At 40.0% G+C, this 49,564-nt stretch carries 41 protein-coding genes and 1 tRNA gene; 30 read left to right on the top strand and 12 right to left on the bottom strand.

From position 1 onward, the window contains the following. The 4 genes from FFM62_RS07790 to FFM62_RS07775 form a co-directional block, all read right to left on the bottom strand. Window positions 1-222, bottom strand: a 222-nt coding sequence (locus FFM62_RS07790; RefSeq protein WP_137604529.1) for a helix-turn-helix domain-containing protein, incomplete at its 3' end; no start/stop codon positions are given. Window positions 223-342: 120 nt separating this feature from the next. Continuing rightward, window positions 343-1,410, bottom strand: a complete 1,068-nt coding sequence (locus tag FFM62_RS07785; RefSeq protein WP_115471416.1) for a UbiA prenyltransferase family protein — start codon at window positions 1,408-1,410, stop codon at window positions 343-345. Between the two features lie 184 nt (window positions 1,411-1,594). Further along, window positions 1,595-2,476 carry a class II fructose-bisphosphate aldolase gene (locus FFM62_RS07780; protein WP_115471417.1) on the bottom strand — a complete coding sequence of 294 codons (882 nt, stop codon included), beginning with the start codon at window positions 2,474-2,476 and terminating at the stop codon, window positions 1,595-1,597. 3 nt (window positions 2,477-2,479) lie between these two features. Next, window positions 2,480-3,046, bottom strand: coding sequence for a 5' nucleotidase, NT5C type (locus tag FFM62_RS07775; protein WP_115471418.1), 567 nt, complete (start codon window positions 3,044-3,046; stop codon window positions 2,480-2,482). Window positions 3,047-3,494: 448 nt separating this feature from the next. On the opposite strand from FFM62_RS07775, the gene FFM62_RS07770 reads away from it, so the two are divergent. From FFM62_RS07770 to rlmD, 8 genes are all read left to right on the top strand, one after another. Beyond that, window positions 3,495-4,622, top strand: coding sequence for a DUF4767 domain-containing protein (locus FFM62_RS07770; protein WP_115471419.1), 1,128 nt, complete (start codon window positions 3,495-3,497; stop codon window positions 4,620-4,622). A gap of 139 nt (window positions 4,623-4,761) precedes the next feature. Next, the gene (locus tag FFM62_RS07765) at window positions 4,762-5,595 is read left to right on the top strand and encodes a VOC family protein (RefSeq protein WP_115471420.1); all 834 of its coding nucleotides are present in this window, start codon (window positions 4,762-4,764) and stop codon (window positions 5,593-5,595) included. A 177-nt stretch (window positions 5,596-5,772) separates the two neighbouring features. Further along, window positions 5,773-6,249, top strand: a complete 477-nt coding sequence (locus tag FFM62_RS07760; protein WP_115471421.1) for a glutathione peroxidase — start codon at window positions 5,773-5,775, stop codon at window positions 6,247-6,249. Between the two features lie 270 nt (window positions 6,250-6,519). After that, window positions 6,520-7,572 carry a 2,3-butanediol dehydrogenase gene (locus FFM62_RS07755; protein WP_115471422.1) on the top strand — a complete coding sequence of 351 codons (1,053 nt, stop codon included), beginning with the start codon at window positions 6,520-6,522 and terminating at the stop codon, window positions 7,570-7,572. 152 nt (window positions 7,573-7,724) lie between these two features. After that, the gene (locus FFM62_RS07750; protein WP_115471423.1) at window positions 7,725-8,264 is read left to right on the top strand and encodes an NADPH-dependent FMN reductase; all 540 of its coding nucleotides are present in this window, start codon (window positions 7,725-7,727) and stop codon (window positions 8,262-8,264) included. A 169-nt stretch (window positions 8,265-8,433) separates the two neighbouring features. Beyond that, on the top strand, window positions 8,434-9,585 hold the full coding sequence (locus FFM62_RS07745; RefSeq protein ID WP_115471424.1) for an MFS transporter: 1,152 nt from the start codon (window positions 8,434-8,436) through the stop codon (window positions 9,583-9,585). Between the two features lie 123 nt (window positions 9,586-9,708). After that, window positions 9,709-10,113, top strand: a complete 405-nt coding sequence (locus tag FFM62_RS07740) for a coiled-coil domain-containing protein (protein WP_115471425.1) — start codon at window positions 9,709-9,711, stop codon at window positions 10,111-10,113. Between the two features lie 64 nt (window positions 10,114-10,177). After that, window positions 10,178-11,554 carry a 23S rRNA (uracil(1939)-C(5))-methyltransferase RlmD gene (gene rlmD, locus FFM62_RS07735; protein WP_115471426.1) on the top strand — a complete coding sequence of 459 codons (1,377 nt, stop codon included), beginning with the start codon at window positions 10,178-10,180 and terminating at the stop codon, window positions 11,552-11,554. Between the two features lie 72 nt (window positions 11,555-11,626). Here rlmD and FFM62_RS07730 read toward each other — a convergent pair whose 3' ends face one another. After that, complete coding sequence (locus FFM62_RS07730) at window positions 11,627-12,139, bottom strand: rRNA methyltransferase (protein WP_115471427.1); 513 nt, start codon at window positions 12,137-12,139, stop codon at window positions 11,627-11,629. Beyond that, window positions 12,102-12,794, bottom strand: coding sequence for a phosphatase PAP2 family protein (locus FFM62_RS07725; protein ID WP_115471428.1), 693 nt, complete (start codon window positions 12,792-12,794; stop codon window positions 12,102-12,104). The genes FFM62_RS07730 and FFM62_RS07725 overlap by 38 nt, the downstream gene beginning before the upstream one ends. Window positions 12,795-12,949: 155 nt before the next feature. Here FFM62_RS07725 and leuS point away from each other — a divergent pair, with 155 nt between their 5' ends. The 4 genes from leuS to FFM62_RS07705 all read left to right on the top strand — a co-directional run bounded on the left by leuS (window position 12,950) and on the right by FFM62_RS07705 (window position 19,392). Further along, window positions 12,950-15,364, top strand: a complete 2,415-nt coding sequence (gene leuS / locus FFM62_RS07720) for a leucine--tRNA ligase (RefSeq protein ID WP_115471429.1) — start codon at window positions 12,950-12,952, stop codon at window positions 15,362-15,364. Between the two features lie 316 nt (window positions 15,365-15,680). Further along, a tRNA-Arg gene (locus FFM62_RS07715) sits at window positions 15,681-15,753 on the top strand. Between the two features lie 26 nt (window positions 15,754-15,779). Beyond that, window positions 15,780-17,789 (top strand): putative polysaccharide biosynthesis protein, encoded by a 2,010-nt coding sequence (locus tag FFM62_RS07710; protein ID WP_115471430.1) that lies wholly within the window; start codon window positions 15,780-15,782, stop codon window positions 17,787-17,789. 337 nt (window positions 17,790-18,126) lie between these two features. Next, the gene (locus tag FFM62_RS07705) at window positions 18,127-19,392 is read left to right on the top strand and encodes an aminoacyltransferase (RefSeq protein ID WP_115471431.1); all 1,266 of its coding nucleotides are present in this window, start codon (window positions 18,127-18,129) and stop codon (window positions 19,390-19,392) included. A gap of 149 nt (window positions 19,393-19,541) precedes the next feature. On the opposite strand, the gene FFM62_RS07700 is transcribed toward FFM62_RS07705, so the two are convergent. From FFM62_RS07700 to thrC, 3 genes are read right to left on the bottom strand one after another with little or no spacing between them, the layout of a single operon-like run. Further along, window positions 19,542-19,976 carry an ACT domain-containing protein gene (locus FFM62_RS07700; protein ID WP_115471432.1) on the bottom strand — a complete coding sequence of 145 codons (435 nt, stop codon included), beginning with the start codon at window positions 19,974-19,976 and terminating at the stop codon, window positions 19,542-19,544. Next, window positions 19,954-20,859: a homoserine kinase gene (gene thrB, locus FFM62_RS07695; protein ID WP_115471433.1), complete on the bottom strand. Its 906-nt coding sequence runs from the start codon at window positions 20,857-20,859 to the stop codon at window positions 19,954-19,956. The genes FFM62_RS07700 and thrB overlap by 23 nt, the downstream gene beginning before the upstream one ends. Continuing rightward, entirely contained in the window at window positions 20,831-22,339 is a 1,509-nt protein-coding gene (gene thrC, locus FFM62_RS07690; protein WP_115471434.1) for a threonine synthase, read from the bottom strand. Before thrC ends, thrB begins: the two co-directional genes overlap by 29 nt. Before the next feature lie 102 nt (window positions 22,340-22,441). Here thrC and FFM62_RS07685 point away from each other — a divergent pair, with 102 nt between their 5' ends. After that, window positions 22,442-23,641, top strand: coding sequence for a homoserine dehydrogenase (locus FFM62_RS07685; RefSeq protein WP_115471435.1), 1,200 nt, complete (start codon window positions 22,442-22,444; stop codon window positions 23,639-23,641). A 256-nt stretch (window positions 23,642-23,897) separates the two neighbouring features. Here the strand turns inward: FFM62_RS07685 and FFM62_RS07680 are convergent, their stop codons facing one another. Both FFM62_RS07680 and FFM62_RS07675 read right to left on the bottom strand, forming a co-directional pair. After that, window positions 23,898-24,806, bottom strand: coding sequence for a magnesium transporter CorA family protein (locus FFM62_RS07680; RefSeq protein ID WP_115471436.1), 909 nt, complete (start codon window positions 24,804-24,806; stop codon window positions 23,898-23,900). A gap of 172 nt (window positions 24,807-24,978) precedes the next feature. After that, complete coding sequence (locus FFM62_RS07675; protein WP_115471437.1) at window positions 24,979-25,374, bottom strand: pyridoxamine 5'-phosphate oxidase family protein; 396 nt, start codon at window positions 25,372-25,374, stop codon at window positions 24,979-24,981. A 165-nt stretch (window positions 25,375-25,539) separates the two neighbouring features. On the opposite strand from FFM62_RS07675, the gene FFM62_RS10140 reads away from it, so the two are divergent. From FFM62_RS10140 to addA, 7 genes are all read left to right on the top strand, one after another. Beyond that, complete coding sequence (locus FFM62_RS10140; RefSeq protein WP_165845925.1) at window positions 25,540-25,677, top strand: hypothetical protein; 138 nt, start codon at window positions 25,540-25,542, stop codon at window positions 25,675-25,677. 120 nt (window positions 25,678-25,797) lie between these two features. Next, window positions 25,798-26,112 (top strand): DUF7671 family protein, encoded by a 315-nt coding sequence (locus tag FFM62_RS07670; protein ID WP_115471438.1) that lies wholly within the window; start codon window positions 25,798-25,800, stop codon window positions 26,110-26,112. Between the two features lie 99 nt (window positions 26,113-26,211). Then, complete coding sequence (gene gnd, locus FFM62_RS07665; RefSeq protein ID WP_115471439.1) at window positions 26,212-27,639, top strand: NADP-dependent phosphogluconate dehydrogenase; 1,428 nt, start codon at window positions 26,212-26,214, stop codon at window positions 27,637-27,639. Window positions 27,640-27,906: 267 nt separating this feature from the next. Next, window positions 27,907-29,241, top strand: a complete 1,335-nt coding sequence (locus tag FFM62_RS07660) for an APC family permease (RefSeq protein WP_115471440.1) — start codon at window positions 27,907-27,909, stop codon at window positions 29,239-29,241. A 73-nt stretch (window positions 29,242-29,314) separates the two neighbouring features. Beyond that, on the top strand, window positions 29,315-30,718 hold the full coding sequence (gene pepV / locus FFM62_RS07655) for a dipeptidase PepV (protein WP_115471441.1): 1,404 nt from the start codon (window positions 29,315-29,317) through the stop codon (window positions 30,716-30,718). Window positions 30,719-30,890: 172 nt separating this feature from the next. Further along, window positions 30,891-34,457 carry a PD-(D/E)XK nuclease family protein gene (locus FFM62_RS07650; RefSeq protein WP_115471442.1) on the top strand — a complete coding sequence of 1,189 codons (3,567 nt, stop codon included), beginning with the start codon at window positions 30,891-30,893 and terminating at the stop codon, window positions 34,455-34,457. Next, entirely contained in the window at window positions 34,457-38,257 is a 3,801-nt protein-coding gene (gene addA / locus FFM62_RS07645; protein ID WP_115471443.1) for a helicase-exonuclease AddAB subunit AddA, read from the top strand. Before FFM62_RS07650 ends, addA begins: the two co-directional genes overlap by 1 nt. 230 nt (window positions 38,258-38,487) lie before the next feature. On the opposite strand, the gene FFM62_RS07640 is transcribed toward addA, so the two are convergent. Then, window positions 38,488-39,687, bottom strand: a complete 1,200-nt coding sequence (locus FFM62_RS07640) for an MDR family MFS transporter (RefSeq protein WP_165845926.1) — start codon at window positions 39,685-39,687, stop codon at window positions 38,488-38,490. A 205-nt stretch (window positions 39,688-39,892) separates the two neighbouring features. Here FFM62_RS07640 and glpK point away from each other — a divergent pair, with 205 nt between their 5' ends. From glpK to rpsR, 10 genes are all read left to right on the top strand, one after another. Continuing rightward, window positions 39,893-41,404, top strand: coding sequence for a glycerol kinase GlpK (gene glpK / locus FFM62_RS07635; RefSeq protein ID WP_115471445.1), 1,512 nt, complete (start codon window positions 39,893-39,895; stop codon window positions 41,402-41,404). 123 nt (window positions 41,405-41,527) lie between these two features. Beyond that, window positions 41,528-42,994, top strand: coding sequence for a glucose-6-phosphate dehydrogenase (gene zwf, locus FFM62_RS07630; protein WP_115471446.1), 1,467 nt, complete (start codon window positions 41,528-41,530; stop codon window positions 42,992-42,994). Between the two features lie 101 nt (window positions 42,995-43,095). Next, window positions 43,096-43,566, top strand: coding sequence for an 8-oxo-dGTP diphosphatase (locus FFM62_RS07625; protein WP_075268976.1), 471 nt, complete (start codon window positions 43,096-43,098; stop codon window positions 43,564-43,566). Between the two features lie 155 nt (window positions 43,567-43,721). After that, window positions 43,722-44,570, top strand: a complete 849-nt coding sequence (purR, locus tag FFM62_RS07620) for a pur operon repressor (protein ID WP_115471447.1) — start codon at window positions 43,722-43,724, stop codon at window positions 44,568-44,570. Window positions 44,571-44,591: 21 nt separating this feature from the next. Next, window positions 44,592-45,974 carry a bifunctional UDP-N-acetylglucosamine diphosphorylase/glucosamine-1-phosphate N-acetyltransferase GlmU gene (gene glmU, locus FFM62_RS07615; protein ID WP_075268978.1) on the top strand — a complete coding sequence of 461 codons (1,383 nt, stop codon included), beginning with the start codon at window positions 44,592-44,594 and terminating at the stop codon, window positions 45,972-45,974. 124 nt (window positions 45,975-46,098) lie between these two features. Then, window positions 46,099-47,085, top strand: coding sequence for a ribose-phosphate diphosphokinase (locus tag FFM62_RS07610; protein WP_115471448.1), 987 nt, complete (start codon window positions 46,099-46,101; stop codon window positions 47,083-47,085). Between the two features lie 66 nt (window positions 47,086-47,151). Beyond that, window positions 47,152-48,096 (top strand): nucleoside hydrolase, encoded by a 945-nt coding sequence (locus tag FFM62_RS07605; RefSeq protein WP_115471449.1) that lies wholly within the window; start codon window positions 47,152-47,154, stop codon window positions 48,094-48,096. A 127-nt stretch (window positions 48,097-48,223) separates the two neighbouring features. Next, entirely contained in the window at window positions 48,224-48,523 is a 300-nt protein-coding gene (gene rpsF, locus FFM62_RS07600; protein ID WP_115471450.1) for a 30S ribosomal protein S6, read from the top strand. A 71-nt stretch (window positions 48,524-48,594) separates the two neighbouring features. Continuing rightward, window positions 48,595-49,146: a single-stranded DNA-binding protein gene (gene ssb, locus FFM62_RS07595; RefSeq protein WP_075268982.1), complete on the top strand. Its 552-nt coding sequence runs from the start codon at window positions 48,595-48,597 to the stop codon at window positions 49,144-49,146. A gap of 54 nt (window positions 49,147-49,200) precedes the next feature. Next, window positions 49,201-49,443, top strand: a complete 243-nt coding sequence (gene rpsR, locus FFM62_RS07590) for a 30S ribosomal protein S18 (RefSeq protein ID WP_115471451.1) — start codon at window positions 49,201-49,203, stop codon at window positions 49,441-49,443. Window positions 49,444-49,564 lie beyond the last annotated feature (121 nt).

The raw sequence follows: 49,564 nt of genomic DNA, 5'->3' as shown, positions 1-49,564 counted from the left end.
CTCAAGTCGCCATTGAATTACCTTGATTTTAAAGGAATATTGATAATTTGTCTTACTTTGACTAGCGTTGTTTAATCCATAGACACCAAGTTCCTTGATATTAGTAACCCAGTTACGAATGGTGTCTGTTCCTTTAATACCAAACTTTTTCCGTATTTTATAAGGCGGAATACCTTGTAGGTACATCGTGACTGCTTCAATTTGTACTTCTTTTGAAAACATAGTAAAACCCCGTAAGTTTTGGAAATTACTCCAACTTACGGGGTTCAGTTCAGATGGTGCTTTTTTGTTGCAATAAAAAAGTGATTGGGACGTTTGCTCTGTCCAACCACTTTGAGAATATTAAAATTTAATTTCCGAAACATACGTTAGTTTTCTACGATAATCCAGTTCGATAAAATCAGTTGGTTGCACATGACCAGGTTCTTTATCGAAATAGGTGACATCAGCAATTTGAAGCATGGTATAAACAAACTGTGAACAAAACATGATGTTACGACGCGTGGAGTGCTTTGTTACTAATCCTAGGATGTTATAAGCGCTACCTGTTTGATTGATTTGTTTAATTGTATCTAAGACTTTTTGCTTCTGAGCAACTGAGACGGGTAGTCGATAAATTAACACTGATGCGTCTGCCTTTTTATGAAAGGCTTGAATCATTTCGGGGTTAAGACCGGGTGGATAAACTCGCTCACCACCATTATAGCTGATGATAGTTGTTAAATCAGCGTCAAAGCTAAGTGAGGCGTGATTAAATTGCTTTTGGGTAAATAGTCCGATTAGTTCACTAGCGGCGCTACCAGTATTGGAAATGACGATATAGAGCGCTGGATCCACTAATGATTGTTCTGCCTTTTCGAAATAGTTAGCGTCCAAAGAACCATTATTAATATAACGGATTGTACTGTGTCGGTTTAAATCACTAAAAATTTCCTGGATGTTTTGAATCGATAGAGTATGTCGAAATTTACCAAAAGTATCGGTCGCTTGATGAAGGCGTTGTTGGTTGCGCTTCATCTGTGTGAAGGTGATTGTGCTAACTTCTTCAACTGACGGTAGATAAAAAGAGGTGCTTTTTGCATGAACAACGACACCTTCTAATAAAAAGGGTAAGGGTAACAACATGGCGGCAATAAAGGATAGCAAGAATTGGCTCGTGCCCTGATTTGAAAAAACAATCGTTGCGTAAAAAGTAAGTTGCAGAATCATAGTAAGTGCGTAACCGAATAATAGCGTCAATTTTAGGCCAAAGGAATATTGCACCATTGTGAATAGTTTAATAGTTAAAAATACGAAAATGAAGATTGCGGTCAGAGCAAATAAAGGTAGTGTGCCGAATAGTGCGATAACCAACAATAGTAAAGAAGCGATTACCCAAATAAAACGTTGGTAATTAAGGATGTTATTCATATAAAAATTTGCCCCTGTTTGATATTAGCCCATAAATAGAATAAAGAGATGTTTTAAATATACTACCGTATCTAGTATTAAAATAGTAGATTTAATTATGTTTACGCACAAAAAAACAAGCCATACTTGTTAGAAAATTATCGGCAATTATGGCTTGTCTAAATAATATGATAATTTTTATTGCTTAAGCTTTGTTGGCATTACCAAAGACATCGATACGATCAACTAAGGAACTCTCAATTGCTTTAACACCAGTTGCTAATAACTTGCGTGGGTCGTAATTCTTGCCTTCTAGGTCATGATCAGCAAGAATGAAGTCACGCAATGCTTGATGGAAGGCTAACTGGGCTTCAGTGTTAACATTGACCTTTGATACACCCATTGAAATGGCTGTACGGATTTGGTCGTCAGGGACACCTGAACCACCATGTAATACAACTGGTACTTTATGGCCAGCAGTTTCGTTGATAGCAGTGGTGATTTTTTGGAGATGATCAAGTTGGAGTCCTTTCCAGTTATCTGGGTAAGGACCGTGGATGTTACCGATACCAGCGGCTAAGAAATCGATGCCAGTTTCTACCATTGAAATAGTTTCCTCGACAGGTGCAATTTCACCATTACCAATGACACCATCCTCTTCACCGCCAATTGTACCAACTTCAGCTTCCACAGAGACACCCTTAGCATGGGCCAATGAAACGATTTCACGAGTCTTAGCCAAGTTTTCTTCTAGTGGGAGGTGAGAGCCGTCGAACATGACTGAAGTAAAGCCAGCAGCAATTGCAGACTTTGCTGCTTCGTAGTTACCATGGTCAAGGTGAATGGCGATTGGAACGGTGATATTAAGCTCATGGTCAAGATTACGAATTAAATCAGCGACAGTTTTAAAGCCACCCATGTACTTAATAGCTCCCATTGAGGCAGCAACGATGGTTGGTGCTTGTTGAGCTTGTGCAACGCGCAAAATTGCTTCTGTCCATTCAAGGTTGTTGGTGTTAAAAGCCCCAACCGCATAACCAGATAAACGAGCCTTTGAAACGATAGCTTCTCCTGAAACAATAGTCATTTTTTATTCCCAACTTTCTTTTTTAAATTCTGTTGTGGCGTGACGAAGTTGATATTGATTAGTTTTATTTGCCAGTGCAATATCCTCACGCAAAGTACCCTCATTAGCGTTAGCAATACTAATTAAAAAAGGTACTAGTTTTTCTGTCCACACTAATTGATCGTCATAGCCATATTGTAGCCAAAAACTGTCGATCTTAGCATCATCCCAATCGCTGGCGCCGTGATAAGGGCGGTCATCTAATAGCAAACTATTAGGCATTTTTACCAAGTTTTTTTTGTGGGTCATAACGACCTTCTTGTAGAATGGGCTGTTGATATCGTTACCGAAGTAATCGGTCAACCATTCAATTTTATCTTGCCAAGAACTAGGGTTTTCCCAAGGCGCAGTAGAAAGAATATATAAATCAAAGTGTTTTGCTAACTCTTTGACACCATCAATTGCACCGGGTAAAGGCTTTAGGTGGCGGAAAATACCAGGGATTTGGTCTGGTTTCTTTACATTATATTTTTGGACATTTTGACTTTCGGCATTTAATACTGGCAAAGTATCAACTAGCGTATTGTCCATGTCAATAAATAGTTTTTTAATAACATTCCCTCTTTTCTGCGTATATGTACTAACGTGACACAAAATGAGTATACAGCCAAAATATTTGGAACACAAGACAGTTTTTCGTAATGGTATACGTTCACAAAATGAATGAAAATTATTTTCATTTGTGAATTTTTGACCTTTTCACCCCATAACAATAAGGTTAAAGATTTATAATCGCATGATAACAATCTTTTAAACGTTTGTGCATTTTTTGAGTACAAGTCTCTTTGTTAGTGGTTAGTATGTGAATGTGTATATTGGTATATAGTAATTTTTGAGTGGTTGTAAAAAATAAAAATTATTTTCATTATTTATAGATGGAAATTTTTGATCATAATAAAGAAAATTTACATGAGTTCCTTATTATATGGGATAATGGTAGGAGCAATAAACGTCATTAGGTTATTGGAGGATTTAAACGATGACCGATAAAGAAAGATTACGCCAGTACCAAGATTTATTGGAAGCTGGTGCTATTACCGAAGAAGAATATAATGATATGACTAAACATCTACGAGAAAGAATTCAAGCAGATGAACAGTCAACGGATGAGCCTAAAGAAGCGCCTAAGTTTGATGATACGGACTCGGTTAGTGAAGATACGGCCGATTCAGTGGATGATGAGACATATGCTACTGACGAAGATGTGGCTGAAAATCTATCAGCAAAGACGGGCGAGTTCGATGAGACAGTGTCTGATGAGGAAGAATCAGCAACTAACATGTCAGATGAAGAACCTACAGATCAGGTCGTTCCAGAAGTCCTTCGTCCAAATGATGATCAAGAAATGCAGCCAGTAACTAGTCAGCGACCAAAGCGTAATTACGATATGATTATCGCAGTCGTTGTTGTGTTGGTTGTATTGATAGGTGGTGGGGTTGTCGTGGTTAAACATAATCAGCAAAATGCCCAGATTGGTACTGAAACGACCAAAAGGGATACGAGCAAGTCTGATGATACGGCTGCAAAGTCGTCAAAGAAACCCGCTACTAAAAAGGACGATAGTGAAAAGGAAAAGGCAAGCAGCAAGCAGAAAAAAGACTCAGAAAAAGTGGCTGCGCAATGGTCAGAGGATCAAACAAAGAAATTGGCTGATTATATGGGCGTCTGGCAGAACGCAGTTGGTCAAACGTTTGTGGGAACCTATAATGGTGATACACCAAAACATTTGACATACAAGTTCCCTGAAGCATTAAAAGAAGGCAAGCTTGATGGGCATACAAAACTTGATAATGAGGATGTAAAATTTACTTGGTCAGCTAAGGCTGATAAAAAAGCGGATTATCAAGTTGTGGCGGTTGCCACTGGCTCTCGACAGGGTTCAGATAAACCAACGTCATACTTTTTTGTGATACATGATGGGCAAGGGGTTGTCTATGCAACTGAGACAGCAGATGGTGACAATCTAGAATTAACGAAAACACAGAACGCTGATTTGCAGAATAACTTCGCTAGTATTGTGAGTGAAAAAGCGGATGATTCATCAGCAACATCAGAATCGCAAGCAAACATTACTTTTGATGACGATGTAACAGTATCTGAATCTTAATAAATGTATTTTAAACGGAAGCTGGGACACGAAAATGTCCTGGCTTTTTTGTTGCGTTTGGATAAACATAACAACCAGTTGAATATTTGCGATACACTTACTTTTAGTAAATGAAAAACAAAGAAAGAGATATGAAAAAATGGAAACAACAAGATATGATATTCAACATTTAACGATGCGTGTTGTGGATGAGGAAAGGACACGTGTTTTCTATGAAAAAGTTTTAGGATTGGTAGATGTTTCATCAGATGATGAACATATCGATTATGCGTTTCGAAAGGGCGAAGCACCATTTCTAACGATGTTATTAAAAGGTAAAGCACAAAGTGTTGCTCAAACAGGGCTATACCACGTTGCCCTATTGTTTCCTAATGCAGCAGAATTAGCATCACTATTACATCGCTTACTAACATTGCAGATTCCGGTTGGTGCCGGTGATCATACAGTTAGTGAGGCATTATATATTAATGATTTTGAAGGTAATGGTATTGAGCTCTATCATGATCGAGATCCAAAAGGGTGGCAGTGGACAGATGGTCAGGTGACGATGGGCACTAGCGAAGTGGATGCAGATGCATTGCTGAGCAAGAAAGAGCACGACTGGACAGGGTTTCCGATAGGCATGAAAATTGGCCATCTTCATTTTATGGGCAATGACTTAGACGTAGCTGATCATTTCTTTTTAGACTTTCTACAAATGTATTTAGTTACTGATATGCGACCTGGTGCTAGTTTTTATTCAAATAATCATTACCACCACCATCATGCCGTTAACTTATGGCAAAGTCAGCATAGCAAGCTGCGTCACCTTGACGAAGCCGGTATTGTCAGCTGGCAGGTTATTGTTGACGAAAAGTATTTTTCACTACTAGTAACACGCGCTAAAGACATGCCTGGGTTAAGGGGAAATACTAATGACCAAATTGATATTATTGATCCAATGGGTTCGCTATTAACGATTATTCATGATTGATTTACATGGTTTTGTATTTCTTAATGCTTACTTTTAGTCAATATTAACCTTCTAGGTTTATAATAAAGTATGTAACAGAGTTTTGTTATAAAAAATTACTTAAATAGTAAATGAACCTGCAAATGGTATTGTGTAAGCTATATCTTTAATGCTTTTATTTTTAGAAAGAAGGGTACGATGACATCAATTTATGATTTTGCGGAAACGGAAATGAGTGGTAAAGAAATTAACTTAAAAGATTACACTGGTAAAGTTGTGATCATTGTTAATACAGCTAGCAAATGTGGATTAGCTCCACAACTTGAAGGGTTAGAATCTCTCTATCAAAAATATCAGGATGATGGCTTGGTCGTATTAGGCTTACCATCAAATCAATTTAAACAAGAATTAGATACGGATGAAGAAACTAGTGATTATTGCCAAGTGCATTATGGCGTAACTTTCCCTATGACCAAGCGTGTGCTGGTTAACGGTGACGGTGAAGATGGATTGTTTACGTATTTAAAAGATATGTCAGGAAATGGTCCGATAAAGTGGAACTACACTAAGTTTTTGGTTGGTCGCGATGGGCAACTCATTCATCGCTATGCACCAATTACTAAACCTGAAAAGATGGAAAAAGAGATTGTCACGGCATTAAAAGTCAAGGCATAATGTCTTTATTGTGATTTTACAAACAATAATAAATACTTGCAAAAATCATATTTTTATGATGTAAGGGTTTTCATGTTATAAAATTCACTATCTTTGTTGCTGCATCAACGTTTCCTAAAAAAAGGACTTTAATTGTCCCATTTTTGGAAACTGACACTATTGCACCATTTGAAATTAGAGAATAAAATGTAGTTGTTCATGAGATGTGGATTTCATGAAATGATGATTTTAGTATTTATTTTTATAATTTATGTTTTTGGGGGTATTAACATGAAGGCAGCAGTATGGCATGGCGTAAAGGATATTCGTGTTGAAGATGTAGACTTGAAGCCAGCAAAAGACGATGAAGTCGTTATTCGTGTGGCATATGCAGGAATCTGTGGTAGTGACTTGCATGAATACTTAGAGGGTCCTGTGTTTATTCCGGTTGATAAGGTTGATGAATTAACTGGTGGTGAAGCACCAATTACTATGGGACATGAATTCTCAGGTGTCATTGAGTCAGTTGGTAAGGATGTTAAAAACTATAAAGTCGGTGATCATGTATCCGTTAATCCAACGGTTACACATGGGGAATCACCAGATGACGTTGATGTTTATGATGGCTATAGCTTTATTGGTTTGAGCTGTAATGGTGGTTTCGCTGCGCATGTTAATGTGCCAGAGGGAAACTTATATTCATTACCAGAAGAGTTCCCATTAAAGTTGGCTGCTACCATTGAACCAACTGCCGTTGCTGTACAAGCTGTTAAAGAGGGTGGCTTGAAGTTTGGTGAGAAGGTTGCCATCTTTGGTGCTGGACCAATTGGTGTGTTAGTTGCTGCTGCTGCCAAGGCTGCTGGTGCAACTAAGATTGTTGCGGTTGATCTATCAGCTGTTCGTTTGGAAAAGGCATTGGCAATGGGAGCAACTGATGTTGTAAACCCTAGTGAAGTTGATGACGCAGTGGCAACTGTCCGTGAAATTTTGGGCGGTGGCGCAGATGTATCATTCGAAGTTGCTGGTGTACAACCTACTTTTGAACAAGCGATTGATGTAACAAAGGCTCGTGGAACAGCAGTGATTGTTTCAATCTTTGCCCACCCAATCTCATTTGACCCAATGCAATTAATGAATGCTGGTGTTAAGTTAACATCAACTATTGCATACTCACGTGAGACTTTCCAACAAACAGTTGACCTAGTTAGTTCAGGTCAGATTAATGTTGAGCCAGTTATTACAGATATCATTGGTTTGGATGACGTTGTTGAAAAAGGATTTGATCGCTTATCAACAGATAAGTCACAAGCTAAGATTTTGATTGACTTAACTAAAGAAAATTAATTTTTAAACAGGAAGCTGGAACAGATAAAATGTTCTGGCTTTTTATATTACTTATAAAAAATAAGTATTTACAACTTCTAAAAAGTAAGTTAAGATAGTGGTAACGAGTTATAAGTTGTACATAATGAATAAATTTAAGGAGTGTTAATAATATGACAAAATATGGTGTAATTGTTGGATCAATTCGTAAGAACTCATACTCATTGGGTGTTGCCGAAGCATTGGTTGCCGGCTTGCCTGAAGATGCTGAAGTGACATACTTGGACATTGCAAAGTTGCCTTTGTATAACCAAGATTACGATGAAGCTTCTCCTGCTGAGTATACTGAATTCCGTGAAGCCGTAAAGGCACAAGATGCATTTATTATGGTAACGCCAGAACACAACCGTAGTATTCCAGCTGCTTTGAAGAATGCATTGGATGTTGCTTCTCGTCCATGGGGACAAAGCGTTTGGGCAGGTAAGCCAGTATTGCCAGCTTCACAATCAATTTCTGGTATTGCCGGTGTTGCTGCACACCACGTATTGCGTAACTCATTGGACTTCTTGGATATGAAGATCATGCACCAACCTGAATTGTACATTGGTAACACAATGTCTCTTGCTAATGAAGATGGTAAGATTACTAACGAAGATACAAAGGGATTCTTGGCTGGCGTTGGTGCACAATTTGCTGAATTTGCAACAAAGTAAGCAACTGTTTCCAAATATAAATAATTAAGTCAGTTAGGATAACTGTCGAAGGGGTGGACAAAACAATTGTCTGCCCCTTTTTATTTTTTTCAATTTGTTATAAGGTTGTGAGTGGAATTTATTTGAAGGAGAATGAGATGAGAAAAAGTGGGTATTTACACTGAGTATTGTGTTATTAGGTGTTGTGATGCGTGCGACATTTACAACAATACCAGTCGTAATTGATAATGTTGCGCACTCATTTGGTCTGCCAGTCAGTCAACTGGGTATCCTAACAACTTTACCTTTATTAACGTTTGCAATTTTTTCGCCAACCACGAGTTATGTGACGCGGCGCTTTGGTATGGAAAAGACCTTGTTAGGGGCATTACTATTGGTACTTTTGGGTTCACTTTTACGTGTTGCCAGCGCCTCAATGCTATTTGTCGGTACGATTTTGGTGGGAATTGGTATTGCTTTTATTAATGTTTTGCTACCGGCAACATTAGTTAAATTTACGCCTAACAAAATTGGCACTTATACATCGTTGTATAGTACAACCATGACCTTGATGACGGCGATTTTTCAAATAATTGCGGTACCAATTACCAAAACATTTAGTTGGCAAATGCTAGTCGTATTCCTTTCGGTAATTGTTTTGTTGGTTGTTGTCACGTGGATATTGCATATGTATGTGAATGTTGATTTATCTGCTAATAAGCGTGTGCAGCAAACTGATAATAAAACAGATCAGGTCCATCCATGGCGTAATAAATATGCATGGGCAATGCTAGTCATGGCTGGTATTCAATCGGCAGTTTTCTATACAAGTATTGCTTGGGTACCAACAGTTGCTCAGCGTACCGGATTGTCGGCCACACAAGCTGGTTGGGTAATCGGGGTGATGTCTTTGATTGGTATTCCAGCGTCAATGTGGGTGCCTAGCTTTTTAGAGCGAGCTAACTACAAGCAACGTGTTCACTTTATGACTGGGGCAACTGGTTTATGGTTGATTGCTATCATCATGATGTATAATACGCAAGCTGGTTTGATTTGGTGGTTGATCGTGACGAGTTTTATTGGCCTTGGCGGAACCGCTGTGTTTGTTTATATGGTAACTTCATATGCTATTAGAACACGTAATCCGTTGGAAAGTTCAGCACTATCTGGTATGGCGCAAACGGGTGGCTATTTAATTGCTGCTGGAGCACCTTGGGCTTATGGTGTGTTGTTCGCCCAGTTAGATAGCTGGTTTTTGCAAACGACAGTTATGGCTGTTGCTATTGTCATCTTTATCTGCTTAATGTGGTTTGTTGAGCGTGATGAAACCATTTTTGAATAATTAATTACTTGTTGCGTAGGTCTTTTGACTAACGCAACTTTTTTTCTACGTATAAAAGTACGTCTATGGATTTGAAAATATTTTGGTACAATAATTTTACTAGTCACGAAACGAGGGAAAAACATGGCTGCAGCGGATTTAGAAGTCCATAATTTAATGACCGTAGATGATTTTATGTCGTTCAAAGATGATGATTTTAAACATTTACAACAAGACGTGGCATCTTTAAAGCATGACAGTGTCCATTACAATCATGAAATTTCTGATTTAAAAAGTGATGTCCAGATTTTAAAGGTTAGTGTGACAGAGTTACAGGTGGATGTGCGTTATCTAAAGCGTGATGTTAGTGACTTGAAACAAGATGTCCAAGAATTAAAATTGGATATGGCTGAAGTTAAGGTAGGTCTGAAAACAATCGTGGCAGATATGCGTTTTTTTAAATGGTTAATTGGTGTGAGTGTGGCATTGCCGAGTATGATTTGGATGGTACAGCAACTTTGTCGTCTGATTGGTTGTCCAATTGATTAATTGCCTACAATCAATAAACTAGTATAATAGGAAAAAGAATGCTAAAGATAATGAGAGAAATAAAATGAGCCATATAATCATGCCTGTACGTTTGGGACAAAAACTGACGGGGCAGGTGATCGATGTTCGCTACAATGGGTTTGGCGTTGTGATGTTGGATGATTATCCTATTCACATGGCCAATGCATTTCTTGATGAAACGGTCACTTTCGAAATTACACAAGTTAACCGAAAGTTTGCCCGCGCTGAAGTGATTTCGGTCGTAGAGCCATCACCAGATCGTGTGGAGACTGGCAAGGATTACCTACTAGATGTTGGGATTGCGCCCTATATTAATTTGCGCTACGAGGCACAATTAAAGTTAAAGCAGTTTCAGGTAGAAAAGTTCTATCGAGCAGCAGGTATTGAGGCGACTATTGCGCCAACGATTGGCATGGAAAACCCAACCCACTATCGTAATAAAACAGTAGTACCTATTAAACGTAATGGGGATAAACTAGTCACTGGCTTCATTAAACGACGGACGCCTGGAGAAATTTTACCTTTGAGTGACTACTATGTGAACGACCCGGTGATTGACCAAACAATTGGGACTGTTCGTGATATTTTAAACGCACACCATGTATCTGTCTTTAGTGATGAGACACAACAAGGTGAGATGCGGTATATTATGGTTCGTCGCGGTTATTATAGTCATGAATTAATGGTTGTTTTGGTTTCGCAAACAGCAACCATTAAGGATGAAGCTGCAATCGCAAATGAAATTGCGGCTGTTGTGCCAGGTATTCGTAGCGTTGTTTTGAATCACAATCCCAGAGCGTTACATTTGTTAATGTCGGGTGATAATCGGACGCTATGGGGGGCAGATGCCATTCACGATACATTGCTTGGCATTGAATTTGAAATTGGACCAAATTCGTTTTATCAAGTAAATCCACAAACAACAGAAGTATTATACGCTTTGGCTGCTAAAAAGGCCGAGTTAAAGCCAACTGATACGGTTATTGATGCCTATTCTGGTATCGGAACGATCGGGTTAACAGTTGCTAGCCAGGTAAAGCAAGTGCTTGGTGTTGAAGTTATTGAACGGGCAGTTATCGATGCACAAAAGAACGTGGCAAATAATCAGGTGAAGAACGCCACCTTTATTACGGCAGACGCGCCTGAACAAATGCATCGGTGGCAACAAGAAGGTCTGCATGCTAATGTTATTTTTGTTGATCCGCCTCGCCGTGGTTTGACCGACGAATTGCTTGATGCAGTAACTGAAATGCGTCCTGACCGTTTTGTTTATGTATCGTGCAATCCAGCTACAATGGCTCGAGATGCTAGGTACTTGATTGACCAAGGATTCCACATAAAAGGGGATGTTCAACCACTGGATCAATTCCCACAAACGGCCCATGTTGAAGTGGTCACAGTTTTTGAACCAAATAATTAAAAAAAGCGGTTGGAACATCAAAAAATGTTCCGACCGCTTTTCTGGTTGATTTTGCCTTGCTCTCTCCAATAATTAATGGCGTTGTACGACTAAGGCGCTACTTTGCGTTAAGACGTCTTGATAATAAGAAACGCTATATGAAGTGTCAGGTAATTTTTCTAAGTAACTTTTAATAGCTAGTAGTGAATCGCTATCTTCACTAAGTAGGCATAATAAGCCATCTGTTTTTAAGACCATCAACAATGACTTAATAGTCGTTTGAACATCAGACACGCTACTTTGCTCATCTAATTGAAAAATGGCTGCGCCAATGGGTTCAGTTGGATCCAAGTAAGCGGGGATATTAGTAAATCCTTTGCTAATTAGGTCGACACGTTCATTTAAACCACTTAAAAATAGGGAAGCTGCGACATCATCGATTTCAGACTTTGAGTCTGAAAAAGCTAGCACCTTGCCGGTATCGCCAACTCGACTAGCTAAGAAGCGGGTGATATCACCATGACGAATGGTTGCATCAATTGCGACGTCGCCAGGGGCTAGATATTCGTTAAGTGATATTTGTACTAGATTTTGAATTGAGCGCATTTTCGAAAACCTCTCGTGTGCGATATTTAAAAATTATTTCTTTAGACATGATTAATAAGAAAGTTCCTAAGCCAAAACCGGCCAGAACATCTGAGAAATAGTGTACACCCAAATAAACACGGCTAACAGGAATAGCAATAACTAATCCTGCAAATAAGGTCATAAAGGCGTAACGGATATTATCTTCAGATTTTAGGTAATAGTGTACCAAAACAATCAATGAACCATATAACAAGATAGCATTCAACGCATGTCCTGATGGGAATGAGTAACCTGATTGTTCGATAACGTGGTAAATCGCTGGTCGTGGTCGGTGAAATAGATGCTTAGATAGTGACATGACTCCTAAACCAAAGACACCAACATTGACAATCATAAATATAGCCACGTCTAATTTACGAATCAATAAGGCAATAATTGCAGTGACAACCATGACGAGTGCTGTCCATTTGGTATTTCCGGCACGTGTAATATTGCGAAAAAACCAAGACCTTTCTGGAGTCAGTGGTTCACGAAGGTAGCGGAACCCAAATTGATCTAGCCAGTCAATATAGCCAAGGTGATATACATAGCCAACCGCCATGACGATAAAAATGATTAATCCAATGCAAGCGGAAGCTATTTGTAGATAATCGAATTTTCTTAGACGCCTCATTTGAATCCCTCCTTCTCAATCATTTCTCATTTAATTAGTTTAGCACAAAATGTTCCGAAAATATGAATAATAATTGATTGGTTTAATCCTTGATGAATATTGAAAGCTCGGTCTTTTTTTGATAAAGTAAGATTATTAAAGTGAGGTTATCAATCATGGCATATCAACACAAATTAGTAGAGAAAAAATGGCAACATTTTTGGGATGAACATCAGACATTTAAAACATCAAATGTTTCTGATAAGGAAAAGTATTTTGCAATGGACATGTTTCCATTTCCTTCTGGCCAAGGGTTACACGTTGGTCACCCAGAAGGTTATACTGCAACAGACATTGTGTCACGTATGAAGCGTATGCAAGGCTATAATGTCTTACATCCGATGGGATTTGATGCTTTTGGTTTGCCAACTGAGGAGTACGCCATTAAAACTGGTGAAGATCCAAGGACAGTGACAGCTAAGAATGTTAAGACATTCCGTCACCAAATGAAATCGCTTGGCTTGTCATATGATTGGTCACGTGAAGTGAACACGACCGATCCAAAATATTATAAGTGGACGCAATGGATTTTTGAGAAATTATACAAAAAAGGTCTTGCTTACGAAGATGAAATCATGGTCAACTGGGCACCAGATTATAATGGTGGAACGGTTGTTTCAAATGAGGAAATCATTGATGGTAAGACTGAACGTGGTGGATATCCAGTTTATCGTGTGCCAATGCGTCAATGGGCACTAAAGATTACTGCATATGCAGATCGTTTGCTTGATGATTTAGACGATGTAGATTGGCCAGATGCAATTAAAGAACAACAACGTCACTGGATTGGACGTTCTGTTGGGGCGTCAGTTACATTTAAGGTGCAAGACTTTGATGACGAGATCGAAGTCTTTACGACACGTGCCGACACTTTGTTTGGTGCAACGTATCTTGTATTGGCACCTGAGCACAAATTGGTTGATTCAATTGTTAGTGCAGGTCAGCAGGCTGCTGTTGACGCCTTTAAGGAAGAAATTGCTTCTAAGTCAGATTTGGAACGTACAGATTTGAACAAAGATAAAGCTGGTGTCTTCACTGGTGCGTATGCCATTAACCCGGTTAATGGTGAAGCATTGCCTATCTGGATTGGTGATTATGTCTTAGCTTCATATGGAACTGGTGCAATTATGGCAGTTGCTGCTCATGATGCACGTGATTATGATTTTGCTAAGAAATATGATTTGCCTATTCGTCCAGTTATTGAAGGTGGCGATGTTACCAAAGAAGCTTACACAGGCGATGGTAAGCACATTAATTCAGGTTTCCTAGATGACTTGGGTAAGGAAGAAGCAATCACAAAGATGATTGATTGGCTGGAAGAGCATGATGCTGGTCAAAAGAAGATCAATTATCGTCTACGTGACTGGATTTTTTCTCGTCAACGTTACTGGGGTGAGCCAATTCCAGTTATTCATTGGGAAGATGGTGAGCAAACACTAGTTCCTGAATCAGAGCTACCATTGCTTTTGCCGGATGTCGATAATATTATGCCTTCTGGTACTGGTGAATCACCATTGGTTAACGTAGAAGACTGGGTCAATGTTGTTGATGAAAATGGTCGTAAGGGTAAACGTGAAACAAACACGATGCCACAATGGGCTGGTTCATCATGGTATTACCTACGTTACATGGATCCACACAATGAAAAGCAAATCGTTTCACCAGAAGCAGAAGCATACTGGCAGAACGTCGACTTGTATATTGGTGGTGCCGAACACGCTGTGCTACATTTGTTGTATGCACGTTTCTGGCATAAGGTATTGTACGATCTAGGCGTTGTGCATACCAAGGAGCCTTTCCAAAAGTTGGCTAACCAAGGTATGATTCTTGGTGAGAACCATGAGAAGATGTCAAAGTCAAAGGGTAATGTTGTTAATCCTGATGATGTGGTTGCAGAATATGGTGCCGATACGTTACGTTTGTACGAAATGTTCATGGGACCTTTGGATCAATCAATTGCTTGGTCTGAAGACGGTCTAGCTGGATCACGTCGTTGGCTCGATCGTGTATGGCGTTTGTTCATTGATGATAATGATAAATTACGTGATCACATTACAACAATCAACGAGCATAAGTTAGATAAAGTTTATAATGAGACTGTTAAGAAGGTCACTGAAGATTATGAGAGCTTGCACTTTAACACAGCAGTCTCTCAAATGATGATCTTTGTTAATGAAGCATATAAGCAAGATAGTTTGCCAGTGGCTTACGTTGAAGGTTTTATCAAGTTGCTTAACCCAATTGCACCTCATATGACTGAAGAGTTGTGGAGCTATTTGCATGCGGATGAATCAATTGCATACGCAGAATGGCCAACTTATGATGAATCAGCATTAGTTGCTGATGAAGTTGAATTGATTCTTCAAGTCAATGGTAAGCTACGTGGTCATGTTACCGTTGCTGCGGATGCTGATCGTGATGCCATCACTGCTGCTGCAAAGCAAAATGAAAATGTCCAAAAGCAACTAGATGGTGCAGAGCCTAAGAAGGTAATCGTTGTGCCCGGTAAGTTGATTAACTTTGTGATATAACAGCAGTGAAGTGTACGAATTAATACAATTAAAATAAGTAATGCTTAGATGCTTTTTATTCTGAGTATACGGAGGCTGGAACATTTTTGTTTCAGCCTCTACTTTTTATAACACTTTTGTAGAGTCGCCCGTTTAGTGTCCTGAACTGCCTAAAGCGTTAGCAAAAAGTCGTTAGAGTGGGTGGAAAACTTTGCGACGGTGCCGTTGTTTAAAACAATGCTCAACACGAATTGATTAATCATTAACCCATTATTTGTAGAAAAACATCTACAAACAATGGGTTTTCTTGTGTATAATAGGTTACTAGGTTGTCATTGGCGCTATAGTTCAACAGGATAGAACAAGGACCTCCTAAGTCTTAGATCACAGTTCGAGTCTGTGTAGCGTCATCGAAATATTAGGAAGGGGAAGTGACATGGCTGACGATAAATCACCCCAATCAAAAAAAGGTTCGTCAACGTCGCCGTTTCGGCGTGACATTAGTTTTGATGAATTAAATCAATTACTTAACGGTAAGAAAATTGATGAAATCTTTGAAGAGCGCGAAGACGAGACATCTGCTGAAAATACAGTAGCAGAAGATGACATTGTTTCTGATCAGCAAGTGACAGAAGTCAAAGTACGGCCGAATGGTGTGTCAACGTTTAAGGTGCATGAAGTGCCAGATACGGTTGCTCCAAAAACGAATACGCCAACACCAACGAGTGATCATGCCACGGATGTCGAAAAAAGGCCGTTTGTTGACCCTAACCCTAAGCAAGAAGTAACAACGAGTGAAGCGGATACGTCAGATAGTCAACCTGAAGAAACAGAGACGGCCGCTAAGTCGCGTATGTTACGTGGCTCAGCTTGGATGACTATTGGTAATCTGACATCTAGATTATTAGGGGCCTTATATATTATTCCGTGGATTGCGATGATTGGGAATGTTTATTATAATCTTGCCAATTCATTGTTCTCACAAGGTTACCAAATATATAGTGTTGCCTTATTAATATCGACAGCTGGATTACCGAATGTGTTAGCCCGGTTAGTCGCAGAGTACAGTGCCTCCAAACAGTTTGATGCTGTTCGGCATGTCTTTCGGCAGGCTATCAATTTAGGAGCGATTCTAGGAATTGTTGTTGGGGCTGTTCTATACTTGTCGGCCGGATTACTATCTCAAGGTGATCCAAACGTCGTACGAGTCATTCACGCTTTGTCAGCTGCGGTAGTTATTATCCCGATCCTGTCGATGTTACGAGGATACGTACAGGGATTCGAATTTATGGGGCTGTCAGCGTGGTCGCAATTTGTTGAACAATTAGTGCGTGTTATCTATATGCTAGCCCTGACCTATTGGATTATGGTTGGGCATCATGGTGATTGGGTCGATGCAACGGTTCAGTCAACATTTGCTGCCTTCTGGGGAGCTTTGGCTGGTATTCTGGTATTGTTACTAGGTATCGTGATGCGCCGTCGGTTCTTTGCAGAACAACGTCGCCATTCTGTTAAAACGCAAAACTTTGATGCTCGTGCTGTCTTGATAAAAATGGCTCGGCAATCGGTACCTGTTATTTTTGCCGGTTCAGCGATTTCACTAGTTCAAGTGTTTGATCAATATACGTTCTTTAGAATTATCCGGGCATTTACGAATATTTCGAATGATGCAATGCAAGCAATGTATGCCCAATTTGCCTTTAATTCTAATAAGTTAGTCATGTTGGTTGTGTCGCTAGCCGTTGGGATGGCAGAAACTGCCTTACCAATGTTAGCACGCGCAAGAGAGCTTGGTAACTTAGAAAATATTGGTCGTCAAATCCAATTTGCTTTAAAGTTACTAGCGTTTGTTATGGTACCAGCAGTTTTGGGGATGGTTGCAATTGCGCGTCCACTTTATATCTTGTTCTACCGGACGTCTGATTTGACGAATGGTACCTTGATTTTGCAATTCGCTAGTTATTCAGCTATTTTCTTGAGCTTGTACATGGTGATATTGGCAATTTATCAAGGGTTGGGTAGATTGCGCTATACAGTTAAATTACTTGTCTTTATATTTGTCATTAAAATTATTTTGCAAGTACCATTAACGATTTGGTTGCAAGGTATGGGACCACTTGTATCAACAACGATTGCGTTCTTGGTCGGTATGGTTGTGGCTATTCGCCACCTATCAAGTCTATATCATATTGATTGGGCATCGTTTAACAATACCTTTATGGTTATCCTGTTCTGGAGTTTGGTGATGTACGTGATTGTCACACCGGTTTCTTATACACTGGGACTATTTATACCAGATACCAAGTTATTCCAGTTATTGAATTTAACAATCGCTGGTATTATTGGTGCCACCATTTATGGTATTGCCGTACTGAAGACACACGTCGGCGAAGCTATCTTAGGTCCACGTGCCGTTTGGATAGCAAAGAAATTGCATTTAAAGTAATCGTGCCATTAGGATAAAGTTGATCTCAATTATTGAGGTCAACTTTTTTTGATTAACTCTGTGGAAAAATATGTGCAAAACTTGCATTTTCTGTGGATAAAAGGTGGAAAAGGTTGGGATTATTCTGTCTTTTTCCACTGGTACGGTCTAATTTAATACAAAATAGAACAAATTTTTCGCTAAACATATCAAAAACTGCATGATGGCAATGGTCGCTTAAGCACCGTTAAGTTTACTTGGGTGTGGAAAACGATATTGTTCAGTTATTTTCCAAAATTTAAGATGGATAGCGTATAATTCAAAGTAATAGAAAATAAGATAAGGAAATGGGTTAACTATGACACGTTCATTTAAAGAATTAACAGAAGAACAGTTTGAGTCATTTGCACAAGCACACCCTGCTGGTAGCTATTTGCAAACAGCAGCACAAGCGCGCTTATTGGCTCGTCGTGGCTGGCAAACAAGCTTGGTTGGCTTGGTTGAAGATAACCAAGTAGTCGCAGCCGCCGTGTTGGGATGGATTCCTGTACGAATGGGTAATCTGTTCCAAATTGATGGTGGGATGCTAATTGACTTTAGTAACCAAGACTTGGTAAAAGATTTTGTTGAAGGTGTGATGGCATTTGCAAAAGAACGTCATGGTTTGTTTTTGCGAATCATGCCGAATGCAATCTATCGTCGCTTTGATGATGAAGGCCAGCAAATTGGTGATACGGAGAACACAGTTATTGATGCTTTGACACGAATTGGTTTTGAGCATACGCCAGCTACTAAGGGATGGACAACCAATTCTTCACCTTCATGGCAATATGTAAAGTCACTACAACCAATTTTGGAAGCGCAAGATACTAAAAAAGCTTTACGATCATCATTAGCGAAAGATGGTAAGTACTATCTGAAGAAGACAGATCAATTTGGTATCCAGGTGCGACGGTTAAGTAAGGCTGACTTACCTGATTTCAAAGCATTAACACAAGATACAGCAAATCGCTTAAACTATCATGATAAGGACTTAGATTTTTATCAAACAGTTTTTGATGAGTATGGGGATGATGCCTATTTTGTTTTTGCAGAAATGAATTTTCCGGCATACATCAAGGGCCAACAACAAGCACGTGATCATTTAGCCGAAGTTGTGGCAAATCTTGATGCAAGAATTGCTGAGAAACCTAACTATAAAAAGTTAAAGCGTCAACGTGCAGAGTATGCTGATCAACATAAGCAACATGAAAAGCGGATTACACAAGCGAAGATGGCTCATGAGCGAGCTGGTAAGGATATTGTCACTATTGCCGGTGCATTGTTCTTAGCCACGGCTAATGAAATGATTTATTTGTACTCAGGTACTTATGATGAGTATAAAAACTTCTACGGACCATATGCTGTCCAAGAATATGCCTTTGAACAAGCATTGAAGCGCCAAATTCCACATTACAATTTTTATGGTATTTCAGGTGTGTTTGATGGTTCCGATGGTGTCTTAGGATTTAAGCAAGGATTTTCTGGCCATGCAGAAGAAAAGGTTGGTTCGTTTGTTCGTCCAATTAATGGTCCAAAATATGCTATCTATCACTTCTTAAAGAAAATCCTAGCCCGTGGGTAGTGAAACAAAAGGTATTTTGGCATGCGTTTATCCGATAAAAGTCACAGGATTATAATTAATATGTGTTAAGTCCAAAAGAGGTTGAGACAAAAAAGTCTCAACCTCTTTTTAGCTGTGATAAGTTTTGTTGCATTCACAATTTTCAATGTCTACTCCATAGCTACTAAATGGACATTACTTGCGCCAGAAATTTTTTGAATTTCCTGCATCAATGCCGTTAAAGTCTGGGTCATTTGGTTGATATCTAATGAAATAACGATACTGGCGACATCGTGAATAGGGACGTTTTGGTTAATCGTTAGCACACTTGCGCCAGATGCAGAAGTTATTTGTAGCACCTGAGCTAATAAGCCACTCTTATCTTCTAGTAGGAACGAGATAATTGCTTTACGGTGACCGATATTTTCGTCAGGTAAAAAGACTAAATCTTTGTATTTGTAGAATGTTCCGCGACTGATACCGACTTTTTTGACCGCTTCACTGACTTGTGTAACAACGCCTTTTTCTAGTAGCTGGCGTGCTTCAATCACTTTACCAAAAGAATCCGGCAAGATTGAACTGTCAACGATATAATACTTCTCCACGGTTTATTACCTCACTTTGTACACCGTTTTTATCAATTTGAACTGGTGAAATTATCCATTGTGGAAACAACGCTTGGGCGTGAACCACTAGGCTATGAGCGGCTTGCTGGTTAGGCATAATTGCCATCAAAGTTGAGCCACTACCGCTAATATACATCGTACCATATTCGCTTTCAGCAAGCTGTTTGGCCTGTTGATATTCTGGAATTAATTTCGCACGATAAGGTTCGTGAATAAGATCCTGACATGTGCGTTGTAACAAGTCAGCATCCCCAGTTTCTAATGCGTGCGTCATCATGGTGCAACGGCTGACCTGATGAATCGTAGTTGCGTAATTCATGGTTGTTGGCAAAACACGCCGTGCCTCATGTGTGCTGATGGGATAGTTTGGCACAAGGGCGACAAATTTTAGATTATCAGAAATCGAATATTGCGCAACTACGGGTTGCTGTTGATCATCTAAAAACGAGACACATAACCCGCCGTAAATCGATGGGGTCACATTGTCAGGGTGTCCTTCCATTTCAACAGCTAGTTTTAACAGATTAGTTGTTGAAATAGCATTATCAAACCAGATGCTGGCAGCTTTGAGACCGGCGACAATACAAACGGCAGAACTGCCTAATCCGCGAGCAACCGGCACTTGACTAGCAATCGTTATTTTGAGATTAGGCATAGGCTCTCGGAGAAATTCACAACCTTTCAGAAATGCTTGGTAGACTAAGTTACGATTATTTTGATAGGCAACGTCACAACCGTTGATTTCTAGGGGTTGATCACTGGTTTCGAAATAGAATTCTGAATACATGGAAACTGCTAGCCCCATACAATCGAAGCCAACGCCGAGGTTTGCGCTAGTAGCAGGCACTTTGATTTTGAACATTAAAAATTACCTCCGCTTGTTTTTTAACGTATGTCTGCATTTTTTCAGATGACAAAATGTTTTTGTGTCGTATTGGTAAATCGTGCAGACGGGCAAGGTTGTCTGGAACAGGTGTATTGGTATAATCTGCTAATCGTTGTATTAAATCGAAGCTATTAGAAGTTTTATCAACATCTGGCAAAATAGCAGGGGCGGTTGTTTCGACAAACTTATAAGGACTGGCTGTTGCTAATAAAATCATCGGCGTTTGATCATGTTTCTGGTAATCACGCATTACATGATAGCCGGCAGCCGTGTGTGGATCCATTAAATAGCCTTGTTCTTCATAAACCTCTTTGATTGCTATTTGAATATCGTGATCACTACTGAATCCGCAGGCAAAGTCTCGTTGCAAATTTTGTAAAAGTTTATCTGAAACTTGATAATGTCCGTTTGTCTCTAGTTGATTCATTAGTTGGTCAATATAAGCGCTATCTAATCCTGATTCGTAATATAGCAAACGTTCTAAATTGCTTGATACTTGGATATCCATACTTGGTGCAACAGTATGTAAGAAGGGGCGCTGTCGATCATAAATACCAGTTTTGAAGAAATCGGTTAATACATTATTAGCATTGGCTACTACAATAAGCTTTTTAATTGGTAAACCGAGTAACTTGGCGTAATAACCAGCCAAAACGTCGCCGAAATTACCAGTAGGAACCGTGAAGTTAACGAAATCACCTTGGGCAATTTCTCCTTGTTTAACTAATTGTTGATAGGCAGAAAAATAGTAGACGACTTGTGGTGCTAAACGACCAACATTGATGGAATTTGCACTAGAGAGATGCAAATCATTGGCTAATGTTTCTTTAAATGTTTCATTGGTAAAGATTTCTTTGACGTGACGTTGAGCGTCATCAAAATTACCAGTGATAGCAGCAACACTAGTATTTTCCCCAGCGGTCGTTAGCATTTGTTTTTCTTGAATATCACTCACGCCACCTTCTGGATAAAAAACCGAAATGCCAACGTTATTGATATTTTTAAAACCTTCTAAGGCTGCCTTGCCAGTATCGCCGCTTGTGGCAGTTAATACGAGACTATGTTCATTTTTCTCTAGGGCTAGCTGCATGAGATGAGGCAGGAGTTGTAACCCAATATCCTTGAAGGCACTGGTTGGACCGTGCCAAAGTTCTAAAACGTGGCAATCGTTGATTGTATGTAAAGGGGTAATTTTAGTGGTATCAAAATTTTGATAGTAGGCGTTGTGAACAGCTTGCGTAAGCTCGGTTGGCGTAAAATCTGGTAACAAAAGATACAAAATGTTTTGTGCAAGCTGTTGATAATCTAACGGTAGTAGTTCAGTTAAATTGATTTTTTCCTGACCGAGGTTGGGGTCAACGAATAATCCATGATCGATAGCCAACCCTTGCTTCACAGCCGTTTTAGCTGAGACTGGTTGCTGGCGACCTCTAGTACTAACAAATCTTCTTTTCATTTGATATCACTCCTTGCCTTTTAGTATTTATCATGATAATTTGTTCATCATAAAAAGACAAGTGTTTATATAAAATAAACATATTTTTGGAGGTGGGTTAGTTTGAATATTGCAATTTTAGGATTTGGTACAGTTGGGACAGGTGTATTTAACATGATTAATCAGGTGCATCGTCTAACCGAAAATCTCCACGTAAAATATGTTTTTGTGAGAGAAAATCAAAAAGATCAATTGGCAGAATCAACTGCAAGTTTTGATGAAATTATTAATGATCCAGAGGTTGAGGTGGTTGTTGAGGTTTTAGGCGGTTTAGAGCCGGCACATCAGTATATTTTAGCGGCGTTACGAAATCATAAACATGTTATTACGGCGAATAAGGCTGTGATTGCTTGTTATTTAGAAGAATTCACGCAAGTTGCTACTGAAAATCAGGTACATTTTTATTTTGAATCAAGTGTGGGTGGTGGTACACCTTGGATTTCAGAAATAGAACGTGCTGTGCGGGTTGATGATATTGACCACATCCAGGGCATTTTCAATGGCACAAGTAATTTTATTCTGGATCGTATGGCTCAGAGTGGGGCTGCATTTGCAGATGTACTTGGTCAAGCACAAGAGCTTGGTTATGCTGAAGCTGACCCAAGTGCGGATGTTGATGGTTGGGACATTGCCAATAAACTATGTATAAGTTGCGATATTGCTTATGATTGTTTTGTGTCACCGAGTCAGGATTTGCCAGTCTTTGGTATTCGAAACATCACAGCGGCAGACATTAATGCCTTTGCTCGCCAGGGATATACAGTGAAATTAATGGGTAAGAGTCGTCAAATAGGGGATGCTTTTGATTATGTTGTCGAGCCCACACTGTATCCTAAGAATACATTTGAAGCGAATACGCGAGAAAACTATAATTTGATTAGCCTGCATGGTGAAACAATCGGCGATTTAAATTTCATTGGTCAAGGAGCGGGGCAGTTACCAACTGCTAATGCTATTATTCAAGATATTTTAGATATTGTGCAACATCGAGATCATTTAAAACGTGGCTTTGAACGACAATTAACATTTCAAGCGAACCTAATGAAAAGTGACTATTTATTGCGATCAACCATTAATTATCAGCAATTATTTAGTAATTATGATGCGCATCAAGTGGGTGATTATGTGCTAGTTCATCAAATCCCAGTTGGCTTGATGCATAGTTTGATGAAAAATATTCAAGAAAAAGATCCGCGTGCTTGGATGGTTAATCTACCTGCTGAATCTCATGAAAGCGCTGTACAGAAAGTTGCCTATAACTGATCTATTTTTAGCACAAAAAGGGTTTGGAACAATTGATTTGTCCCAAACCCTTTTGTGCTAAGAATGCATTAATTATAAGGCTGTAAATTTTATAGCCTAAACGCGTTCCAAAAGTCTGAAGCCTCAGTGTAATGTCATTTACATCATTCCCGTCCTTCGCTTTGCTACGGCCAAAAATGGCAAAAACAACATTACACACCAGCTTCAAAGCGGCTTTTGTCTCGCTCTCTTTTCTATGCACCAGCATGTTATCTGTTTATTTTTTGAAAAATCCGAATCGCCATAGAATCACTGTAATGATCACCATTAAAATGATTGTAATAACTACAGTATATAACCAACCGCCAGATTCATTGGTGAAAGGGAGCGAAACGTTTTGTCCGAAAAATCCCGAAACAATCGTGGGTACGGTGAGGACGATTGATGACACTGTCAGTAGTTTCATTGTCCAATTCAAGTTGGCATTCGCCACATTGTCAAAGGCGTTAGCGACACTTTTTGTGACTTCTTGTGATAGTTTTCCGGTGTCTAATGCCTGCTGCAACTCAACTTGAACGTCATCAATGCGCTCAAGCTGCTTGGTATTTAACTGCTGTTGATCATGGGTTTGTAGTGTTTTCAGAAGCACATTATCCGTCTGTAACGAATTAATCAAGTAAATCAAGTCGGTTTGTAATGACATTAGCTGATTGATTGCGGGTTGGGTTGGCTTTGTTGACTTAATCGTGCTTTGAATAGATAAACGTTTACGATTAATGGTTAAGATTGATTTCATAAATTCGCTAGATAATGATTCTGTCAGATTTAGGATGATATCAATCGGTTGGGTGAATGTTTTTGGAGATAATTTGGTCAACTGATTAATGGCGTAGTCAGTCTCTTTACGGGTAAATATATACAAGGTAGACTGGTCGGTCTTGTAGAGAAAACCCACAGGTTCAGTAGTTGCTCGATTTGATATGGGGGTCACAATGTCAAATATCATTAAATGATAGTGATTGATTTCATCAAATTCCATACGGGCGCTTTCATAAGGGTCAATCGCATAGTTGATCAACTCATTCGGAATACCATGTTGATTAACTAGGGTGACGCGATCGTCAGGAGTCATTTCATCAACATGATATACTGTGCATTTAGAAAATAATTGCTGTTCTTTTATCATCTATCATCGACTCTACTTTCTTCATAGGTATATGTATGTTTTGTTATTATCAGTATAACGAAATAATTAATTGGTGATGGCTTTTTTTGAAAAATTATAAAAAAGCCGTCAATCTTACCAATTGACTGGTAGTTTGACGACTTGAATATTTATTGTTAATTTTTTTAGAATTTTAAGAGATTTGGGTACCAGCGTCTAATGAGTTATCTAATTTGAAAATACTTTCAATATCAATGATGACAAAAGCAGCACGCGGAAACCGTTCAAATAGACTATCCGGTAGTTTTTCCTTAGCTAGGTCATCGTCTTCATGAATATGCACTTGGCCTTCAAAGCGAAAGCCTTTTTGTGCAGAACGATCGGCAACGGCAACAGCGGCACGACCATTCTCAGTTAAGTTATGGAATGCGTGACGGAAGGTATGCTCGAAATAGGCTAAGTGAGTATCGTCCAGAACATGGAGTGATCCCTTAGGACCGACCTTAGGCATACCGTTTTCATCGGCAGTAGCTAAAAAGGGTAACTGTTCGTTAAGCATTTGTTTCATTTCTTCGGTTAATTCAGCCATGTTAAGTCCTCTTTTCAATTATTGCTTACTAATTATAAGGGGATATGCTCAAAAAATCAAATTTATTGGCTTAAATTGGTGGAATGTAAATACTGATAGTTGACTAACGGTATAAAAATCGGTATACTTTAACAGTTATCGATAACAAAATTGGAGGAAATAATTATGGCAACTAGATCACCATATAACACATGGGCCCGTCGTCGTCCAGTTTCACATGACTATTCAAAGAAAGTTCGCGAAGCTGAAGTTGTTAACATTCAACAATGGGCTAAGGGTAAAGCTGAATTAGAATCAAAGTAATTTGATCTATTTAGCGATAGAACCATAAGACTAACGTAGATATACGTTAGTCTTTTTTTTATAGAAATAAGCCAAATTGTTATAATGAAAGTACTACGCAATACATAGATGGAGGTTGGCATGGCAAGTAAATATCCAACAGCGGAATTAGTTGGCGTGGTAATGACGCAAACTAATAGTGGTCAATATGAACCAAAAGAAACACAACTAGATATGAATGCATTTCATAGTTGGCGCATCGGTAAACATACCAAAGGAAAGTTGCAAGAACCCGGCCAATTATTTTTGACGGAAAATAATTTGGTTGTGATGTTAGTTGCAATTAAGCCATTGACGTTTAAAAATCGACATGATGTTACACCGATGGCCCGCTTTTTAACAACCTCAGTGTCTGAGGAAGTGAAAACGCAACTATTAACAATCTATCATGACTAAATTGGTTGCTAGATTAAAGTAATGCTTTTTTAAGATTCTCGCGTTACACTATTAGCTACAGAATGTTTTTTTGTCAATTATAGGGGGAAAATAATAAATATGACAACAGCAGAGTTTGGAGTCGTTGGACTTGCCGTTATGGGTCGTAACTTAGCATTAAATGTTGCTTCACGCGGTTACAAAGTGGCGTTATATAATCGTACATCTGGACGTACGGATGACTTGGTTGAGAAGCATCCTGATTCAGGATTTGTACCTAGCTATTCAATTAAAGAATTTGTGGCATCGATAGAAAAGCCACGCCGAATTTTATTGATGGTAAAGGCTGGTGCTGGAACGGATGCGGTCATTGAGGAATTGCTACCATACTTAGATAAGGGGGATATCCTTATTGATGGTGGTAATACTTTCTTTGAGGATACCATTCGTCGTTCTAATAAATTAGAGAAGTCAGGAATCAACTTCATTGGTATGGGAGTTTCTGGTGGTGAACTAGGTGCACTGCAGGGACCATCAATGATGCCTGGAGGTCAACGTGAAGCGTACGATTTGGTTGAACCAGTCTTGCAAGAAATTGCCGCTAAGGCACCGAAAGATGGTAAGCCAACCGTGACATATATTGGTCCAAATGGTGCCGGTCACTATGTCAAAATGGTGCATAACGGGATTGAATATGGTGATATGCAACTTATCGCCGAATCTTATGACATCTTAAAGCGTGTCTTGAAGCTGGATCAAGATGATTTGGCTACGACGTTTGCGGACTGGAATAAGGGTGAGCTAGATTCGTATTTGATTGAAATTACCGCCGATATTTTGACACGTAATGACGATTTGGGATCTGGTAAGCCAATGGTTGATATGATCTTAGATCGTGCTGGTAACAAAGGGACTGGTAAGTGGTCATCACAATCAGCTTTGGAAGTTGGCGCACCACAATCATTGATAACGGAATCAGTTTATGCCCGTTATATTTCAGCATTAAAGACTGATCGTGTGGCTGCTGCTGATGTGCTAGCCGGACCAGAGTATGAGTTTGACGGTGACATTGTGGCTACCACTGAAGATATCCGTAAGGCGCTTTACTTTGGTAAGGTGATGTCATATGCCCAAGGATTTGACCAATTACGCATGGCATCAGACCATTATGATTGGTCGTTGCCATTTGGTGAATTAGCCCAATTGTGGCGTGCTGGAGCAATTATTCGTGCGCAATTCTTGCAACGCATTACCGATGCTTATGATGAAAAGCCTGAATTACACAACTTGTTGCTAGCACCTTACTTTAAGCAGATTGCGGAGTCATATCAAGTATCTGCTCGTCGTGTGATTGCTTTGGCAACCGCGGCTGGTGTACCAGTGCCATCGTTATCAGCGGCCGTGGCTTATTATGATTCATATCGTTCAGCAGTTTTGCCAGCTAACTTAATTCAAGCACAGCGTGATTACTTCGGTGCCCATACTTATGAACGTGTTGATAAGCCAGCCGGTGAAATGTACCATTATTCATGGTATGACGAGGCCTAAAATAATAATCAATGATAATTGATGTTGTTTTGCAGTTTAAAACATGCTAATATTTGTCTAGCGAAAAAGAAAAACGTACATTAATTGAGGAGAGACCATCAAATGTTTGATTTTATTAATAACAATAATAATAATCGTTTGAACTCAACACAATTAGTGATTGGGCGTTTTTGTAACGCTTAAACTGTGAGAATTTACGAAGCAGTCAACCAATTACTAAATTGGTTGACTGCTTTTTTGTTGATTTTTTTAATTAGGAGAATAGTTATGCCACAGCAAGTTGAATTAAAACGATCAATGGGTATTTGGTCAGGCTTATCGTTAGTTGTTGGAACAGTTATTGGTTCAGGAATCTTCTTTAAACAAGCCGGCGTATTACAAACAGCTGGTTCGTCAACTTTAGGATTATTGGCTTGGTTAACTGGCGGTATTATTACTTTGGCGGCAGGCTTAACGATTGCGGAAATTGGTGCTCGTTTACCCAAGACTGGCGGCTTGTATAGTTATATCGAGTCATTATATGGCCCAGTTGCTGGTTTTTTGACTGGTTGGATGCAGGTAGTCATTTATGCACCAGCCGTGATTGCATCAATTGCCGGCTATGCAGCCTTTTTGACGGCTAATTTTCTTGGGTTACCCACAAGTACGGCAACTTGGATTGCCGTACTCTATGTTGCTTTTATTGCCGGTATTAACCTCTTTGAAAATCGAGTGGCTGCTAGTTTTCAAGTGATTACAACATCAATCAAATTAATTCCAATTGCCATTTTAATTATTTATGGTCTTTTCTTTGGGAAGGTCAACGCATTAGGCCAAACTGTTTCAGACACTGTTTCTCATGGTGGCGGATTTGGTATGGCGATTTTAGCAACTTTGTTTGCCTATGATGGTTGGATTTTACTAGCGAATATCGCTGGTGAATTGAAGAATCCACGCCGTGATTTACCTCGGTCGATTGTTGGCGGAGTGAGTTTAATTGTGGTTGCTTACGTCGGCGTTTCCTTTGGGGTGTATCATGCTTTACCATCTGACCAAATTGTGGCCTTACAAAATAATGCGACATTTGCGGTGGTCCGCACAGCTTTTGGTGACTTTGGTGGCCGTGCATTAAGCATCACGATTATTATTTCTATGCTTGGTACGCTCAATGGTAAAATGATTTCCTTTCCAAGAATGGCTTATGCCATGGCACTGGATGGTTTATTCCCAAAATATTTATCTAAATTAACACCTAAAACGCAAGAGCCAACTAATGCGATTTTGACGGTCTCGTTAATGACGATTACTTTAGCAGTTTTGTACACTAATGGCGTGGATCGTTTATCAGATATTGCAATCTTTACTATTTGGATTTTTTACACGGCAGCCTTCTTTGGTGTCTTTATTTTACGTCACAAAAAACTAGATAAAGATGTTGATCCAGCAACCTTATTTAAAACACCATTGTTCCCAGCGACACCATTGGTGGCAATTATTGGCGCATTATTTGTGATTGGTTCAACTATTATGAATGATTTTTCAGGAGCGGTCATTTCAATTGCCTTAGTACTGATTGGATTACCTGTTTTTTACTATTACCATCATAAACGCGAACAACCGTAATATCAGTATATTGTCACTCTCTATAAAACGCGGTACACTGGCTCTATTAGATTTTGATTAGAGGTAGTGCGATATGACGTGGGTAAGACAAGCAAAGCAGTATGAGGCAGCTTTGATTAATGATTTAAATCAAATTGTTCGAATTCCGTCTGTATTGGATCCAAAAACGCAAACAACACAAACACCTTTTGGGATTGATATGATTCGTGCGTTATCCAAAATGGAGGAATTAGCTAATCGAGACGGTTTTCGTTATGGACGAGTTGATAATATGGTGACATGGATTGAATTTGGACCAGCCGATGCGCCAGAGTCGTTGGGAATTTTAACGCATATTGATGTGGTTCCAGCAGGTGATGGTTGGCTCCGTCAGCCATTCAACCCAGAAGTTTTAGATGGTTTATATTTTGGGCGTGGTGCTGCAGATATGAAGGCCGATTTGATGTCAGCATATTATGCATTGAAGATGCTTGCTGATCAAGGTCGCATTTTGAAGCGCAAAGTACGTTTGATTATTGGTACTGATGAAGAAAACGGGTGGCGGGATATGCCACGTTATCTAGCACAAGAGGGTGAACCAACAATGGGCTTTTCACCGGACGGGGCTTTTGCGGTCGTCAATGGTGAGAAAGCCTTTCAAACCGTACAACTACGTTTTCCAAGTATTTCCGAAGGTCCCTATATTTTGGAACGATTTATATCAGGTAATCGGGCAAATGTTGTGCCTGGGGAAGCGAAAGCTAGAATTAACGTGCCACAGGGGATGTTGATTGCGGCCGACTTCGCTGATTTTTTGGAACAATATCCTTTCTTAGAAGGAAATGTACAACAAGTTAATGAGACGGTTCGGTTAACATTATTTGGTGTGCAAGCTCATGGGGCGTACCCAGCTGATGGTAAAAATGCCGGTACATATTTGGCTCATTTTTTGGAACAATATCCGTTTGGTGGCGATGCGCAAGCATTTTTGAACTTCTTGGGGACAACCATTCACCAAGATATTTATGCTAAGAACCTGGGATTAGCTTATCGTGATCAAGAGATGGGTGCTTTAACGTTGAATATTGGTGTGATGCGTTACAGTCATCGTGGTCAGGGAAGTATATTGCTTAATTTCCGTTATCCACAAGGGGTTAATCTGCAAGCAATTATTACCCAGGTCCAGCGACATATGGGCGAATTAGCGGCTGAGGTCACTAATGTTCAAGCTGGTATGCCACCGCACTTGGTCGCAACTGATGATGAATTAGTAAGCACCTTGTCTGAGGTTTATGCGGCACAAACCGGTCAATACTTACCACCACGGACATCTAATGGTGGTTCATATGCGCGGTTATTGAAAAGAGGCGTTGCCTTCGGTGGTCAATTTCCTGATGTGCAGGTAACTAGCCATCAAGCCAATGAATTTACGCCAGTGGCTAATTTAACGCGATCGATGGCGATTTTTGCAGAGTCAATTTGGCGTTTGTGTCAGTAAAAAATAATTTGATAAATGGCGTTTTGAGCCGGTTGTCACGTAATGGACGCGACATACTGAATTCAAAACGCTTTTTTCTTGCACGTACATTTTCATATTAATGACAATGTAAAAAAAGTTAGCTGATAACTGGTAAAATAAGAGTAATAACTAGTGATATTGGAGGCAACACATGGCGTTAGAATTATTATTTGGTCGCTCAAGCGCTGACCATGAATTGGCATTATTACAGCGCATACAACAGGTTTTAGCGACAGATAAACAAGCACAAGTATTTTATATTGTCCCAAATCATATCAAATTTGAAACAGAAATACATGTTTTAACCAGGCTGGCAACATTAGAAGGTCACCATGGCGCCGCAATTTCAGTACCTAATGTTTCGGTTTTTTCATTAAGCCGTTTAGCCTGGTACTACATGCAAAATGATCCCATTTATCAACAGGCAAACTTGTCACAAAATGGGCTCACGATGTTAGTCCAGACACTACTACAACAGCATCAAGATGAATTGCAATTATATGGTAATTTATTGAGTAAACAAGGATTCATTGGCCAATTTACGACCCAATTATTAGAGTTAAAACAATCCGGCTTATCATGGGACGATGTCACGGCAATGGCCGATGGGCTGACAAATCAAGAGACGTTGCAGATGAAACTGCATGACTTAGCGACCATTGGGCGTTCGTTAGAAACTGAATTAACGCAACGTGGTCAGTATTTAAGTAGTGATTTATTATTGGCCTTGAAAGTTTATTTAGCAACGGAAAAAACAGATATTTCACATCATTACTTCTTTATTAATGATTATTCGCAAATGACGTCGCCTGAACGTGGATTGGTTGAAGCGTTGATTACGTATGCTGGTGGGGTAACGATTGCATTACCAGCAGATGATGGATCAGCTAGTTTGACCGAATCAGCCATTTCTGAAAATGATTTGTTTTATCGACCTAAGCAACTTGGCCGACAACTACGGGATGCGGCCGTTACACATCAAGTGCCAGTTATCGCAAATACGATTACAGCCCAACGTCAGATGAGTGCGGGGATGTTGGCCGTTGAAGATTTCTGGATAAAGTATGAGCAGCAGGGAATTGTGCGCGAACAATACGATGCCCAGGGGGGACTTGAGATTTGGCAGACTCATACGCGTTACCAAGAAGTCGAACAGATGGCACGTTTGATTCGGCAAGAAGTCGCTGCCGGCAAGCATCGCTATCGTGATTACTTATTAATGACGCGTGATTTGGGTCAGTATGAAAATATCGTGCCAGCGGTTTTTGCTCGTTATGACATTCCGATGTTTATGGACTTAGATCGGCCCATGTCAGCCCATCCGTTAGTTGCTTTTTTGGATGAGTTACTCCATTTGGCACCGACATATACGATTACAGATGTCATGAGTTTTTTAAAAACGGAGTTGTTGATACCAGCAGACGTTTCATTGGCGGATTATCGTGAAGCACTTGCGGAAACTGAGAATTATGTGTTGGCCAAAAACATTGCTGGGTGGCAATGGACGGATAAAACGCCTTGGCAATATGATCGCCAAGCATTGACCAGTGATGATGAAGTAACTCGTGAACGGGTTGCGGGTAAAGATGCGCAATTGGCGATGATTCATGACCAAATTAGTCAAGTGGTTGCCCCATTTTTGCATCAACTACAACACGCACAAACCGCCCGTGAAATGGCCCGTGAACTATATCAGTTTATAACGCAAATTGGTGTCCAAAAGCGCTTGCTTGATTGGCGTGATCAGGCGATTGCCAAAGGAGATTTGTGGGCTGCACAACAACCCGAACAAGTTTGGCGAGTATTTATTGGTATTTTGGATGATTTTGTTCAAGTATTTGATACAGCGGAAATGACCTTAGAAACGTTGCAAGATGTTTTTAAAGCCGCTTTTGATAGTGCGAATTATTCTGGTGTGCCATCCACGATGGACCAAGTGCATATTTCTGAAAGCGGAATCGTGCAACGAACTGGCTATGAAACGGTTATTGTATTCGGGGCAACGAATCATAATTTACCAGCCGTTACGCGAATTAAAGCAATCCTACATGATGGTGACCGGGCAGTTTTGCAGCCAGCATTGCCTGATAATGTTTTTTTGAAAGAGACTTCGGAACAACAAATGGCTCAAGAATCATTGTTGATGTATCGTGCAATGATGGTTGCTGATCAACGGTTGATATGGACATATGCCACAAGCGATGGGGATGGGGCACAACAACCATCTACCTATGTCACACGTATGCAAAAGCAATTTAAACTGGATCCAATTCAATTTGATGCCTTGCCTGATCCAATGAGTAACCAGGTTGCTAATTATGTCGGTACACCCACGAGTACGATTGCCCAAATTGTGATTGCCAATCGGCAGGCTAAGCAATCAGAGACAGCGAATAATGACTTAAGTAGTGCCTGGCGTAACTTGATGAAACAAGTACAACAGTTGGCACCACATCAATTACAACGATTATTAGGTAGTTTGCATTATCAAAACGAACCAGAAAAGCTACAACCAGCATTGGTCAATAAACTCTTTGGCCATGATTTAAAAGCATCGATTTCACGTTTGGAAAGTTATTCGCGTAACCCGTATGAATTCTTCTTACAATATGGTTTACGGCTACAAGAACGACAAGTTTTGCAGTTAACACCAGCTGAAAAGGGAACTTTGATGCATGCCATGTTGGAACAAATTTTCCAGGTGCTAATTACTAACGAACAAGTACTCGGTGCATTGACTGATGACCAACTGCGTAAATTAGAACAAGATATTTTACAAGGGCTTTTGACCAGTGATGATCCAACATATGATATTTTCAATAGTTCATCACGGATGCAGTTTTTGACCCAACGGCTGGCGATGCAGGTTCATGAAACCATGACGAGTATGAAACGTGGTCAACTGCTTGATGGTGGTATCCATACAATTGGTGTTGAAGCCGGTTTTGGTTTGCCGCAAAGTGACCTAAAACCAGTTGCATATGAGATACCGTTTGGGCACGTTAAAGTTCGTGGTAAAGTTGATCGCTATGATTTGGTTGAAACCACTGCCGGTAATTTTTTGACCATTGTTGATTACAAATCAAGCAAACGTGTGTTTGATTATAGTAAAGCTTATGCCGGGTTAGAATTACAATTAATGACCTATTGGACAGCTATGCTAATGAATAAAGATATCTTACCAGATAGTGAGATGGGGGGCGCGCTATTTTGGACACTCCAAAATCCATGGATCAGCATGAGTGATTTGACAGGAGATTCCTTACAACAATTGCAGTCAGCCGCTGATAAACAAGCGATTGATCAAGGTCGTTATCGAGGAATCTTACGCACAAATGAGGATTATATTACACAGCTTGAAAGCACGCCTGATATCGTGGCTCCTTATGCAATTGACCGGAAAAAAGATTCTTCGTTTAAGAAGAGTGCTGATGTTGTTTCAGACAATACCTTAGAAACATTGTTGCAGTTTAACGAATACAAAATTAAAGATATTGCTGAGCAAATTCTAGATGGAGCTTTTCCGTTATATCCATTCCGTGATGGCGCTGCCAATACAGGGTTGATGTATTCACCATATAAACCAATTATGATGTTTGATGCTATGATGGGAAATCGGTATAACCATTTGCAAAAGTTATCAGTCAGTGCGACGTTAGAAGCAATGACGCGTTTTATTCAGAATTATCATCAGGAATCAGAGGAGGGTCAAAAATAATGAAATTTACTGATTCTCAATCAGCAGCCATTGAGACAAAAGGGCGTAATGTGTTGGTATCAGCATCAGCCGGCTCAGGGAAAACGCGTGTCTTGGTTGAGCGTGTGATGCGTCGCTTATTGGCTGGTGAAAATGTTAACGAGTTTTTGATTGTGACGTTTACTGAAGCAGCGGCAAGCGAAATGAAAGAACGTTTAGAAGGAGAAATCCGTGCCAAACTTATTGAGAGCACTGGTGACCAACGACAACATCTTTTGAAGCAATTGCGACTGTTGAATATCGCTAATATCTCAACATTACATGCTTTTGCGCTACGCCTAATTGAACAATATCATTACACGATTGATTTGGATCCACAGTTTCGGCTGATGGACGATGCAGAACGTACCTTAGTTATGCTCGAAGTTTACAATACGTTGTTAGAAGAACAATATGCTCATGATGAACAACAGACCTTTGCGAACTTCGCTGCGCAATTTACAACGAGTAGCACAGATGATAAATCTTTGCAGGAAGCGACTTTTTCTTTATATGATTTTGCGACTGCCCGTCCTGACACGGTTGATTGGTTGGATCATCTATCGGATTTATATCAGGTAGGGTCAGCAGATTTCACAACTAGCAAGTTTTATCAAGAGCAGTTAAAACCACAAATTTTACAAGAATTACAAGGCATTGTTGTTAAGGCATCCGGCTTGGTTGCACAAGCCCCCGATACAATGGATGAAGCCCCAGCGATGAATCGTTTATTGAATTTGCAAGCAGATGAAACGACCTATCAACAGGTCTTGCAAGTTGTCCAAAGTGAAACCAGTGATTGGGACACTATGCGACAAACGTTACGACAGTCTGAGTTGATGGGATGGGGTCTTAATGCACAAGGTAAACGTAAAAATTTCACGAAGAAACATGATCCGGCGTTGAAAGCAGCTTGGGATAAAGTCAAAGATGAACGTGAAGCATTAAAGAAGCGCTTTACGACCTTATTGGAAAAGTATTTTGTTCTCGACCAAGCGGGGTTGTCATTAGCCATTCAAGGTGCTGGTTCTGTGATTTCACGTTTGGTTCAGTTAACCAAAGATTTTAGTGAGGACTTTTTGGCTGAAAAATTACGTCGTAAAGTATTGGATTTTAATGATTTAGAGCATTTTGCTTTGCAAATCGTTAGCCAAGAAAAAGTGAAAACAGAATTACGGACACACTATACTGAAATCATGGTCGATGAGTATCAGGATACGAATCAATTGCAGGAGGCGATTCTGGATGAAATTACTGCGGGTGATAATTTATTCCAAGTTGGTGATATTAAGCAGTCTATTTATAAGTTCCGCCAAGCAGACCCAACATTATTTGCGGGTAAATTAGCAACTTATCCATCTGATTCAACAAGTGCTGTCATTACGTTACAGGAGAACTTCCGATCACAGCCTAACGTGACGAATTTCATTAACTATATCTTTGCGCAAGCGATGAGTCGTTCATTGGGTGATATTGAGTATACTGGTGAAGCTGAATTGGTTGCTGGTGCAACGTATTATCCAGAGGAATTGCCAAAAAAAGCAGAACTTTTGCTTTATTTAGATGATGCTAGTTCAGAAGACTTGGGTGCAGACGCTGAAAGTGATAAAGGAGTTGAACCAACAACTTCTGAGGCTCCTTATACAAAGGCGACGGGGCAAATTCGTTTGACAGCATTAAAGATACAAGAATTGGTGCAATCAAAGTTTGAAATTTATGATCGTCATGCTGAAATGAAGCGACCAATCAACTATGGTGATATTACGATCTTGGTGCCAACGAAGAGCCAAAACCTAGATGTCTTAGATATCTTTCGTGAAATGGGCATACCAATCATGATTGATGGGACGGAAAATTATTTTCAGACAACTGAAATATCAGTGATTATGAGTTTCCTACAAGTGATTGATAATCCACATCAGGATATTCCGTTGGCGGCTGTATTACGTTCACCGCTATATAGCATTGCTGAGAATGGTCTGGCATTGATTCGCGCACAAACGCCAGATGAAGATTTTTATACGGCTGTTAAACAACTAGCAAGTATTGAAATGCGTGTTGATGTTCCTGGTATTTCTGCTGAATTGGTAACGAAAACACAAGCACAAGTCCAACGCTTCTTAGCTGATTTAGCAGTATTTCGTGATTTGGCCGTTCAGAACCAAATTGTGACGTTGTTGTGGGCAATTTATAACCGAACTGGGTGGCTGGATTATGTTGGTGGGTTGCCTTCAGGTGCTCAGCGACAAGCCAATCTGCACGCACTGTATGAGCGTGCAGCTGCCTATCAAAAGAGCAGTTTTGTGGGGTTATATCAATTTATTAACTATGTGATTCAGTTACAGAATCAAGATAAAGACTTAGGTGAAGCCGATGCAAATGTGGCTCAAAATAGTGTGTTATTGATGACGATTCATCATTCCAAGGGATTAGAATTCCCGGTTGTCTTTCTATTAAATGCGACTCGTACAATGATTAGTCAACGAGAGACACAAGGCAGTATTATTCTTGATGCCCATGCTGGTGGTGGGATGAATTATATTGATTTACCGCATCATCTGAAATTAAGTACCCCACAGCATGAGTATATTGCACAAGTAAAACGCCAAAATGCATATGCTGAACAATTGCGAGTGTTGTATGTGGCCCTAACCCGTGCCGAGCAACAATTATTTATAGTTGGTGCCTATGATGGTGTTGATAAGTTATGGCAAACTTGGCAGCAGAGTGCTGGGGTAACGGAGTGGATGTTACCAGATACGATTCGTCTTGCTGGAAAATCATTCATGGATTTGATTGGGATGACGTTGATTCGCCACCCCCAAGCGCCAGAACGTTTGGCACCGCTGCGCGCTTATGATGAGCATGACGTCATGCAGTTTGATGATATCCGAGCCAAAGCGCCTAAAAATGTTTTTGAATATGACGTGGAAGCTGTGAATACACAAGATTTAGTGACACGAGTGGCAAACTATCAACCAATGGTTGATGAAAAACCAGATACGGGGAATGTTGCACAAACGGTAACTGAAAATACCAATTGGCAACCGGTTCTTCAATTCCAGTATCCTTATGAAACGGCAACACGTGCGACTGCCTATCAGTCGGTGTCCGAAATCAAACGATTATTTGAAGATCCTGACTTAACCGAGGGACGTCAGTTGATCGATCGTCGGTTGGTGACGGATGATTTGGCGGGACTACGGCTGACTGATGAAGAGTTACCGGCGCCGGAATTCATGCAGGAATCGGCGACACGCTTGTCTTCAGCTGCCATTGGAACGGCGACCCATTTGGTAATGCAACGGCTAGATTTAACAGCCGGTTTGCCAACATTGGCAACAATCAAGGCACTTATCCAAGAACTAGTTGCTGAACAATTAATTGACGATAAAATTGCGCCGTTAATTTCGGTTGATAAAATCGTACGGTTCTTTACTGATTCACCACTTGGTAAACAAATGGTCCGACATGCTGATACGTTACAACGAGAAGTACCATTTTCACTGTTGTTAGATGCAAAGCGGTTATACCGCGCGTTTGATGGTGACGATAAGGTGTTAGTACACGGAATTATTGATGGGTATTTCCAAGTGGATGATGAAATTTGGTTGTTTGATTATAAAACAGATCACGTTTCACAGAAGTCGGCGACAGATGTTTTGACTAAGCGATATGCTGGCCAATTAAACATTTATGCACAAGCGCTAGTTGCGATGGGCTTACCAATGCCTAAACGATTTATTTATGCTATTAATGCCGAAAAATTAATTCGGTTGTAATGCGTTTATACTGTAAAAATTAAACATAAAAGAGGTTGGGACAATTGTTTTGTCCCAACCTCTTTGTGTTAATAATGCATTAATTATAAGGCTGTAAATTTTATAGCATAAACGCGTTCCAAAAGCCTGAAGCCTCAATGTAATGTCATTTACGCCATTCCTGTCCACGGCCAAAAATGGCGAAAACAACGTTACACACTGGATTCAAAGCGGCTTTTGTCTCGCTCTCCTTACTTTTTTAGATGACGTATATTCAATATTAATGTCAAAGCGACGAAGAACATCATCAGAATAAAGACGGATGCAAAGAGTAACTTGTATGAGCCACCATCGATCAATAAACCACCATAAAGTGGGCCGATCGCACGTCCTAAGGAAACGAACATAGTCAACAACCCTTGAGCGTGACCTTTCGCAGTTGGATCACTTAATTTGTCGACCCAAGCAGGAATCTGTGGGCTAGCAAAAATTTCTCCGATAGTCAAAATGACAAAACTAACGATAAACATGGGGTATGTTTTTGCCTGAATCAATACTAGGAATGATAGCGCAAATAAAGTTGAACCACCTAAAACAGTTAGACGTAGTGGTAAACGGTCAATAATTCGGTTTAGTAGTCCCTGACCAAAAATAATGATGATACCATTTAGGGTCCACAAGAATGAATAATCTTTGGTTGTCATACCAAGGTCAGTCATATGCGTTGCAATGACGGTTTCCCATAACATGTATGACATGTAGAAGGCGAAAGCTAATCCTAAAATGGCATAGATGATAGTAGGCGTTTTGAAGGTGCTTTTTGCGGCTCGAGCAGCTGCTTGTGCGCTTTGTTTGGCCAACCCTTTAATATTAAAGTATTTAATGACAAGAATAAAAAATACAGTGTACATGATAGCAGCGCTACCAAATACGTATTTAACACCGTAATCAAATAGGAAACCGACGATTGCAGTACCGGCAACCACACCAACGTTCATAAAGAGGTATTGGAAATTGAACACCTTTCTCGTATCTATAGATTGGATGGTGGTTGCGTAGGCATTTACTAAAGTGTAAATAAGACCATCTGCAAAACCAATTAATAACATAAATAGTGCAAAAACTGGCCAACTGTGCCAAAAAGTTAGCATGATTAGAATCGCTAGGGCGACGCCAACTGAGAGGGTCATGGCTTTATACGGACTCCAGCGATCAAAGAGACGGCCGCCTAACCAATTACCGAACATCATGGTTACCGAAAGCCCCATCACAACGACTCCTGATACAGTCATACTTTGATGTAAGACATTATGCATATAGAGTGTTGTGATTGGCCAAATCAGTGAAGCGCCTGTGGATTGGAAAAACGTTGTAATGTATAAAATGATGGCTTTAATTTCGACGTGCTGTGGTTTGTGCACATCGCCGTCTGGTGACGACTGACTTATCATAAATCCTCCATGAATGTGTGAACTGATATGAATAAAAAATTGTGACACGATATCATTTTAAGATGACTCTTATATGTGGTATTATGCACCTAAAAAGTGTGTCTATTTGTTTTGACTACTAGAAAAGTTTAGCATAATCTGTGGGAATTGGTATACTTAATGAAGATGAGTTTCAAATCTAGATAGAATTATTGGGGAATAAAAAATGGCGATTAAGAAACCAGAATATATTTTAGCAATTGATCAAGGAACAACCGGCACGCGAGCGATTGTTTTCAATCATAATGCCCGGCGTGTGACATCAGTTGCTATTCCAATGACGCCAGTGATCCCAAGGACTGGTTGGTTAGAACAACGGCCGTTAGATATTTGGCATGCAACTCAGACAGCAGTTGCTGATGCGTTAATCAATGCCGGTATTCGGGGGGATGAGATTAAGGCGTTGGGAATCGCAAACCAACGTGAAACAACGATTATATGGCATCGTCAAACGGGACAGCCAATTTATAATGCAATTAGTTGGTCATCGACACAATCACAGGATATTGCTCAAAGTATTGCTGATGATGCTGAAAAGACGGAATTGATTCGTCAAAAAACTGGTCTGCCTGTTAGTGCGTACTTCTCAGCAACCAAAATTCGCTGGATTTTGGATAATGTTCCTGGTGCACAGGCAGCGGCCGAAAATGGTGACTTAGTTTTTGGAACAGTGGATACCTGGTTAACGTGGCAACTGACTGATGGTGCCGTTCATGCAACTGATGCGACGAATGCTGCTCGAACAATGCTGTACAACATTCATACACAAGAATGGGATGATGAATTATTAAAGATGTTCAACATTCCATTAAGTATGCTACCTGAGGTCCATAATAGTAGTGAAGTAATTGGTCGCACGAGTCCCATGTCGTTCTTCGGTGGTCAAGTACCGATTGCTAGTGTTATTGGTGATCAAAATGCTTCGATGGTCGGTCAACTGGCTCTTGAAAAGGGTATGGTCAAAAATACGTATGGTGCTGGAGCATTTATGATTATGAACACTGGTAATGAACCGGTGATGTCTAATAATCGTCTAGTTACGACCATTGCTTATAAAATCGATGATCAACCCGTCTACGCCTTAGAAGGATCAATTTTTTCAGCTGGAACAGCTATTCAATGGTTACATGATCGCTTAGGCATGATTGAAACGCAACTAGATGCCTGGTCGTTGGCCGAAGAATCGGATAATCATAATGAAATTTATGTGATTCCCGCATTTAATGGTTTGGGAGCACCATATTGGGATCCGAATGCACGTGGAACCGTCTTTGGTATGACACGTGGGACCAACAAGGCCGATTTTGTAAAGGCAACTTTGCAATCGATTGCTTATCAAACTGCGGATATTTTATCAACCATGAAGAAAGACTCGGGCTATGAATTAGCGACAATGAAAGCGGATGGCTCTGTTTCACGTAATCCATACTTAATGCAATTTCAGTCGGACATTGCTCATGTTGACATTGAACGTTCCTTAGATGAGGACGCTACGCCACTTGGGGCAGCCTTTTTGGCTGGAATTGCAGTTGGTTACTGGCAGGATCTATCGGACTTACAACACTATGTCCAAGCTGGTCGTCAATTTAAGCCAAACTTGGCCGAAGAACAACGCCAGCACTTACGTCAAGGTTGGCGTAATGCAATCAAGGCGACTCGATTTTTTGGAGAAGTCTAAAATTGTAAGCGATGTACATTGTTATAGAAAACTTGTGAAAAAAAGTTTATAATTGTTGATGAAAGTAATGATGTACTTATTTAATAATTGTTTTAAGAACTCACTAGTAAAGGAGCATTCATCGTGCCTAAAGAAATTACAACATTGTTGACGTTTTTTGGTGGGACTGGAGACTTAGCTAAGCGTAAGTTATATCCATCTACCTATAACCTTTTTAAGAAAGGTTTCTTACAAGAACATTTTGCGATTATTGGAACTGCTCGTCAGGATTTAACGACAGATGAATTCCGTGAGCTAGTTCGCACATCAATCGCTGATTTTACTGAAGATCAGGCGAATGCTGAAGAGTTTGTTTCACACTTTTATTACATTCGTTTAGATATTCCGGATAAAACTGGCTATGCTGACATGCTTGCATTGAATAATGAATTGGATGCTAAGTATGATTTGAAGGGTAACCGTATTTTCTATATGTCAGTTGCACCTCGCTTCTTTGGTACAGTTGCTAAGTATTTGAAGTCAGAGAATTTGCTAACTGAAAATGGTGAATTTAACCGTCTGATGATTGAAAAGCCATTTGGTTCTTCATATGATACAGCTGAAGAATTGCAAAACGAATTGTCAGAAGCTTTTGATGAAAGCCAAATTTACCGTATCGATCACTATCTTGGTAAAGAAATGGTTCAAAATATTGCAGCGGTTCGTTTTGGTAACCCACTATTTGATGCGGCTTGGAATAAGGACTACATCGAAAACATTCAAGTGACTTTGTCAGAAGTTTTGGGTGTTGAAGAACGAGCTGGATACTATGATACAGCTGGTGCCTTGCGTGATATGATTCAAAATCACACGATGCAAGTGATTGGTTGGTTAGCCATGGAAAAGCCAGCATCATTTAATGATAAAGAAATTCGGGCAGCTAAGAATGCAGCCTTTGATTCTTTGAAGATTTATAACACACCTGAGGAAGTTGCGGCTAACTTTGTGCGTGGTCAATATGGTGAATCAGCAGATGGTTCACAAAAGAAATACTTGGATGAAATGGATGTACCAGCAGATTCACAAAATAATACGTACGTTGCTGGTAAACTACAATTTGATATGCCCCGTTGGGAAGGTGTACCATTCTACATTCGTTCAGGTAAGCGTTTAGCTGCGAAGTCAACCCGTGTCGATATTGTCTTTAAGAAAGGCTTGAATATCTTTGGTGAAGACGTTTCATTAGATAATCCAGTATTATCAATTTTGATCGACCCTAAGGGTGGTATTGAATTTAAGATCAATGCAAAGGATATTACGTCAGCATTTGCAACACGTATGATTAACCTAGATTGGCAAGTTTCTGATGAAGATAAGGCCGTTACGCCTGAACCATACGAGCGTATGATTCATGATGCCATGAATGGTGATGGATCAAACTTCGCTGACTGGAATGGTGTGGGAACTGCTTGGAAGTTCGTTGATGCCATTCAAGCTGCTTGGGATGCTAAGAAAGAATCATTCCCTAACTATGTTTCAGGTTCAATGGGACCAGTTGCGGCTGATGAGTTGTTAGCAAAAGACGGCAACGAATGGGTCTTTAAGGGTTAAACTGGTTTTTAAAAATTAAATAGATTGTCGATCCTCCGTAGTGCTTGTTATTTGATAATAAGTGACGGAGGATTATTTGTTTCAAGAATAAAGGAGTTATTATGGCCAGATACACAGCAATTGAATTAACTAATATGATTATGATTGAAAATCCGCAAACACACGAAATTTTAGTCGAAAATCGACGGAATCCGGCGTGGCCAGGAGTTACTTTTCCGGGCGGGCACGTAGAGGAGGGAGAGACGGTCACACAGTCAGTTTATCGAGAAGCCTATGAAGAGACCGGTTTAACAATTGCATCACCTAAAATGGTTGGTATCAAAGAATGGCCATTAGCAGATGGGGCTCGCTATATCGTCTTTTTATATAAGACTGATCAATATCAAGGTGAGATTCAAACTGGACGTGAAGGTGAAATATTCTGGACGACCCGCGAGGAATTATTGAGTGGCCAGTTTAAATTACCGCACACGTTTGCAGAGATGCTGCCCGTTTTTGATAAACCTGAAATTAATGAATTAGCATTATATGCAACGATTGATCAGCAGCGGCAAGATATAAGTTGGCAATAATATGATAAAACACGAACGTCCGAAAAAATGCTGATTATTATAAGAACATATCGGCTGTCTTCGGCTTTAAACGTTTTTTTAAAACGAAAAATGAACGGATATGTTATACTGTCAGTATTAAATTAAAAAATACCGAACGTTCGAGGTTATAAAATATGAAAACACGTCGAAGCGATCGCTTAGTAGATATGACACGTTATTTGCTAGAACGACCACGTACTTTAGTTTCACTAACACATTTTGCTGAAGAATATGAAAGTGCCAAATCATCTATTTCAGAGGATTTGACCATTTTAAAGCGGACATTTCATGAGCGCGGCATTGGCCTTTTGGAGACGATTCCGGGGGCTGCTGGTGGTGCCCGTTTCACACCATATATGACGAAAGATGATGCCAAAGAATTTGTGGACTCATTAGTTAATGTCATTGATGATGAGACTCGTGTCTTGCCAGGTGGCTATGTTTATTTATCAGATATTTTAGGCCAACCTTGGTTTTTGCAACGCATTGGTCGCTTGATTGCAACACAATATTTGCGCGAGCCAATCGATGCTGTTATGACGGCAGCAACCAAAGGTGTTCCAGTTGCGCAAGCAGTAGCTGAAGAATTAAATGTCCCATTCGTGATTGTCCGTAATGATACAAAGGTTACTGAAGGGCCAACGATGTCAGTCAATTATGTCACTGGTCAGTCACAACGGTTAGAAAAGCTTGAGTTATCACGACGTTCTTTGCCAATGGGCTCACGCGTATTGATTGTTGATGACTTTATGAAGGCTGGTGGTACCATCCGTGGTATGGCTTCTCTAGTTAAAGAATTCGAAGGACAAGTGGTTGGTTCTGCCGTTGTCGCTGAAGGCCGCGTTGAGCATCGTGTAATTGATGAATACACATCATTGATTCATGTGGATACAAATAAGGATGATGGTATTATTCACGTCACACCTGGTAATTATGCCGATGAAATTTATACCAAGTTTGAAGAAGAATTAGAAAATAAATAGTATTAGATTAAGGTGGAAGTCATGCAAAGATTTGTCATTGTTTTAGCTGCAGGAAAAGGGACCCGAATGAAGTCTACTTTACCAAAGGTGTTGCATAAAGTTGGTGGTAAGCCAATGGTACAATTGGTAGTCGATACGGTAAAAAATGCTGGTGTTGACAAAACGGTTACTGTTGTTGGTAACGGTGCGGATCAGGTAAAAGAGACGCTAGGGGATTCTTCTGAATTTGCAGTGCAAACGCAACAATTAGGTACTGGTCATGCCATTCAGATGGCCGCCCCATTGTTGGCAAGTGAACAAGGTGTCACGCTGATTGCTTCAGGGGATGCACCAATGTTTACTACCACCACTTATGAAGACCTATTTAGCTATCATGAACAATCAAATAATGCTGTTACTGTATTGACAGCCAAAGCACCAGATCCAACTGGGTATGGTCGTATTATTCGTGATGAGCAAGGTAACGTCCTACGAATTGTCGAGCAAAAAGATGCGAATGATGATGAGAAAAAGGTTGATGAAATCAATACTGGTGTCTATGTCTTTGATAATCAATTATTATTTGAAAGCTTGCAACATGTCACGAATGATAATGCACAAGGTGAATACTACTTGCCTGACACATTAGAGATTTTGCGTGAAGCCGGTCAAACGGTTGGCGCCTTCCAAATTAGTGATTTTGGTGAATCGATGGGTGTCAATGACCGCGTTGCTTTAGCTAAGGCAAATCAAATTATGCGCCAACGTACTAATGAAGCCCACATGCGAGCTGGTGTCACTTTGATTGACCCAACGAACACTTACATTGATGTGGATGTCCAAATTGGGGCCGATACGGTTATTGAACCAAACGTCTATCTAAAGGGTCAAACTAAGATTGGTAGCCATGTTGTCTTAACGGCAGGAACAACCATTGTTGATTCGATCGTTGCTGATGGGGCTCAAATAGATGCCAGTCATTTGGAAAAGGCTGAAGTACGTGAGGCAGCAACGGTCGGTCCGTTTGCTCATCTACGTCCGGCAGCTTTCTTGGATCGTGAAGCCCACGCTGGTAATTTTGTTGAGGTGAAGAAGGCAACCTTAGGCGTACGCTCAAAAATGGGGCATTTGTCTTATCTGGGTGATGCAACGATTGGTGCTGATGTAAATATTGGTGCTGGGACTGTATTTGTTAACTATGATGGTATGAACAAATGGCATTCAAATGTTGGTGACCGTGCCTTTATTGGTTCAGGATCAAAAATTATTAGTCCGGTAGATATTGCTGATGAAGCGTTTATTGCCGCTGGTTCGATTATTACAGATAATGTGCCAGAGCATGCCATGGGGATTGCCCGTGCTCGTCAAACGGTTAAAGCAGATTTCTGGCAACGGACACCATTATTCAAAAAATTTAATAAATAATTATTGAATTAAGTTGATTGTCATGTTGGTCGGTTAATAATGGATTGAAGAATGCGTTGAAAAACGGTACAATGGGATTATTAAAGACTGGAATACGCACGTGAATGTGTCTATGGAGGAAAGCATGTCAACTTATTCGGATCCACATTTGAAAATATTTTCATTGAGTAGCAATCAACCATTAGCGGAAAAGATTGCTGCTGCTGTTGGTGTGGAACTATCGAAAATCAATATCGCCCGATTTAGTGATGGGGAGATTCAAATCAATATTGAAGAATCTGTCCGTGGGGATAATGTTTATATTATCCAACCAACATCAGCACCAGTTAATGACAGTTTGATGGAACTGTTGATTATGATTGATGCATTACGTCGAGCAAGCGCACGTTCAATTAATGTTGTGATGCCTTATTACGGTTATGCACGTCAGGATCGTAAAGCACGTTCTCGCGAACCAATTTCAGCAAAATTGGTTGCTAACATGCTAGAGATGGTTGGTGCAACACGAGTATTAGCACTTGACTTGCATGCATCACAAATTCAAGGATTCTTTGATATCCCTGTTGATCACATGACTGGTGCCCCATTGTTGGCTGATTACTTAATTACAACGGGTATCGCTGATAATAATACCGTGATTGTATCTCCTGATCATGGTGGTGTTACTCGTGCACGTGCTTTGGCAGAATTATTAGGTTCACACGAACCAATCGCTATTATTGATAAGCGTCGCCCAAAGGCTAATGTTGCACAAATTATGAATATTATTGGTGATGTTAAGGGTAAGCGTGCCATCATGATCGATGATATGATCGATACTGGTGGTACCATTACGCAAGGTGCTCAAAAGTTGAAAGACGAAGGAGCTGCCGAAGTATATGTGGTTGCAACACACGCAGTCTTCTCAGGTAAGGCTGTGGAGAATTTGCAAAACTCAGCATTTGAAAAGGTTATTGTGACGGATTCACTTAATTTACCAGAAGAAAAGAAGTTCCCTAAGTTGGTTCAAGTTTCTACTGCAGAATTGATTGGTGAAGCAATTAAGCGCATTAATGAGAACAAGGCTGTTTCGCCTTTGTTTAAGACACGCTTTCACCGTACATCTGACTAAGAAAGAAAATGATTCGTTGTTCTAGCAAAGTTTAGAGCAACGTTTTTTTATAAGAGGGGTAATGTAATGGCAAAAAAGAAGATGATTTTAGACCTAGATACTGGTGTTGATGATGCATTGGCATTAGCTTATGCATTAGCAACACCGGATGCTGATTTAATTGGTGTGGTATCCTCATTTGGAAATACCCAAGTTGAGACTGCTGCACAAAACACCTTGAAGCTATTAGAGCTATTAGGAAAATCGGATGTACCAGTTTTTGTTGGGGCGGCACATTCTTCAACCACTGATAATTTTGAGACCATGCAGGTATCAATGGATATTCATGGTAAAAATGCCATTGGGGATGTTGAGTTACCAGAGCCTAAGACAACTCTAGCAACAACATCAGCGGTTGATTTCCTGATTGCATCGGCCCACCAATATGCTGATGATTTGGTCGTGGTACCAACTGGTCCATTGACTAATTTGGCTGCAGCTTTTAAGAAGGATCCGCAAATAGCTGATTTGATTGGTAACATTACGTTAATGGGGGGTGCACTTGTTGTGCCAGGAAATGTGACGCCATACACTGAAGCAAACATTAACCAAGATCCTGAAGCGGCTGACTATGTGTTTAAGCATGCTAAACATTTGGTAATGGTTGGCTTAGACGTGACCTTACAGACCTTGTTAACGAAACAAGAAACGAAACAATGGCGTGATTTAGGGACTGAAAAAGGACGCGTTTTTGCAGATATTTTTGATTATTATATTGATGCCTATTACAACTTAGACATTAATAAGGCTGGGGCAGCCTTGCATGATCCGCTAGCAGTGGGTGTGGCAGTTGATCCAAATTTTGTAACATTATTACCACTCAACATGATGGTAGATGCTAACGATGGTCGAACGATTGGTGATCCTAGCCGGCTGCGTGACCCACATAAGAATAATTATGTGGCTGTTGAAGTAGATGAACCATTTTATTTGGAGCGATTCATGAATTATACATTGGCAGTATTATCGTAATTAATGAATAGCTAAGGCTTGCAAAATGCCTTTTTGTCGTGTAATATAAGTGTTTGTGAGTTATCACTTATTGATAGCTTTCCTTGCCGGCAGGTAGTCGGCCATAGACCAAAAGGAGGAATATATAATGGCATACGAATTAACATACATTATTCGCCCTGACATGAATGCTGACGCTAAGAAGGCATTGGTTGAGCGTTTTGACAAAGTGTTGTCAGATAATGGTGCTACGGTGGTTGAGTCAAAGGACTGGTCATCACGTCGTTTTACTTTTGAAATTGCAGGTTACCGTGAGGGTCTTTACCACGTGGTTACATTTACTGCAGAAGATGACGCACCTGTTAACGAGTTCGATCGTTTGGCTAAGATCTCAGAAGATATCTTACGTCACATGGTTGTAAAGCGTGAACTAGCATCAGCTGAGTAATTTTTAAAAATTACATTAATTTAATAAAATTTAGTGGCTAGGTCTAAGGACCTTGAAAGGAGGCTTTCCATATGATAAATCGTGTTGTTCTGGTTGGTCGTTTGACACGTGATGTTGAATTGCGTTATACGACTTCTGGTGCTGCTGTTGGGTCATTTACAATTGCCGTCAATCGACAATTTACAAATGCTAACGGTGAGCGTGATACCGATTTTGTTAATGCTGTCATTTGGCGTAAGTCAGCAGAGAATTTTGCTAATTTTACATCAAAAGGTTCGTTAGTTGGTATTGAAGGCCGTATTCAAACTCGGAATTATGAAAATCAACAGGGACAACGTGTTTATGTCACGGAAGTAGTTGTTGATAACTTCTCATTGTTGGAAAGCCGTGCTGAAAGTGAAGCACGTCGTTCTCATAATGGTTCAAATAATACGAATAATTTTGGTGGTGGACAACAGCGTAGTCAGGGGAATTTTAATTCTTCAGCATCACAAAACCCATTTGGCGCACCAGCATCAAGTGGTAATGTGTTCAATGGCAGTTCAGCTAGTTCACAATCATCAAATGATCCTTTCAGTGGTGGTCAAGAGATTGATATCTCTGACGATGACCTACCATTCTAAATTATTAACAACAAGATTGTCTAACGACATCATTCTATCAGGAGGAATTTAATCATGGCACAACAACGTCGTGGTGGCGGACCTCGTCGCCGTCGTAAGGTTGACTTTATCGCAGCCAACCACATTAAATACGTGGATTATAAAGATACTGAATTGTTGGAACGTTTCATTTCAGAACGTGGTAAGATTTTGCCTCGTCGTGTAACTGGAACTTCAGCAAAGAACCAACGCAAGGTTACGACTGCTATTAAGCGTGCTCGTATCATGGGTCTTTTGCCATTCGTTGCAGAAGACTAATTGCATATAAAAAAAGTCGAGGTGAACTGAACCCCGTAAGTTGGAGTAATTTCCAAAACTTACGGGGTTTTACTATGTTTTCAAAAGAAGTACAAATTGAAGCAGTCACGATGTACCTACA

The sequence above is a fragment of the Weissella thailandensis genome (assembly GCF_005405465.1).
Classification (GTDB): domain Bacteria; phylum Bacillota; class Bacilli; order Lactobacillales; family Lactobacillaceae; genus Weissella; species Weissella thailandensis.
This window is presented reverse-complemented; position numbering and strand designations above follow the sequence as displayed.

Excerpts from the sequence above, each read along its gene's own strand:
- FFM62_RS07785 (WP_115471416.1), bottom strand. The coding sequence starts at position 1,410 with ATGAATAACATCCTTAATTACCAACGTTTTATTTGGGTAATCGCTTCT.
- FFM62_RS07780 (WP_115471417.1), bottom strand. The coding sequence starts at position 2,476 with ATGACTATTGTTTCAGGAGAAGCTATCGTTTCAAAGGCTCGTTTATCT.
- FFM62_RS07775 (WP_115471418.1), bottom strand. The coding sequence starts at position 3,046 with ATGGACAATACGCTAGTTGATACTTTGCCAGTATTAAATGCCGAAAGT.
- FFM62_RS07770 (WP_115471419.1), top strand. The coding sequence starts at position 3,495 with ATGACCGATAAAGAAAGATTACGCCAGTACCAAGATTTATTGGAAGCT.
- FFM62_RS07765 (WP_115471420.1), top strand. The coding sequence starts at position 4,762 with ATGGAAACAACAAGATATGATATTCAACATTTAACGATGCGTGTTGTG.
- FFM62_RS07760 (WP_115471421.1), top strand. The coding sequence starts at position 5,773 with ATGACATCAATTTATGATTTTGCGGAAACGGAAATGAGTGGTAAAGAA.
- FFM62_RS07755 (WP_115471422.1), top strand. The coding sequence starts at position 6,520 with ATGAAGGCAGCAGTATGGCATGGCGTAAAGGATATTCGTGTTGAAGAT.
- FFM62_RS07750 (WP_115471423.1), top strand. The coding sequence starts at position 7,725 with ATGACAAAATATGGTGTAATTGTTGGATCAATTCGTAAGAACTCATAC.
- FFM62_RS07740 (WP_115471425.1), top strand. The coding sequence starts at position 9,709 with ATGGCTGCAGCGGATTTAGAAGTCCATAATTTAATGACCGTAGATGAT.
- rlmD (WP_115471426.1), top strand. The coding sequence starts at position 10,178 with ATGAGCCATATAATCATGCCTGTACGTTTGGGACAAAAACTGACGGGG.
- FFM62_RS07730 (WP_115471427.1), bottom strand. The coding sequence starts at position 12,139 with ATGCGCTCAATTCAAAATCTAGTACAAATATCACTTAACGAATATCTA.
- FFM62_RS07725 (WP_115471428.1), bottom strand. The coding sequence starts at position 12,794 with ATGAGGCGTCTAAGAAAATTCGATTATCTACAAATAGCTTCCGCTTGC.
- leuS (WP_115471429.1), top strand. The coding sequence starts at position 12,950 with ATGGCATATCAACACAAATTAGTAGAGAAAAAATGGCAACATTTTTGG.
- FFM62_RS07710 (WP_115471430.1), top strand. The coding sequence starts at position 15,780 with ATGGCTGACGATAAATCACCCCAATCAAAAAAAGGTTCGTCAACGTCG.
- FFM62_RS07705 (WP_115471431.1), top strand. The coding sequence starts at position 18,127 with ATGACACGTTCATTTAAAGAATTAACAGAAGAACAGTTTGAGTCATTT.
- thrB (WP_115471433.1), bottom strand. The coding sequence starts at position 20,859 with ATGTTCAAAATCAAAGTGCCTGCTACTAGCGCAAACCTCGGCGTTGGC.
- thrC (WP_115471434.1), bottom strand. The coding sequence starts at position 22,339 with ATGAAAAGAAGATTTGTTAGTACTAGAGGTCGCCAGCAACCAGTCTCA.
- FFM62_RS07680 (WP_115471436.1), bottom strand. The coding sequence starts at position 24,806 with ATGATAAAAGAACAGCAATTATTTTCTAAATGCACAGTATATCATGTT.
- FFM62_RS07675 (WP_115471437.1), bottom strand. The coding sequence starts at position 25,374 with ATGGCTGAATTAACCGAAGAAATGAAACAAATGCTTAACGAACAGTTA.
- FFM62_RS10140 (WP_165845925.1), top strand. The coding sequence starts at position 25,540 with ATGGCAACTAGATCACCATATAACACATGGGCCCGTCGTCGTCCAGTT.
- FFM62_RS07670 (WP_115471438.1), top strand. The coding sequence starts at position 25,798 with ATGGCAAGTAAATATCCAACAGCGGAATTAGTTGGCGTGGTAATGACG.
- gnd (WP_115471439.1), top strand. The coding sequence starts at position 26,212 with ATGACAACAGCAGAGTTTGGAGTCGTTGGACTTGCCGTTATGGGTCGT.
- FFM62_RS07660 (WP_115471440.1), top strand. The coding sequence starts at position 27,907 with ATGCCACAGCAAGTTGAATTAAAACGATCAATGGGTATTTGGTCAGGC.
- pepV (WP_115471441.1), top strand. The coding sequence starts at position 29,315 with ATGACGTGGGTAAGACAAGCAAAGCAGTATGAGGCAGCTTTGATTAAT.
- FFM62_RS07650 (WP_115471442.1), top strand. The coding sequence starts at position 30,891 with ATGGCGTTAGAATTATTATTTGGTCGCTCAAGCGCTGACCATGAATTG.
- addA (WP_115471443.1), top strand. The coding sequence starts at position 34,457 with ATGAAATTTACTGATTCTCAATCAGCAGCCATTGAGACAAAAGGGCGT.
- FFM62_RS07640 (WP_165845926.1), bottom strand. The coding sequence starts at position 39,687 with ATGATAAGTCAGTCGTCACCAGACGGCGATGTGCACAAACCACAGCAC.
- glpK (WP_115471445.1), top strand. The coding sequence starts at position 39,893 with ATGGCGATTAAGAAACCAGAATATATTTTAGCAATTGATCAAGGAACA.
- FFM62_RS07625 (WP_075268976.1), top strand. The coding sequence starts at position 43,096 with ATGGCCAGATACACAGCAATTGAATTAACTAATATGATTATGATTGAA.
- purR (WP_115471447.1), top strand. The coding sequence starts at position 43,722 with ATGAAAACACGTCGAAGCGATCGCTTAGTAGATATGACACGTTATTTG.
- glmU (WP_075268978.1), top strand. The coding sequence starts at position 44,592 with ATGCAAAGATTTGTCATTGTTTTAGCTGCAGGAAAAGGGACCCGAATG.
- FFM62_RS07610 (WP_115471448.1), top strand. The coding sequence starts at position 46,099 with ATGTCAACTTATTCGGATCCACATTTGAAAATATTTTCATTGAGTAGC.
- FFM62_RS07605 (WP_115471449.1), top strand. The coding sequence starts at position 47,152 with ATGGCAAAAAAGAAGATGATTTTAGACCTAGATACTGGTGTTGATGAT.
- rpsF (WP_115471450.1), top strand. The coding sequence starts at position 48,224 with ATGGCATACGAATTAACATACATTATTCGCCCTGACATGAATGCTGAC.
- ssb (WP_075268982.1), top strand. The coding sequence starts at position 48,595 with ATGATAAATCGTGTTGTTCTGGTTGGTCGTTTGACACGTGATGTTGAA.
- rpsR (WP_115471451.1), top strand. The coding sequence starts at position 49,201 with ATGGCACAACAACGTCGTGGTGGCGGACCTCGTCGCCGTCGTAAGGTT.